The following is a 57,671-nucleotide window of genomic DNA, read 5'->3' as shown; positions in this document are numbered from 1 at the left end:
TGAGCAATTTAAAAACACTGTTCTAATATCAGCATATTCTGCTAATTCACTAGCAAGTAGCTCAGACTGATTAAACCCTCTATAGACATATCTAAGTCTATGTATGGGCACTGTAGCAATGGCATCAACATCAGCGAAGTATTTATCGCCCATCTTATCCCACCATTTCTGCATAAGCTTACTGAACATCTGCGCTACTAACAAATCTTTTTGAAACTTAAACTTTTGCAATAAATATCTAACTTCTGTAGTGTAACTAAGTAGATGATAGTAATCATACTCAATATCAAAATCTAACTTGTACTGCTGTGTATTCAAGTCTTCTTCTAGATTATGTAAACAGTAATTACAAACTATATCTTCTGCTGACTGTCTACATAATAAACAATTCTGAATAGAGAGTATTTGCAGTATTTTTGTTATAATCTTCATACAAATATTTTATTGCGATCACTTATGTTTAATTATAATCTCTTCTTAAATAGAATATCCAACAGAAAGTTATATCGACAATCTTTTATTAAAAATGAGATAGCTCATAGGCTACTCAAAAGACTTGACTTCATAAAGCTTAATCCATCAGATATCTTGGTAACTGGGTATTGTGATGATGATTATTTAAACAGTTTACAAAGTCGCTTTCCTAATACAAGAATACATAAAAACCAAGATCAAATCCAATCTTTCGATATAATTATATCAAATAGTATTATCCATCTAACCGATAATTTAGCTCAAGAATTAGATGACTACTATGAGCTACTAAATGATGATGGTATCCTTTTATTTTCGACCTTTGGCGATAAATCTTTTGACTCTATGAAAAAGGCTTTTGCAACTATTAGTAAGTCAAAGCATACAAATGATATGATAGATCTTCTAACATGGGGTAATACCCTACAAACTAGTAGATACAAAACTCCTGCTATCGAATCAGATCTTATTACATTTACTTATGAGAACACTAATACTGTCTTTGAAGATATTAGACATCTCAATGAGCCTCTAGCAGATACAAATATGCATACTTGTCTGACTGGTAAAAATATGTGGAATACTTTTATTAATAAATTTAAGCAAAATCTACAATTAGAAATAGAAGCTCTATACGGTTATGCGGTTCGCAAGAATGAAGATAATAATATAACCCCACGCGCAAATCCTAATAGAATAAGCCTAGACGAGCTTAAAAAACAAATAACGGAGTTTAAAAAGAATTAATAGTTTTATTTTAGCAGTACATGATAGACATAGATGATAGCTGTTGCCAATCATAATCAGGACATTTAGTAGGCTTTTTAAGTGGCTGACAATATGTTCTCCATGTACCACCACCATAAGTCTTCATTATCAAACATTTCTTATAGCGCTTCTGTTCACCACTTAATAAACCAACCGTTGTTATTTGCTCAATAGGATAACCATCTTTTAGTTTATATTTAAAATCATCATTTTCATCTTTATCTATATCATTGAAAGATTCTTCAATATCCTTAGGAGTACTAATACTTTCAAGAAGTCCATCATAGTTTTTTGGTTTATAATCCTCATCATAGTTTTTAACATTTTCATTTATATAATCACCTGATGATTTTTCTGAATATGTATTATAGGACTCATCAAATTTCTGATCTACTTTCTGTGTTTGGTTACTATTGACTATATCACTCGCTTTACTCAAAGTATTACCTGCTGTACTCTTAATAAAATTGTCTTTTTCTTTTTTAGACCTTTCTTCTAATTCTTTATTGAAAGCATCAATCTTTTTTTTGGTTTCAGATGGTGTGCTATCTGCTAAAATAGCATTTGCTTCTGCAATCAGCTTATCATAATCATCATCACTTGTATCAACCAAACTACTCAATGCATCTCCATAATCATTTGCCTTAGGAACATTATCATCACTCTGATTTGTATCGAGAATCTGAGTGCTATTAGATGATGTGGGCGTCGTATTAATTGCTGAATCTGTATTTATAGATGTTTTTTGAGCATAATCTCGTAACGGATTATCACTCGTGTCTACATTAACTGCTTGATTAGCTTTAGCTGTAATAGTATCAGCAAAAGAACTGCTAAAAAATAAAGATACCATAATGAAAGAAGATAAAATCTTTATTTTCATAATTTATTAAAAATATTTTTCCTAAACAAAGTATATTCGATATTAGACATATAAAAAAGAGCTTTTAACTAAAGATATTAAATAACAATCTGTTCTTCATGTAGTTCAATACTATAATGTTCTAAAACCTCTCGTTTTATGAGCTCTATAAGTCGCAGTATATCCTCACCCGTAGCATGACCATTATTAACTATAATACCTCCATGTTTAGGGGATATCTGAGCACCTCCAACTTGCTTACCTTTAAGTCCCAGCTCTTCAACCATAACTCCTACAGGCATATTTGCTTGAGGTCTCTTAAAAACACTTCCCGCTGTAGGTTTTTGAGGCAAATTCAATAACCTTCTCGAATAGATATCATCAAGTTTCATTTTAATCTCTTGCTTAGATTTTGACTCAAACTCAAACTCCGCTGATAATATACAAATATCATTAAGATATTTAAACATAGAGTATCTATAACCATACTCAATTTCATCTTTGAGATATTTCTTTATTTTTTTTGTTTTGAGATCCAGAATCGTAACACTTTTTACATATGTATATATTTCATCTCCATAAGCACCGGCATTCATAATCAATGCACCACCTACACTAGCTGGAACATCATAAAAAGTCTCTATGCCACTTAAACCAGCCTCATAGGTCGCAAGTGCAAGATCTTGTAATAAGACTCCTGCTTGAACTTTTACACATTTATCATCAATATTAAAAGAATTAAAATTTTCACAAAATACCACAAACGCAACATCATCATAATATTCTTTCGAAAAAATAACATTACTACCGTTACCAAGAAAAAATACCTGATTATGCCTATTCACAATTTCTAATAACTCTTTTTCATTATCTGGAAAATAAACATGCTTAGCATAAGATTTTATGCGATATGTATTATACTGTTCTAAAGATATATATTTTGACATCTGCTACCTAAACATTACCATCTAAAATCTCAATCTGCATAAAATGAGACATATTTTCTATGAGATTATTATACCCTCTAAAAATTTGATGAGCATTATTAATAGTCGAAAACTCATCCAACAATGATCCAGCCATTAAACATGCCATGCCTGCTCGCAAATCTTTTACACTCATTACAGCAGGACGTATATTTTTCAAATCGCTAACAGGGCTTATTTTTATTAAATTATTATCTATTGAAATATTGAAACCCATCTTACGGATCTGGTACACATAATTGATGCGTTCAGGATATACGGTATCTTGAATAGTACTTGAACTATTTGCCATAAATAACATAACTGCAAATATAGGCTGCAAATCTGTAGGAAAATGTGGAAAAGGTGCTGCTATTATGTCATCACCTTTTATAATGCTATCTTTACCGAAGAATTTAATACTATTACCAGCTTGATCATACTCCCATCTAGCACCTATATTTGTAAGCTTCTCAAGAGGCTTTTCAATGTTATAAGTATCATTAGTATTAATATTCGTAATTGTAACATTTGTTTTATATAAATAAGCCATAGCAGCATAGGTCATAGCTTGAATCCGGTCAAAAATTATCTCAAACTCACATCCTGACAACCTAGAAACACCAATTACCCTGATCTTCCTACTATCAGTATCAAAATAAATATTTGCACCACATTGATTTAGATAGTCAATTAAAGTAACGACCTCCGGCTCTAAGGCAACATTTTCAAGAACTACCTCAGAACTACCTATGACAGCATACATGACCAAATTCATAGTAGCACCAACAGAAGGAAAAAGCATTTTAAACTCAGCGTCTTTTTCTTCCTTATAGATAACATCTATATAATCATCCGCCAACTTCACTTCTGCACCAAGAGCTTCCAACCCATTAAGATGAATATCAAAAGGTCTTTTCTCACTAAAGCTACAACCTCCAGGAAAGCCAATTCTTACACGACCCTTCTTCTTCAACATAGAGCCTAGTAGCATCAGTGAGCATCTAGTTTTAGATGTCATCTCACCGCATAACTCAAGAGGTTCATTCGAGATAGAACTAGTATCAATAGTTACACACTCTCCTTTCTCTACAACTCTGGCACCAACATTTTTTAAAATTTCCTTAGCTCCTTTATAGTCTAAAAGAGTTGTAGGTACATTACAAAACTTGGTCTTAGTATCTGGAATCAATCCTGCAAAAATTAAATGTAGCAGAGCATTTTTTGCACCACTAATACTAATCGTTACTTCTTCAGCAATTTTATTTAGCTTTTTTACTCTTACTGCCTTCATCTTTTGTTCTCTTATTTTTTCTATCTGCAAAAGGATTGTCTGACTGTTTAAATTCAAATACTATAGGAGTACCACGAAAATCTAAAGCTTCTCTAAAGAAATTTTCTAAATATCTTTTGTATGAATTAGGTAATCTATTAACTTGATTACCATGTATAACGATGACAGGAGGATTATGCCCACCAACATGAGCATACTTAAGCTTAATTCTAAATTTACCAACCATCGGGGGTGAATGAGCCTCAACAGCAAGTTGCATCAGACGAGTTGCATCTGCTGTAGTTATTTTTTTATTCGCACAATTATATGCAGTATCTATAGACTCAAACACATGTCCTACATTTGTACCATGCAATGCTGAAATAAAGTGCATATCGACATAATCTTCTAAGAAGAATAATTTTCGCTTCAAATCTTGTTTAACTTGATTGCGATCTTCTTCAGTCATACCATCCCACTTATTTATAGCCAACACAAGTGCTCTACCATTCTTGATAGCAAAATGTATCAAACTTAAATCCTGATCTGAAATTCCTTGTCTTGCATCAACCACAGCAACCACAACATTTGAATCTTGTATTGCTTGTAGAGTCTTAATAACAGAAAACTTTTCTAATGTCTGTTTTACCTTACCCCTTTTACGCACACCTGCTGTATCAACAATAGTGTATTTATGCCCATGGCGCTCAAACGGAATACTAACACTATCGATAGTAGTGCCAGGCATATCAAAAACTACCACTCTGTCCTCTCCAAGCATTCTATTTGTAAGTGTTGATTTACCTACATTAGGGCGCCCAATAAGCGAGAAGTGTATACCATGGCGCAGTTGCTCCTTATGCTCTTGTGTCTGAGTGTAGTCCTGATAGTATTCATTCAGAGGTTTTTTAAGAAATTTATCAATAAGCTTTTGGGTGTTTCTACGATGTGCTGCTGATACTGAAAATACTTTTTCAAAGCCAAATTTATAAAAATCCGCCATTGCAGACTCTTCTTCAACACCATCTACTTTATTCACGACAACTACTACTTTCTTATCTTTCTGACGCAAAAGATCGGCAACATACTCATCTCCAGCTGTTAAACCTGATCTACCATCAACCACAAAGAAAACTAAATTTGCTTCATCTATTGCCATCTGAGACTGTTTTGCCATAAACTCATCAAAACCTGCATCTTGATCAGATATACCACCAGTATCGACAACAAGATAATCTAAGCCATCGTATTTAGCCTGACCATATTGACGATCACGAGTTACTCCCTCAAAATCAAAAACCAATGCATCACGAGAGTTTGTTAAAACATTAAAAAGAGTAGATTTACCAACATTGGCTCTACCAACTATTGCAACCAAGAAAGACATATATGTCCTATAAATTTATTATATATACTAATTACTAATCTTACTCTATTTATCGATTTTTATAAAGCTAAAGCTCATATTAAACATACACAGATAAATCTATAGTGAACGTATTCATTTTCTGACCATTATACAAGCTTTGCCAAGAGTACTCTGGACCAACCAGTATATTATCATCAAATAAAGACCTTTGGGTAGATATCAAAATCTGATCTTTAATTCCCGATGCTGTTTTGAAAGTCCCAACCCCTGCAGATAGAGGCATAGGTATATTATCGGCATTGTATGAATGCCCATAACTGGCGTTAATGTTTTGCCCCTTACCAAACAATGTTAATGTATACGCAGCCTGTACTGTAAAAGCTCCTGCATAAGCATTACCATAACCGTTAAACTGTGTACTTTGCGTAGTAGTCGTTGCCCAACCTGTCCCAAGATTTAGATTACCAGGTAAAAAAGGTATACTCTGGATACTAACTGCTGTATCGACATTAAACTCACCAACACGATTATTTATAAAACTAAATCTACTATTAGCTCCTCTAATATCATGCATATACCCTAGGTTAAAACCAATTTGCCCTAGATTATCAATTTTTACAGCATCAAAATATGCTAATGAAAAAGTTGCATGATTCTCCGCATCAAAAAGCGTAAAGTTGGCATTTGAAGTGTCGCCTTTATAGTTTATAGCTGCATTGGTAATTCTATTTGGTCTAAACATATTCGCAGTAATACTATTTGTCCATGGACCACCACCACCATAAGATCCAACAGAAGGTCTATACTTACCAACAGATACAAATACTGGTGTTGTGTCAAGATTACCAAAAATGACAAAACCTTCCTGAAGATCATAGTTATTATTTTGATCAGCGACAAAATCCATATTAGCGGTTACATAATGCCCAAGATTTGCCAAAAAATATAGTGTTGCGCTTGTAAGGTATATGTTTTCGCCATTACCGTCAAAGGTTCCGCCTGACCTTGTTGTAATATTGCTACCATTCCAGATCTGAGCATCTGCCTGAATAAATCCACCAAAAAAGATTGCATAATCATCAAAGAATGCTCTCTGCCTAAGAATACTTGATGCAAAAAGGTTACTTGGTAACTGACCAATCGGTACGGTGTTATTACTTGAGAATGAGCCCACATAAGTAACTTCACCCTGCGTAGTAATCTTAACTTGATCACCAACATCGACCTGGTCGCTATCGCTATTAGCAGGGGCGACTATAACCATTTGCTCTTGCAAATACTGCTCCCTAACTCTTACATTTTTATCAAAATCACTAAATTCAACATTAGCTTTTTGTTGCGAACCTAAGCCAACCTTGACTTCTGTATTTTCTTGCTGATCTAAATTATTAATCTCTGCTTGTAGCAATTTAATTTGACTTGCTAATTGAGCAACTTCCTGTTGACTCAACTGTTGCTGATCATCTGCATAAGAGATGTCAAAAATTGAAAAAATTAATGCTGAAGCATATATCTTTTTTTTAAGCATTCATAATATATTTCTATACGTATACTGACATATCAAGAGTAATTGTATTCATATGCTCACCGCTGTATAGTCTTTGGTATGAGTATTCTGGACCAAATAGAACGTTATCATCAAAGTATGCTCTCTGAGCCGAGAAAATAAGCTGTTGTTTAATACCCGTTGCAGTATTACCAAAGGTTGGTGAGGCATTTGAAGTACCCATTGGGATAGCGGCAGCATTATAAGTCTGACCATATGTTACACCAAAGTTAGTATTTCTACCTCCTAACATAGCTGCGTAGTTAAGCGCGCCATACCATGCCCCAGCCAACACATTTCCTGTACCAACACCATTAAACTCTTCTGAGTTTGTTGTACTTGCCCATCCTGCAGCCATGTTGACAATACCGCCCCAAATACTATAAGCCAAGTTTCCATCAACGTTAATAGCACCAACTGTATCCCCAGTACGCCCAAGGCGATCTAATGAGTCACTAATATTGCTATTTTGTGCACCCGCAATATTATACACATAACCAACGTTAAAACCAGCTCCCAAATTAGGCGTCCAACTATCTGCATAAAATAATCCCGTCGAGAAGTTAGCATGCTTATCATCTGAACCAAATACAGCAACTGCAGCGTTCCATACACTATCTTTATAGTTAAGAGAAACGTTAGTAGGTGATCCCGGTGCCAAGAAACCGGTAATACCACCAGTCCAAGTACCACCCCCACCATAAGAGCCAACTGTCAGCTTGTTTCTACCTGCTGTAACAAAGAATGGCGATGTATCAAGGTTACCAAATATAACAAAAGCATTACCCAAACCAAAGTTTCCTGACTCATCTGTATCAAAGTCAAACTGCGCTGTCACATAATGGCCTAAATTTGATAAGAAATATAACTTAGCATTTGTCAGATATATATTTTGTCCATTATTAGAAAGTCTAGTATTCTTACTAGGATCCCACTTAGAAATACCACTACCAAACCATGCTTGAGCATCTGCCTCAATAAAGCCACCAAAGAATACTGAATAATCATCAAACTTTTCTCTTTGCCCTAATAGTGTAGATGCAAATAGGTTAGAAGATATCTGTCCAATAGGAATACTGTTGTTACCAGAATATGAACCTAGATAAGTTACCTGACCCTGTGTTGTAATTGCAGGACCACCACCAACGTCAATACCTCCATTTGAGCTAAAGATACCTCCAGCTGGCTGATCTCCTAAACTTACAATTGAATCGCTAGCACTAACATTTTGCATAATATCAGAAGGATCACTATCTGACACTAGAGCTCGACTTAAATCTCTACCTTCACCACTACCACCAAGAGATCCTGGTTTTTTATTACCATCTACTTTTGAACTATATGTAGTAAACGATGAGCTACCATTAGATGTATTTTTTAAACCACCATCACCATTTTGTGATTTTAACTGCTGTAACTGACCTTGAAGCTGCTGAACTTGCTTCTGTAAACTAAGCAATAACTCTCTCTCATTCACGCTACCACTTGACTGCTGAGAAGCATTTGCTGTAGTCGAAGCTGAGCTTGTACTATTCTGTGATGATTGACCAAGACTCTGATCCCCAATACTTGTAGCTCCCAGAGGCCCTCCCTGAGAAACCACTTGTGGGGAGTCTTCTGAATAAGCATAACCATAGCAAGCTAGTAAGCTGCCAACCAACATACAAGTTCTTTTCAATCTACCTACCACAACTCTTCCTCAAAAAATATTTAACTAGTGACATAGAAAAATCTTTTTGAGTCTAGCATAATTTTATGGTTGGTTTCAACAAATTTTATGCATCAATATAAGATAAGATTTATTAATTTTAGATAGGCATGTAAGGGGCGTAAGTTGGTGTCCAAGACGATAAATTAATTAATCTTTCTATCTCGCTATCAAGCTCTTCCTCTGTAAGATCTTCCAAATCAACGTCTACACCATGAACATTTTCCAAAATAGCTTGCTTAGCTACTGCTTTAGTTATCTCTTTTGTTACTTCAACCAAATCAGATATTTTAGCAAGCAATGGCTGTGTTATATCTTCGTTGGTTACCATCGGCGATAATTCACTCAACCTATAACAAGCAGCTCTAATCATACCTTTTGTAAGAATTTTTGCATGCACTGCAACTGAACCGAGACCCAAACCAGGAAATATAAAGGCATTATTACCCTGAGAAATTCTATATTTACAGCCATTATATGTCACATCTGGGAATGGACTACCTGCGGCTATCAGCGCCCTACCTTCTGTCCACTTAATAATATCTTCAGGTAATGCTTCACATAGCGAAGTTGGATTAGATAAAGGCATAATAATAGGATAATTATTATTTTTAGCCATTGTTTTAATGATTTCCTCATTAAATGATCCTGGCTGACCTGAGGTTCCAATTAAAATATCACATTTTGTATTTTTGACAGCTTCTTCTAATGTTATATAACTTGGATCTTCGACTTTCCAGGTATCAATCTCATCACTAAATTTAACAAAAGGCTTCTGTTCAGGTGTAATTCTTTTCGCTCTTAACTTATCGCATACCAAACCATATCTATCAACCAAATAGATACTCTTCATAGCTTCTTCAATAGATACACCCGCTCTATCTGATATTACATCTGCAAGCTGTCTTGCAATACCACATCCTGCACTTCCAGCACCATAGATAACTATTCTAATATCACATATACCACTTATAGCTTCTTCGGGAGTCAACTCTCCCACCTCTATCCTTTTTGCACTAGCAGTCTTGACAGCGGCTATACAGTTAGCTGCTGCCACAATACCGGTACCTTCTATGTCATCATTAAATGTACATAGCTTATCCTTATATTTCTCAAGGATACGTGTAGCATTATCACGACCCAGATCTTCCCAGTGCAAAAACACATTAGGAAACCTTGTCTTAACCTGACTCACAAATTCTTCAATAAATTCATCATAAGTCTCACCTGAAACCCTTGGTAGGCGTATACCAAGATAGCCAGGTGCACTTAGCAACTGATCGTTATTAGTACCCATATCCAACTGAACTGGTAAAACTCTCGCTGGATCTATACCGCTAGCGGCAACATAAACCATAATCTTACCGATACTAATATTCATACCACCAATACCTTGATCGCCAATACCAAGAACAGCTTCACCATCTGTTACAAGAACTAAGTCAATACTGTTATACTCGTATCTTTCTAAGATCTTAGCAATATGTTTTTTGTGGCTTATAGATAAGAAAAGTCCGCTCTGTTTTCTAAATGAGCTACTATATTTTTGAACTGCTTCACCAACTGTAGGCGTGTATATAACTGGCATTATGTCTTCGATATTTTCGCGGACAAAATGATAAAAAAGAGTTGTATTTAAATCATGCAACCTATTCAAAAATACATATTTCTCAAGAGCATTTGGCTTTTGATCAAGCTGCCTTTTAACTCTAGCAGCTTGCTCGTCCAAACTTTTAACTTTCTCAGGAAGATAACCGATTAAATCAAATGCAATTCTTTCCTCTTGGCTAAAAGCAACATCTTTATTTAAAACACGATTATTTAATAATTGCCTACCAGTAAGATTTGTCTCAATCGCAAAAACCTTACCAATCTTATTCCTTAATTTTCTAATTCTTTTCTCACGTGCCATGATTTAAACCACTCAATAATAATTTGTGTTATACGATAACCTAAACATCTAACAGATAAGTATCTATCAGTAGTTGCTTTTTTTCAACAAAAAATGAATACTATAGGCTATTATACTCCTAAATAAAATAGCTTTAAACCTTCTTTTTTATAATGAAAATTATTACAAACTTAACCAAAACTAATAATTCTTCAGCCAAAGCTGTAGCTATAGGCTCATTTGACGGTGTTCATCTAGGACACCAAGCAATCATAAAAAAGCTTATCAATATAGCTAAGGAGAACAACCTAGTACCTTGTATTATGTTTTTTGAACCTTTACCTAAAGAGTTCTTTCTCAAAGAAATTGCGCCTTCGAGAATATATGATTTTAGGAATAAGATTATCAATCTCAGTAAGTTAGGAGTCGAATATATAATCTGCCAAAAATTCAATGAAAAATTTGCAAATATAGAAGCAAAAGACTTTATTGAGGAATTTCTTGTTAAAAAGCTAAATACAAAACATATAATAGTTGGCGATGATTTCAAATTTGGCAAAAACCGAACCGGCGACTATGAACTATTAAAACAATACTCCCTGACTCACAAATTTACAGTTGATAGAATTTCTACACTTAATCTTGATAATCACCGTATAAGCAGTAGCCAAATTCGACAGTCTATTGCCGAGCACAATATCAAACATGCAAATAAATTACTTGGAAGTTCACTAAAGATTAATTCGAGAGTTTTACACGGACAAAAAAACGGTAGAAAAATCGGGTTTCACACAGTAAATCAGAAGCTACTCAAAAATTCAGCATTAAAAGGAGTATATTTATCAAAGGTTCACATTGGTAACGAAATATTCTATGGAGTTACAAATGCTGGCACTCGACCTACTATCGATGGTAAAAACAATCTTCTAGAAACACACATATTCAACTTTAATGAATATATTTACGGCAAACACATAACTACTGAAATTATTGACTTTATTAGACCAGAAAAAAAATTTAACTCGTTTGATGAACTTAAAGCTCAGATTTCTAAAGATACAGAAACTGCAAAAAAATTAATAACTACATTATAAAGAGTATTAACATAATAACCTTTGTACTTTATAATCTCAGCTTAAGTAATTTTAATTTCAGAATATAAACTATTTATAAATATCTAAGGAACCCTCATGAGTGACTACAAAGACACCTTAAACCTTCCAAAAACCTCTTTCTCAATGAAAGGCAACCTGGCAAATAAAGAACCTATGATTCTTAACAAGTGGGAAAAACAAGGTATTTACAGAAAAATCAGAGAACATTTTGCTGGTCGAGATAAGTTTGTATTACATGATGGTCCTCCATACGCTAATGGAAGTATACACGTTGGACATGCTGTTAATAAGATTCTGAAAGATATAATTGTCAAATCAAAAACACTAAGTGGGTATGATGCCCCTTATATCCCAACATGGGATTGTCACGGCCTGCCCATAGAGCTACAAGTAGAGAAAAAGCACGGTAAAGCCGGACAAAAAATATCTGAAAATGCATTTAGAAAAGAATGTCGTAAATATGCAAAAAAACAAGTGGAAATACAAAAGAAAGATTTCAAGAGATTAGGTGTATTAGGTGAGTGGGATAACCCCTACCTGACTATGGACTTTAATTATGAAGCCAACATGATTAGAACATTAGCAAAGATTATTGAAAATGGTCATTTAAGTAAAGGTTTTAAGCCTGTACATTGGTGCACTGACTGTGGATCAGCACTTGCAGAAGCAGAAGTAGAATACATGGACAAAGTTTCTCCAGCCATTGATGTAAAGTTCAAAATTAAAGACAAAGCGAAGCTTGCTAAAGCCTTTGGTCTTGAGTCACTAAATCATGATGCTTTTGCAGTTATTTGGACAACCACTCCATGGACGTTACCAGCGAACCAAGCCATAGCTGTTCACAACGAACTTAACTATAGTCTAATCAAAGTTGAAGACTCATACATCATACTAGCTGAGAACCTTGTTGAGCAGACTATCAAGAGGTATGCAATCGAAAATGCTCAGGTTATAGCTAATACAAACGGCAACAAGCTAACAGGAATCATAGCAGAACACCCTTTCTATAGTCGTCATGTACCAATTTTACACGGAGACCATGTAACAGATGATTCTGGTACAGGTATGGTTCACACAGCTCCAACTCACGGTGTCGAGGATTTTGCATTAGGCGTACAACATGATTTATCTATGGAAATTTTTGTAAAAGGCAACGGTTGTTATAGTGAAAATACTAAGCTCTTTGCCGGAGAATTTGTCTTTAAGGCCAACGACAGAATCATTGAGCTCTTAGGTGAAAAGAAGCGCTTAATGAATTTTGACAAAATTAAACATAGCTATCCTCATTGCTGGCGTCATAAGACTCCTTTGATATTTAGAGCCACACCTCAATGGTTCGTTAGTATGGAAAAAGAAGGTTTGCGTGAAAAAGCTATTGAGGCAATCAAAGAAACTAGCTGGGCTCCTAGCTGGGGACAAGCCCGTATAGAGGGTATGATTAAAGATAGACCAGATTGGTGTATATCTCGTCAAAGAACTTGGGGTGTACCATTACCTCTATTTATTCACAAAGATACTGAAGAATTACACCCTAACACTATCGAAATACTTGACAAAGTAGCTCAAAAGATAGAAGCAGGTGGTATTGAAGCGTGGTTTAATGCAGACGATAGTGAATTCATATCTGAAACAGATACATACAAGCGCGTAAAAGATACTTTGGATGTATGGTTTGACTCTGGCTCATCAAGTATGTGCATTTTAGATATAGACAAAAGTTTAAGCTACCCGGCTGATTTATATTTAGAAGGTTCTGATCAACATCGTGGCTGGTTCCAAACATCTCTATTAGTAGCTATGTCTGCTAAAGGTAGCCAACCATATAAAGAAGTTTTCACTCATGGTTTTGTAGTTGATGAACATGGACGCAAAATGTCCAAGTCTCTAGGCAATGTAACTTCACCTCAAGATATTTACAACACTCTAGGTGCAGATATACTTCGTCTATGGACAGCATCTACTGATTACAAGAGCGAAATGGCTGTTTCCGATCAGATTCTAAAAAGAACTGCTGACACTTATCGTAGATTACGCAATACTGCTAGATTCTTATTATCAAACTTAGAAGGCTTTAATCCAGAAACAGATATTATTGAGTTTGACAAACTAGTCAAGTTAGATCAGTGGGCAATAGCCAAAACAAAAGAATTCCAGGACAAAATAACTGAAGCTTACGACAAATATCAAACTCATACTGTAGCCCAGTTGATTCATCACTTCTGCTCTATTGAAATGGGTAGCTTCTATCTAGATATCATCAAAGATAGACAATACACTGCAAAAGCAGATGGCCATCCACGTAAATCAGCCCAAACTGCCATATATCATATAGTACATGCTCTAGTAAGATGGATGTCTCCTATACTTTCATATACAGCTGATGAAATTTGGGAGGCTACTCCAAAGACTACTGACCTACCTATTCAACTTTGTGAGTGGTATACTGATCTAAAATCATTTAATAACCAAGATGAGTTAAATCTAGAATTCTGGGCAAAAATTCAAGAAATACGCTCAGAAGTTAATAGAATACTTGAGATTAAAAGAAATGAAGATGTAATTAAAGCATCATTAGAAGCAGAAATTATCATCTATGCAGATAATGATAATTATAAACTTTTAGAGAAGCTTGGTAATGAGCTTAGATTTTTACTGATATCATCAAAAGCGAGTCTGAGAGCTATTGAGGAAAGAACAAATAACTCTATTGAATCAAATATCACAGGCCTAAATGTTGAAGTTAATAAGATTGAAGAACCTAAATGTGAAAGGTGTTGGCACCGTAGTGCCACTGTAGGTCAAAATCAAGAATATCAAGATATCTGTAGTCGCTGTATTGAAAATATTACTACTGAAGACGGAGAATCACGTGAGTTCGCTTAAATATAAGCTTAAATATTTTATAATAGCAATTGCTATTATAATTGCTGATTTATACACAAAATATTTGGCTAATACACAATTAGAATTTGCACAACCTGTAAAAGTGACTAGCTTCTTTAATTTTACTTTATTATACAACCATGGAGCTGCATTCAGCTTACTAAGCAATGATCAAACATCATGGCAAATGATTATGTTTGCCACTATTTCATTAATTGCTGCAATTGTGCTTGTATATTTGATAATCAAACAACCAACTAGTGCAAGACTTAACCTAATCTCATTCTCACTTATATTAGGAGGAGCTCTAGGTAACTTCTATGATAGAGCTTTTCAAGGTTATGTCATCGACTTCTTAGATTTTCATATCGGTAATTATCACTGGCCATCTTTTAATATAGCTGATTCAGCAATAACCTGTGGCGTAATACTTCTGATACTTGCTTCGTTATTTACCAAAAAATCATAGTGTTTTCTTATAGTCAGTATAGAACTGCCTAGCTTTAAACTCATTACCTCCGTAAGAAATACTATATACAGTTTGGCCCATTTTTGAATCCTGTTCCATAATAACCCCCATATACTTCATATCAGGAAGAGGCTTATTAAGTTCCGCGATAATAGTAGCCGTTTGAGGTAACTTCTCATTAATCATGATTGTATAACCGTTATCTTTAAGATACTCAATCAACTTCTTATACCTATCATTAAAATCCTTTCCATCCAGACGAATAACTTGATCTGGATAGTTCGCCACTAAAAATCTAGCTCCATCGATATCATTTGTATGCTTACTATAACTAACTTCTCTAGCTTTACTATACCTTGTTAACTTATCATAGTGATCAATATTGTCCTGAATATCTTCTTTTATAGTACAAGAAGCCATAGACAAACCCACTAAACTCAGCACAAATATTCTTTTATACATTTCAAACTCAAAACACGAGAATCCCAATAGATTAATTATAACTCTAAAACAGCTATTTTATAAGCTTTTGATATACACAAAAACAATATCATCAGCATGCTTTATTTATGTACAAAATATCCATACAATATAAAGAAAAAATTCTAAGATAACCATGTCTAAAGGTTCTACTACTAAAAAATGGATTCAAGAGCATACTTCTGATTACTATGTAGCTCAAGCTAATAAACTTGGCTATCGTAGTCGAGCAAGTTTTAAAATCCTTGAAATACAAGATAAATACAATTTATTTAAACAGAATATGTTTATAGTTGATCTTGGAGCTGCTCCAGGAGGCTGGTCAGAGCAAGTAATAAAATACATAGGGAATAAAGGTAAACTTATTGCTTTAGATTTGCTTGATATGACTCCAATTGCTGGAGTAGAATTTATTCAAGGTGATTTTTCAAGTGATGAAACTTACGATAAACTAATTCAACTCATCAATAATAGAAAAATTGACTGTGTAATATCTGATATGTCTCCTAATCTTAGTGGTAACAAAACTTCTGATCAAGCTAGATCTATCCACCTCCTTGAGCTGGCCTTAGACTTTGCCAATACTAATCTCAACAAAAACGGCTCATTTGTTGCAAAAGTATTTCAAGGTCAAGGTAGTGATGAGTATATTAAACTAGTGAGAGAATCTTTTAACAAAGTTGTACAGTTCAAACCTAAATCATCAAGACCCAAATCTAGAGAATTCTATATAGTGGCTGACGGATTTAAAGGGTAGATATTTTATTAAGATGATTCTTCACAGCTGAAATGTCCTCTAAACCAAATAAATAGTCCCTCCTAAAAAAATAAATATCATGAGATATAAGTACCAAAACATATCAATATAATTAAATGAAAAATACTAAACAGTTATTTATTTGCTTTATTGGAATTGTTCTAATAGCCTCTATTTTAAGAGCCCCTATTACATCAGTATCACCACTACTTACAAATATTGTAAATACAATTAATATTTCTCCAGTAACCGCCGGACTATTAGTTAGCCTACCATTACTAATTTTTGCAACATTATCTGTATTTATTTTTTCTTTTACAAAAAAACTCTCGTTGGAAACAAGCTTAATAGTATCTATAATATTGATAACTCTTGGTATATTAATACGCTCTCATATTAATATATATTCAATATTTTTAGGTACCATCATTATCGGTATTGGTATCACCATATCTAATGTTCTTATCCCAGTTTTTATAAAGAAAAAATTTCCAAACAATATACCCATTATGATATCCGTGTATGGATTAATGATGGGTCTAGGATCTTGGCTAACTATTAGTTTAATGATACCGATCATGCATCTAGCACAAAGACTCTCTTACTCAGACAATTCTGGCTTAACACTAGCACTATCAAGTGTTGCTATACTTGGTATAATAACTTTAATTATATGGCTACCTCAGCTTAAGAATAAAACCCTATTACCAAAAAATAATAACTCCACAAATCTCCATAGCCACATCTGGAAATCTAAGATCGCATGGCAAATAAGTATATTCTTATCATGTAGCGGTATACTTATGTACACTCTTTCCACATGGATTCCTTCCATTCTAGAAAGCAAAGGATACTCTATTCAGAATGCTGGTTATTTAGCAGGGTTATTTCAAATATCATCAAGCCTTCCTGTATTGATGATAACTCCTCTTATGAGAATATTAAAAAACAAAAATATTCTTACATTAGTATTTGCATTATGTAATTTTTTAGGAACTTTATTGCTTTTACTTAATGTATTTACTTTTATTGCAATTATAATGCTAGGAGTAGGAATTGGTGGTGCATTTATGGTCAGCTTAATATTGATAGGCATCAGAACTAGTAATACACAACTAGCTGCTGTCCTTTCTGGTAAATCTCAATCAATAGCCTATATATTAGCCGCTTTAGGTCCTATTATAACTGGGACATTCCATCAAATAACTTCTAGCTGGAGGTTACCTCTTATTATTTGTCTTTGTGTAACGGTTATTATGGTTATTTTTTCACTTTTTGTTGCAAATCCTGAAAAAATAAGCGTTGATGATATTTAAAAATTACTCTGACAATAGTCTTTAACATACCTTTTAGGAGAACATTTAAAAATCCTCTTAAAGAAAGTAACAAAAGTACTCGTCGATTCATACCCTAAGTACTCAGAAACCCAATTTACTGAATAACCTTCATATAATTTTTGTAGCGCTACAACAATATGCAATTGTTTTTTCCAATCACTAAAATTCATCCCTATATTTTTTTTGATTTTCCTTGCCAAAGTCTTACTACTAACAGAACATTCATAAGCCATATCAGATATATATTTATATTTTGTTGGTTTACTGAGCCATTGAAGAGCTACTTCTTGTAAAATCTTTTCTGAAGGTAAAGAAAAATTATAAAATGTTGGTAACATTTTTGATAATTGGTCAACTAAAACACTAGCTATTTTTTGATTTTCATAATTCAATTGGTCTAAAACTCTTTGTTGTGATAAGTATAGAATCAACTCTTTTATTAGAGGAGATATGTATAGCACACAAGCTTTCTTCGGCATATTAGCAAGCATTGACTTATCTACGAAAGCCATACACACTTCACCACCTTTTGTGATTAAATTACTATGATAAACATAACTAGGAATCCATAATGCACTGCCCAAAGGTACTGCCCAAATATTAGCCTCGACATTTGACTGAATAAGCCCCTTAGTTGGCAATATTAATTGAGCTTTAGAATGACTATGATATTCAGACTCCTCATCACAGTCTTTAACTTGAGATTTTCCTACAATTAAAGCATTTGGATAGTTTTCCGGATCAAAATCAGTAGTTAAAGTATCTTGCATAAGCATTTAACTGAATTCACAAAAGGGTTTAAGAGATTCTATTATTAAATCTAAATATCATGCTTCCATAACTCTAGCATCCTATTAGCAACTACCTTATTAGCTTTTGCTGTTGGATGACAATAATCCCAACACAAGTATTTTTCAGGATCACCAAGTATATCTATATCATACTGGATATTACCTAAAGAATCTGCACCTCCATAGCTATCAATACATGCATCAGTAACATTCTCAAACCCATATTTTCTTGGAGAATCAATACAATCGTTTAATAAGGTAAAGAAATCAAAAAGCTTAAGGTTAACATTTGGAAAAAGCATCTGTAAATCTGCAACACGATTTCTTAATAGTCCATTTTGCAAATTCACATTAGTCTTCAAATATGATTTAAAGAACTTACCAACCCAGTTAGAAAGATACTCTTTGTACCCCGGAGCTCTAGTCACATCAGGAATATTCCACAAGATTATATTTTTAGCTCCCATTTTTATGACTTTACGGACGATTTTACTCAAATCTCTTGCTACTCTGAACTTCGGCATCAAATTTATATATGGTATTTCATTATATACCATAAACATGAAGTTATTTGCTCCACCATTCACAATAACCAAATCATCATTAGCAAAACGACCTTCTTCATTCTCAAACCTAGCAACCTGATCAGATACTGAAAAAGAATGAAATTTTAATAGCGAAGAAGGATTGGCTCCATGAGTTAGAGCACCTCCAATAGCATAATTTTTATGCTTAATTTCCTGCGTTTTTTGGTCTTTAGCCAATATTTCAGCCAGTACCTCAGTCGAAACAAGACCATTTGAAAATCTTCCATTATGATATGGTTTACCCGGTATATCTAGTGTCTTCATAATATTACCATTATCTAAAAGGCTGTCCCCGAAGACTACAATTCTACCTATTTGTTGCATATCTAATCCTTATACTCAAAAAAATTAGCCATCCAATGGGCTATTATCAAACTATTATCCCTAATCCTCAAACTTTCTAAAGCATGATGAAACTCATTTTTTATATCATCTTGATATTCTTTTATAAGAGCATGATTATGCACTTTTAGCATCTCAGGGTGTGCTTGTATCCCCAAAACATGATTATTAATACAAAACATCTGTACCTTGCAGTAGTCACTTGTGCTTATTAGCTCTGCACCCTCAGGCAACTCGACTATCATATCCTGATGATAAAACAATAGGCTCAAATAATTATGAAATGGACTCATCCACGGTTTTTTTGTAAGAACTTCAACATTACGTACCCCTACAGCAAACCCCATAGGCCCTCTCTCGACTCTACCGCCTAAGGCTTGAGCCAAAATTTGATGTCCAAAACAGATACCTATAATTTTTTTGTTTTGCTGATAGAGATTCTTTATCTCTGTTTTTAGCTTAACTATCCATGAAAGGTTATCAAAAGCTGTAGCTTTACTGCCTGTAATAATAAAACCATCATATTCATCATAATTATCGGGATATTCTTGGATTGTCACATCATAAATATCAAAATCAACAACCACTGATAACTTAAAAAAAAGATTGGCAAACATATCAGGATAATTACCACCTGCAACTCCACGTCTATGCTCTGGAATGTGATCTGTTTGTAATATTGCTATTTTCATCTTATATTTACATTAGTTTATTAGTGCATCAAATAGTATTTTTTTAAACTCTTCTGTCATTTCAAAAGTATAGCTATGATTCTTAGAACCACCACGAGCACCTTTTATAGTTAAAAGATTACCATCCTTAGAGATGTTTTTGATATTTATCACATCAATTTTTTCACTATCTAGGACCTCAGCTTTACGCTTCCAGTTATCTCTATATCTAGTAATAGCACTACGATACGAGCCTGATATTTTATTTTCTAAAGCTTTCTTTACAAATTCTTCAGCCCCTTGAGGTATTTCTTCTGCGAACTTTTTAAGCTCATATAGAGTCCTTACATCCTCAATAATACCTTTATTTGATAATTCACGGATATTACCTTCTGCATCAGCTATTTTTAGACGCATCGATATCCAACTATTATCTCGACCTAAAACCTTAGCTATATCAGATTTTTTGACATTCTTATTTTCGATCAGATCTCTTAATGCATCTGCTTCTTCAAATGGTGATACATTCTCTCTTTGATCATTTTCTAAAAGCTGTAATAAGATAATACTTGCATCAGACTCTTCTTGCCTTACAATACATGGTATAGTTGTCAATCCCGCTTTTTGACTTGCTAAATATCTTCTCTCTCCAGCAATGATATGATGTGCTCCATCATTTTTTTTAGCAGTAACAATAATTGGCTGAATAACACCATTTTCTCGGATACTTTCCGCAAGAGAATCAATGTTTTTGAATGTCTTTCTTGGCTGATTAGCATCAGGTTTAACAAGATTCAAAGGTAATTCAAAAAGCTGACCCACTTTACTTGCTTGATCACTAAGCTCTTGTAGTTGCATAGCTCTGAGAATATCTTTTTTTTCTTGAGCTACTGCATCATGAACTTTAGAATTAGTTTTACGATTCATTAAAGAAACTTTCTTGGCCATTATTTTTCTTCCCCAAAAAACTCAACTATTTCTCTAGCTAATTTTTTAACTTGAATATGTACTTTGCTTTGCTTTGCATACTCACCCACATATACACCCTCAGCTTCAGCTTCTATAAACTTAACACTTTGAGATACATAAGCTTCAAAATAATTTCCATCCTCTTCAAAAAACTCTAGTAAACTCTTTGCCATATTCGATTGCATCTGCACTCTATTTGCAAAAAACTTGTATGGCTTTTCAGCTGTTAAAGCCAAATCCTTAGCCTCTATCAGACCTGATAAGTCCATTCCACTTGGAGAACATGGTATAACCACCAAGTCAGAGAGCAAAGCTGACTTTAGGGCTGCAGTTTGGAAATTAGGTGGAGTATCAATAACAACAAAGTCTAAGTTTTATTTTAATTCTATAACCTTTTCTCTTACATTCTTCTCGTCAAGGTTATAAACAAAATCACCAGCATCATTGTTTTTTGTCATCCACATGTATGCATCAGGTTTATCTTTATCCATATCAACTATAGCAACTTTATAGCCTTGCTCTTTTAGACCGCACGCAATATTAATTGCCGTTGTTGTTTTTCCCGAGCCACCTTTTTGTTGCAACAAAGACACAACTTTTGCACATTTTTGATTCATTTTTAAAAAACCTTAAAATATATAAATTAACTTATTATATAGAGTACTTAGGAAATTATAGTCTATATTTGCCTGCTATAAAACCAACTTTTATACATTAGCTATTGATAAGCTGAGTGTTTTCTTATATTTTATTAATTCATTCGCGAGTATTCGCAAAAATACTCTTTTTATACAAAATTATCTCAAAGGTTTAAAATGGCAAAAAATTTAGTAATTGTTGAGTCTCCTGCCAAAACGAAGACTATAAAAAAATATCTTGGCAACGATTTTGATATCTTGGCTTCATTTGGTCATGTTCGAGAAATACCCTCTAAAGATACATCAATTGATGTAAACGATAATTTTAAAATCAAATTTACAACAAGTGAAAAGAGCAAGAAACATTTAGATGCAATAAAAAAATCTGCAAAAAATGCAGAAAATATATATCTTGCTACCGATCCAGATAGAGAAGGAGAGGCCATATCCTGGCACGTACAAGAAGTACTTAAAAATGCACGTTTACTGAAGGATAAAAATGTTTATCGTGTTACATTTAATGAGATCACAAAATCAGCTGTAACGAATGCTATAGAAAATCCAAAAGAACTATCTATGGACTTAGTTAATGCTCAAAAAGCTCGTCAGGCATTAGACTTTCTTGTAGGATTTAACCTTTCACCTCTACTATGGCGTAAAATAACTAGTGGTTTATCTGCTGGAAGAGTTCAAAGCCCTGCTCTTAGAATGATAGTTGAACGTGAAATTGAACGTGAGAATTTCGTTAAAAAAGATTACTGGAGCTTGACTGCTGATACATTCAAGCAAAAACAAATTTTTGCAAATCTGACTGAGTTTGACGGCACTAAAGTTGAACAGTTCACTTTCACAGCAGAAAAAGATGCTGAAAATGCAAAAGCAACCATCACAAAAGATGCTAATGGTTTTTTGATAGTAGAAGGTATTACTGAGAAAAAAACTAGAAGAAACCCATACCCTCCATTTATAACATCAACATTGCAACAGGAAGCTTCAAAAAAGCTAGGCTTCACTGCAAAGAGAACAATGTCTACGGCTCAAAAGCTTTATGAAGGTATGGACTTAGGCAATGGCGAATCTGTTGGTCTTATCTCATATATGAGAACAGACTCAACCAACTTATCTAATGATGCCCTTAATGATATCAGAAGCTTCATTGAGTCTAAGTTTAATATGGATATGTTGCCATCTAAACCAAGAGTGTTTGGTAAAAAATCACAAAATGCTCAAGAGGCTCACGAAGCAATTCGTGTAACTTCTGCTAGTAGAACTCCTGAGTCTATGAAACCTTATTTGACTGCTGATGAATTTAAGTTATATAGCCTAATATATAACAGAACAATTGCTTGTCAGATGAAGCACGCAACATTGAATAGCACATCTGTTGATTTAATCACAGAAAATGAAAAACACAAGTTTAGAGTAACTGGTACCGTAATTGTCGATGCAGGATTCTTAAAAATCTACAATGTCGAAAAAGATGAAGATGAAAAAGAGTCTAATGATGAACAAACTTTACCAAAATTTGAAAAAGGTGAAAAAGTTCCTCTTAAAGATATTATAACCAAAGCTCATTCAACTGAACCTCCACCTCGATACACTGAAGCATCTCTAGTCAAAGCCTTAGAGAAGTATGGGATTGGTAGACCTTCGACTTATGCGACTATAATCTCAACACTCCAACAAAGAGACTATGTTGAAGTTGAAAAACGTCGTTTCATACCTACCGATAAAGGTCGTGTCGTAAATAAATTTTTAACAGAATATTTTAAAAAATATGTTGAATACTCTTATACTGCTGGCTTAGAAAAAGAATTAGATGAAATTGCGCATCATAAAAATGATTACCTTACCGTATTAAACAGCTTCTGGAAACCTTTCATTGAGAGAATTAACAAAATTGCTGAAGATGTATCTCGTAAAGATGTAGTCCAAGAAGAGCTTGATGAAGACTGTCCTGAATGTGGTAGCAAACTATCATCTCGCTTAGGCAAAAATGGTAGATTTATAGGCTGTACAAACTACCCAACCTGTAAATATACTCGTCGTGTCGACAGTGACGGCAAAGAAATAGAAAAAGAAGAACCTACTGTTGTCGAAGATAGAAAGTGCCCAGAGTGCGGATCAGATTTACATATCAAGCAAGGACGTTATGGTAAATTTATTGGTTGCTCAAACTATCCAACTTGTAAGCACATGGAGCCACTTGAGAAGCCAAAAGATACAGGCGTAGTGTGTCCAAAATGCAATAAAAATAATATTGTTGAGAAAAAATCTCGTAAAGGCAAAGTCTTTTATGCTTGTTCTGGTTTCCCTAAATGTAAAAATGCTTACTGGTATCCTCCAATAAAAGAAGAATGTCCAAAATGCAAATCACCAATACTTCTACATAAAACAACTAAAAAAGACGGTGAACAAAAAGCATGTCCTAATCCAGAATGTGATTATGCTGTACCATGGGAAGAAAACAAATAATAACATTTTGCTATCTAAAAATTTCTATTTAAACATTAGTAACCGATACATCCCAGATACTAAGCTTCTCTAGTATCTTTAAAGTTTATAAACTAAAAGTTAAAATTTGCATCTGCCATTTTAGAATGACTAGCTCATATCCACATAGGTGGGAAAATAAGAGGTAATACTGTTATACAAAATATACTAGCAACAACAGGTAAACCAACCAACAAATAATGCTTATATGAAATCATACCATCTATTTTTTGAACCTGCTTACTAAATATTGATAAGCAAAAGCCAAATACAAACACACAACCAAAGAGCCCTAATGATGTCTTAAACATAGCATTCAACATACCATCTATCATTCCAGCTGTTAGCATCATCACAAACATACAGTGATAAGGATTGATACAAATATCTATACGTTTTTTAAGTAAATTCTTAACCACTGTAATAATAACTATAATCGCAGCAATAAAGGCTGGGACCCCCCACTGTGACCATATTTCTAATAGTAAATTATGTGGATACCCATCAGGTCTTTTTGTAATTGCTAAATAATTCCATTGCCCAACCCCAGTAAAAGGATGCTCAACCCCAACCCAAAAAGCTTCATTCCAAAGAGGGATCCTACCACTAAACCCACCTCGAATAAGATCAGCAGAAGATTTAATATTAGTGTTATCAACAGCTGATATAAAATGAGTATAAAATAACTCTAGCAATCCACTACAAAATAAAGTTAAACAGAATACTATAAATGTAATTTTGAAATACTTACGAGCAAAGACAAAAAGCAAAGGCATTATAACCAAGTACTCTGCAAATATAGTCCTAAAAGCATGGTTAATCAGCACATACCATGCAATTGTTAAAGCTATAAACGACCCTACTTTATAAATAGGCCTTAGGTTAATAAACCATGGTAAAAGCAATAAAGGAATAAACCAGCTAAAGTAATTATCTAAAAACCTTGGATTTAGACAGTTATATATAAATAATAAAACTTTTTGTATATTACCAGCAGCTACTGATCCATATATTGAATAATTAGCTAACGACAACTGCAGAAATAATGCTCCTCCAAAGAATATCAATGAAAGTAAAATAATTACATAAAAATACTGTATACTCTTTAGGTTATCTTTGATGTAACTAGCTATAAATAATATACAAATAAATTGCAGAAATGTTACGCTAACACCTTTGAATGCAATCGATGGAGAAATTGCAAAAGCTGAGGATATAACACCAAGTACAAAAAACATACAAATCGCATATCTTACTATACTACTAAAGCTCATAAATGTTTGTATAAGCTTATAGAAGGTCTGCTTATTTAGCAAAATAGCTGCACTAGCTGTACAAAGTGTATAGAAAAAAATATAGTATCTATAAAGAAACAAATGAAGGTTAGCTGTAAAAGTATCATTAAAATAGCCGGTAATCTTACCTCCAGATGATACGGGCACTAAATTCAAAGGTATATATTTCATAAATGGCATTAAAAACACACAAAATATTGAAATAGTAAGAAAATAAAATATACAATCATCAAAGTTTATTTTTCTTGTAAAGTTTTTCACAGTTACTTCTCGAGTTAGAAATTTGAGTTAATTAAAATATAATAATTTAGATTTTTTTAGAAATATTATTTAATTTCAAGTGAAGACTTAGCTAATTCTGAGTTATCTGATTTATTGACAATAGTTGCAGTCCAAACTCCATCACAAACTTTATCATCACTAAGAACACTCTGATTATCAACAGTATAGTCTTGAGCATCTTTAAATTTAGTAATAGGGAAAGAAGTGCTATAACAGTTTGTATCTTTAGGAGCTCTCCATGTCAAGTAGATAGTACCCTGAGGAGCACCATTCCAATTAGTTATAATCTTAGCTTCTATTTCATGAGATTCAGGCTTATAACTCATATTTAGAGAAGCTGTTGGTTTATCTTCGGAGCTATCTTGACGATCTTCTTGATCAGGATTATCAAGATTATCATCTGGATTAACTTGTATTGAATCATCTGAGCTATATAGCTTATCAATAAAGTTATTATATGTACTACAACTTGCTAATCCTGTAGCTATTAATATTAATAGTAAAAATTTTTTCATTATATTGTTACCTATCACTTTTAGTTTACTTTGTTCTCAACCACTGATTGACCTTTAAGTTGCTCTATCTCTTGAGTTGTTTTCTCAAGATTATCTTGCGTCTGCTTTGCTTGCTCTTCAAGCTTCAAAGACTTTTCTTTATATACACTCGCTTTTTTAGTATATCGTTTAAATCTCTTCTTAAGAACCGTCGAATCTTGTGCAGATTTTAAGAGCTTGTCTTTTATCTCTTGTTTTTTAGCTGCTACTTGTTCATTATGTTCTTCACTAAGTTTAGAGTATTCAGTTTGAAGCTGATTGAGCTCCTGCACTTTTTGGTCTAATAGACCTTTATATTTTTGCGATAGTTTTTCATATTTTTTAGCTCTTTGCTCAGCTTCTTGAGCTTCTTTTTGAAGCACTTGCGCTTGTTGCTCTAGCTGTTGCTGATTATCTTGCAAATTTGCCATCTTTTCACTATCGGTAGCACAACTTGTTAACATTAAAGCTGATACAGAAATCACACACATCAGCAGAACAGATATAGTTTTCTTCATAAGTTAAATCTATCTCTACAGTATCATAAGCATATATTTTATCAGCTAGAAGCTTTAAGTAAAGAAGATTAACAACTCAAGATAATAAAATAATTCATTATTTTAAATGAGATTTAAGTTCCGCTATTTGTTGAGATATTTTAGATGCTTGATTAGCCTGAGTTTGTGAAGTAGCTTTTAGATTATTTATCTGAGATTGATACCCATTTGCAAGAGTTCGATACTCATTTATTTTTTCATCAATTTTAGCTTTTTGAAGAGTCTTCTGAACCAGCTCTTTGTTAACTGCTATTGCACTATCATTATTTGGATCACTAAAGTTACTATACGCTTTCTTCAGATCATCAATATCACTACCTAACTTATCTGATTTTTTTTGCAGATCATCAGCTTGCAATCTATATTTAGCTATTTTAGTCTGTAGACTATCAATATTAGCAAGATTCTGAGATGCTTGTTCACTTAATTGTTTTTGAGTTTGCTGAAGCTGCTGAATTTGCTCTGCAGTACTAGATCCACAAGAACTAAGACCTAATATAGCCGACAGAACTACTGATACTATTAAAATCTTTTTCATAAAACTACTATCTTGATTATTTATAAATAATTAGTATAGCAAAAACTGCTATTTAATAATAATCTGATTTTATAATTATAATGAATAGGCTTTCTAGAAAAGAGTATAGTGTGTGTTTTTACAATGACTATACAGTGATTGAATCAGTAGCAATTACTTGCTTATCAAACAGAACATTTGCTGTCCATTTACCGCTACAATATTTATTACCCTGTTTAATTTCTACTGTTGCCCATGTTTTATCATTTTTCTCAGCATACTTAGTGATAGGGAAACTAGTATCATAGCACTTAGATCCCTCAGGAGCTTGCCATTGCAATCTTACACTTCCTTGAGGGTTGTTATTGTAAGTAGTGTAGATAGTAGCTTTGATATCATCTTGGTTAGTTTTCTTTAACTTTATCTTAGCTGTAGGCGCTGTACTAGTAGCAGAATCTTGAACAGCTGTAGCATCTGAAGCTTGTGGTGCTTGATCCTGAGCAGCAGAATTTTCACCTGCAACAGTCGAACAACTAGCAAGACCGGCGATTGATAAAGACAATAGACTAAGTTTAATTATTTTTTTCATACAAATTACTCCTTTTACAAGTTATACACTCAAAATCGATTATAACATTAATTTGCACCAAATAAACAGCTGTTTATCAAATGATTATACAGCTAACACTACGATTCTCATTGACAAGCAAATTGTATGTTTTACAAGCAGTATCACTCGCCATAAAATCAACACTTCTACCCGCTTTTGCTAACTCATTAATTATTTCTATTGGAGGCAATAACTGTTTTTTGCCTGTTCCAATAATGATAATTTCTGGACCAGTTGATAGCACAAGATCAAGATGACTCTTGTTAATACTATTTATGTCACTAATTTCATCTTGATATTCTAGTATCTCTGTAGAGGATAAAATCAAAGGATGATCATATTCACCAATATTAAGAATAATTCGCCCATTTATATATTCTTTAAAAAAAACTGGAGCTTGAATTTTTTCTTCTTGTAAAGTCATCATAGCAAAAAAACCTTGATTATAATAATATAGCTAACATATATAAATTATAACTTATCAATATTATATCTAAACATTATTTTGAGGCTACCATGAATTCAATACTAAAAGAATCTAATTTACCGAAACTTACTGAATTTAAAACTGATGAAGTCAAGCCAGCAATAGACTATCTTTTTGAACATGCTGAAACCAATCTACAAAAGGCACTGCAAGAACAAAATCCTAGCTGGCAAACTCTCCTACAACTAGAAGTAGATGATGAGAAAATAAGCCAAGCATTTTCTACAATTGCTCACATGAATGCTGTTTGCAATTCTAAAGAGTTACGCGAGAGCTACGAGTACGCTGTAACAAAACTTACAGATTACTATACCAAGCTTGGACAAAATAAAGATTTATACAATTTATATAAACAAATTCAAAATCACGAGCTTAATGCTGAACAAACACAAGCTATAAAAAAAGCTATTGTCGGATTTGAGCAATCAGGCGTAAATCTTGACGAATCAAAAAGAAAAAGATTGCAAGAGATCTCGCAAGAGTTAGCTCAACTAACTACAAAATTTGAGAATAATGTATTAGATGCTACTATGGACTGGCTCTACACCACAAATGATGAGAAAGAGCTAAAAGGGCTATCCCAAAATACTATTGAATCAGCAATAAATAAAGCAAAACAAAAAAATATTTCTGAAAAATATGCATTAGGAATAGATATCCCAACATACCTAGCAGTGTTGCAACAAGCTGATAATCGCAAATTACGTGAGAAACTCTATAAAGCATACTGTACTAGAGCATCAAAAGAGGCAGATAACAAAAACTTCAATAATGATGACAATATTGAAAAAATCCTAAAACTACGTGCTGAAAAATCGCAAATATTGGGTTTTGATAATTATGCAGAGAACTCTCTATTTACCAAAATGGCAGAAACACCAACCCAAGTACTTGAACTACTTAATAGCCTTCTTGAAAAATCATTGCCTCAAGCAAAAAAAGAAATTAATGAATTGCGCAGATTTGCTGAAGATGCTGGGCTTGTAGATGGCCTTCAACCATGGGATACAGCATATTATTCTGAAAAACTCAAAAAAGCTAAATTTGACTTTACAGAAGAAGAACTTAGAGAATATTTCCCATTAGAGAGAGTTTTAGAAGGACTATTCAAGATACTTAATAAAATCTATAACTTAGAAATAAAAGAAAATTCAAGCTATACAAAGTATATAGATGAACAACAGACTTTTGATTTTTTCAAGGATGGAGAATATATTGGCAGTATAATTTGTGATTTTTTTGCTCGTGATAATAAACGTGGTGGCGCATGGATGGATGGCTCACGCACAGCGTTTATCCAGCCGAATGGCTTAGCTCAAAAACCTGTAGCTTATGTTAATTGCAACTTCTTACCACCATCAAAAGATGGTGCAAACCTAACGCATAATGATGTTGTAACATTATTTCACGAGTTTGGTCATGCTCTTCATCATATCTTATCACGTGTAACTGTTGCTTCAATTTCTGGAACCAATGGAGTTGAATGGGACGCTGTGGAATTACCTAGCCAATTCATGGAGAATTTCTGCTGGTGCGAAGAAGGACTAGCACTTATATCTGGGTCACGTGATGATAAAGCCCTCAGTGACAAACAAATTGATAAACTTGTAGGCACGAGACATTTTCAGTCTGCATTAATGATGGTTAGACAGCTTGAGTTTGCTATATTTGATATGAATATCCACTACAAAAAATTAATTACGGTAGCTAAAGTTCAAGATGAATTAGATAGCATTAGAGAAAAAGTCAGCTTACTTAAAACTCCTAGCTACAATAGATTCCAAAATGGATTTTCGCATATTTTTGCTGGAGGCTATGCTGCTGGATACTATAGCTACAAATGGGCTGAAATACTTTCTTCAGATGTGTTTTCACGTTTTGAAAATGAAGGAATCCTTAGTAATGAAGTTGGTAATGACTTGTTAGAAAACATAATTTCAAAGGGCTCTTCACGTGATGCTATGGATAACTTTGTAGCATTTATGGGGCGTAAACCAAATGAAGAAGCCTTGCTTCGACATAGTGGAATTAATTAAAGTAACAAAGCTAAATGTGGTTATAGATCTTAATCTACCAGCAACATTTATTCCTACAATATATACCACAGTTATAAAACATGAAAGCAATTGAAATAGGTAATAAAGCTGAAGAACAAGCCTCTAAATTCTTACAAGCTAAAAATCTAGAAATTCTAGCTCAAAATTTTAAAGCCTTGCCTTATGGTGAAATTGATATTATTGCTTTAGAGCAAAGCACTCTTGTATTTATCGAAGTAAAATATCGTAGCAAAACAAAATTTGCTAAAGCAGAAGAAATGCTAACTTACAGTAAACAGCAAAAAATTATTAATTCAGCAAATATTTTCTTACAAAAGAATCCTAAGCTTGAAAACTACGAATGTAGATTTGATTTAATAGCAATTAATAAAGAAAATATTAACTGGATAAAAAATGCTTTTATCTTAAATTAAAGCTCTTGAGAAAGTTCTATAAGCTTTTTAGCTTGTAATAACTGATAAGCATCGGTTTCATCATTTAAATTAAGATTTAGATGCCCTACTTTTCTGCCCTTACGCGGCTTCTTGTTATAGCTATGAATCTTAACTCTATCAAGTGCTGCTAAATCTTTTGTAGCTGGCATACCACCAATACAGTTCAACATCACAGTTTTACGACTTGTTGTATCTCCCAAGATCAAACCTGCGATAGCTCTAACATGATTTTCAAACTGTGAAGTAATTGAGCCATCAATACTCCAGTGTCCACTATTATGCACTCTAGGAGCTATCTCATTGACTATTAACTCATCACCTTTGACAAAGAATTCTATAGCTAAAGTACCAACATAGGCAAACTCTTTGACTAAGGTTTTAGCTATCTGTTGTGCTTTTTCAGCTAAAACCTGATTTTCAAAAGGCGCTTCTGACTCAACTATAATACCTTGTCTATGAGTATTTTTAGCCAATGGATAAAAAGCTATATTGCCTTTAATATCAGCGGTACAAATTTGTGAGACTTCATAATCAAAATCAACAAAAGCCTCATAAATAAGACCATCTGGAGCATCTTTAAGAGCATCCCAAGCTTTTGATACATCTTCTTGAGATTTTAGCATAAATTGACCTTTACCATCATAGCCAAATCTACGTGTTTTGATTATAGCCGGTAGCCCATAATCTAGTACAGCTTTTTCAAGCTTATTTAGACTATCAATATTTACAAATTTAGCAGTAGCTATACCATGATCTTGCATAAAAGATTTCTCAAGTAATCTATCTTGAGAGATAGCAATGGCTTTCGCAGATGGATATACATTCACCTCATGGTTAATTGCTTTAATAAGCTCGTGAGATATATTTTCATTCTCAAAAGTTATCACATCAAACTGTTTTGCCCATACAACAACATCATTAACTTGTTCTAAGTCAATATCTGTAACACTTTTTACAACCTCTTCGGCGCAATCATCTGTTTTACCAAGACAGTGAAACTCCAGACCCAAAGGCGTACCTGCTATACTTAGCATTCTTGCAAGTTGACCTGCTCCAATAATACCTATTTTCATATTACTGTTCCCTCGGATTAGGATTATCTAGTACTGATTGAGTTTGATCTGCTCTAAACTTAGCAAGAGCCTGACCTACTTTAGAATCTACAAGTTGCAAAATACTTGCAGCAAAAAGAGCGGCATTTTTAGCCCCTGCCACACCAATTGCAAAAGTAGCAACCGGAATACCCGCTGGCATTTGTACAATAGATAATAAACTATCTTTGCCACTTAATGTGCTAGACTTCACAGGTACACCTAAGACTGGCAGGTCTGTTTTTGCAGCAACCATACCAGGTAGATGGGCTGCACCACCAGCACCTGCAATTATGACTTTTAGACCTCTAGACTTGGCTGTCTCAGCATAATCAAACATTTTGTCAGGAGTTCTATGAGCTGAAACAACCTCACATTCATAGCTAATGCCTAGATTCTCTAAAATATCACAACACTCTTTCATTGTGCTCCAATCAGATTTAGAGCCCATGATTACACCAACATCTATACTCATCTCTTTTTCTCCCTTATATGTCATCTTATGGCTTGACCATAGGATCCATTTATAATGATGCTCAAAACCTTACTTAGATTCTACGATCAAGTCGTAGAATGACACTACTGAATTATTTGCTTCCAATTTTTAATAACTTCTATCCAAGCTTTACTCTCGAGAGCTTGTACTTTTTCTTTTAAGCTTTCAGCAATATCATCTTTTCTTACATCACATTTCAACTGCAAAACCATATCACCACCATCAACCTCTTCACTTACTTGATGGATAGTACATCCAGATACACTATCTCCAGCGTCAATAACTGACTGATGCACTGCCAAATCCATTAATCCTGCATGCTTTGGTAATAGTGATGGATGAATATTTAGAATTTTACCCTCAAAAGCCTTTATAAAGACTGGACTTAAAATACGCATAAAACCAATTAGTAAAATCAAATCTGGATTATATTTCTGGATTTCTTCGACAAGAAGCTTATCATAAGCCTCTCTTGATAGACCTTTTGAAGCTATGAATTTATTAGCTATATTTCGATCTTTTGCTCTTTGTAAAATATAAGAATCTTGCTTATTAGAAATGACCAAACTTATATCAGCATCTATTTGCTTATCGGCTATAGCATCTATTATAGCCTGCATATTAGTCCCACGCGTAGAACCCAATACAACAAGTTTTAGCCTAGACACTTCTATAGCTCCTGATACTTATTACCACGCAATAAATTCATATGCTTAATACGCTTATTAATAAGCTCTTTGGTACCTATATCAGGACGGTGAAATAGCTTACCATAAATGTTTTTGACTGCGTTTTCAGCTTTTTGCTCAGCTTCAGCTATTGTATCACCTAGACCTAATACTGCAATTGCTCTAGAACCTGTACCAATTAACTTGCCATCTCTAAAATCCACAGCTCCTAAGAATATTTCGACATCATCAGGACATTTTGAAATATCTATTTCAAAATTCTTGACTGACTGATTTGGATATCCTAATGGTACTAGATATTTACATACACTAGCTTGATTTTTAAATTCAGCTCTTACCTTATCAAGAGTACCGTAAGTTATTGCTTGCACTATCTCAACAAAATCTGTTTCAAGTAAAGTTAGCAAATTCATAGCCTCTGGATCGCCAAATCTAGCATTATACTCAATAACTTTTGTGTCATCTTTGGTAGCCATAAAACCACCATACAGAATACCCTGATAAGGTTCGCCGAACTTGTCACTCAAGGCTTTTGCAACTTTTTCATTTATCTCTTTTGCTCTAGCTATATCAGAGTCTGATAAAAATGGTAAGCTATGATTAGCATCTGAATAAGTACCCATACCACCAGTATTTGGGCCTTTATCGTCTTCATGTGCACGTTTGTGATCTTGTACAGCTGGCATATGAATAAAATGCTCTCCATCAGTGAAAGATATCAAAGAGAATTCTTGACCAACGAGCTTCTCTTCAATCACAAATTCCTTACCTGCGTCTATCAATGACTGACAATGCTTAAGAGCATCACTCATTGTATGTAAATGATCCCCCCATACAAGCACACCCTTACCACCGCATAGACCATCAGCTTTGATTACAAACTGATTTTCATATTTTTTAAGAGTCTCAGCAACACCATCCATTGAATTAAACTTCTTAAAGAAAGGATTTGCTCCTATATCATAGTCACGGATTAGATCTCTTGTGAAACCTTTTGATGTTTCAAGTTGAGCAAGCTTCTTAGTTGGGCCAACCACACCTATACCATTTGCTTTAAGAGTATCAGCAAGACCAACTTCAAGCGGCGCCTCTGGACCAATAATAGCTATATCAATATTCTCTACCTTAGCGTATTCAAGAACTTCTTCACAGTTACAAATATCACCAACCTTATATCCCTGAGCTATTCTATCAATACCAGGATTTACTGCTGTACTTATACAAAAGAGGTTATTCTTAATAGCACTTCTTTTAACCGCCTCAGCTATTGCATGTTCTCTACTTCCTGAACCTACTAAAAGAATATTCACTTGACTCTCCGTATTTAAATAATTTGCAACATTCTTTGCAATTCTTTGACTGATATTTTTGATATCCACAGGTACTTCAAACTTTTGACCAGTTATCATCTCAAAAAGTGTTATATATTTTTGTGATAGCTCTACAACCAACTCTTGAGGCGCTTGAGGTAAGACATCATCATTATATGGATCGCAGTTTTTTGCAAACCATAATCTAAAGAATTCTTTATCAATATTCTCTGGCTCTTCACCATTTTCAAATCTCTCAGCATAGCTATCTTTTAGCCAAAACCTTGAGCTATCAGGTGTATGAATCTCATCTATCAGAATAATTTCACCAGTCTTTTCATCAACTCCAAACTCATACTTTGTATCGGCTAATATCAAACCATGTTCTAAAGCTTTCTGCTGACCAAATTCAAATAACTCTAAGGCTTTTTGTGAAGCAAAATCCCATTGCTCTTGAGTTAACCAACCCTCTTTGACGATATCTTCAGCAGAAATTGGTCTATCATGGTCTTGTTCTTTTGTTGTAGGTGTTAAAATGTTTTGTGGTAGCTTTTGATTCTTTTTCAAACCCTCTGGGAAAATATTACCACAATAGTCACGACTACCTTTTTTGTAATGAGTCCACAATGATGTCGAAGTTGAGCCAGTTATATAGCCTCTAACTACAAACTCAATTGGCAACACCTTTGCTTTTCTTGCTATTACGACATTTGCATCTGGAGAAGCTATAAAATGATTTTTGACAATATGAGCAGTTTCTTTAAACCACCAAACTGATGATTGAGCAAGAATCTGACCCTTAAATGGAATAAACCCTAACGACCTATCAAAAGCTGACTGTCTATCAGTTGATATCAAAATACTTTTATCATCAGTAAAGTACATATCTCTAACTTTACCAGTGTATTTATCTTTGATGTTAAGATCAGTTGATTTTAAAACATTTTGTATATTATTGATGATGATTTGCTTATCAATCATTAGATAATTTCCACCTTGCCTGTATTTGTAATCTTACCTATTTGATATAGTTTGGTATTTGTATGCTTTCTGGCTAACTCTTTCATCTTATCAAATTGATCTTGGCTAGCTACTATAGTCATACCTATACCCATATTAAATGAGCGATACATTTCAAACTCACTAATATCGCCAATTCTTTGCATAACTCTAAAGATAGCAGGAGTTTCAAAGCTATCTTTAACAATCTCAGCACCTAATCCTTGTGGTAGCACTCTTGGAATATTCTCTATAAAACCACCTCCTGTAATATGTGCAATACCTTTGATATCAACACCATTATCTAAGAAGTCATGGATAATATTAGTATAGTTAATATGTGGCTCTAGCAATACATCGCCAATAGTTTTGCCATCTAGCTCTGGATATGTATCAGTATGTTTGTTACCAGCGACATCAAAGAATAATTTGCGCGCGAATGAATATCCGTTCGTATGCAGACCTGATGAACTAAGACCAAATACCACATCGCCTTCTTTGATATTCTCGCCATTGATGACTTTATTCTTATCAACGATACCTGTGACGACACCTACCATGTCAATCTCACCCGATTGATACACCCCTGGCATCTCAGCAGTTTCACCACCTACCAGAGATACTCCACATTCAGCACATGCTTTTGACATACCTTTGACAAGCTCTTCCATAATAACAGGATCAAGCTTATCGTGAGCAACATAATCTAAAAAAGTGATTGGTTTAGCGCCCATTACAACAATATCATTTGTCGCTGCTGAGAAAAGATCATAACCAAGATTCTCAAACTTGCCACACATAACAGCAACTTTTGTTTTTGTACCAACACCATCAATTGATTGGACTAGCACTGGATCATCATAGTTATTTATGACACTCTTTAGTGAATAAAGTGATCCAAAACTTCCTAAACCAGTTAAGACATCTTTTGTGAATGTTTTTTTCACATGATTTTTCATTCTATCTACAGCTTGATTCCCAGCTTCGATATTTACACCAGCATCTTCATATTTTAAGCCTGCCATGTTATTCCCTTTATATATAAATTAGTCATACCAAACCTTAGTCCCAAAATCCTAAAAAGTACATCATTCCAGACTTAATCTGTAATTTTTTCACATCCAACTTCCAACCAAGAGATCCCATCCTTCCAGAACCTCCAGAATCCACAAGTGACTAAAGACACCAGTCATTCCCGCGTAGGCGGGAATCTTTTCAATTTAACCCATTAGTATAGAGATACCCGCCTACGCGGGTATGACTACCCATGACAAAATCAAATCAATAAACTACCTGTTTAATTCCTGAGCACATTGAAAAGTGTTATAAAGAAGCTCTGTAATAGTCATAGGACCAACACCACCTGGTACTGGAGTGATTGCCGCAACTTTATCTTTCACTGCTTTAAAATCAACATCACCAACTATTTTACCATCAACGTGGTTAATACCAACATCTATGACCACAGCACCATCTTTGACCATATCTGCTGTGATAAAGTTTGGTTTACCTACAGCTACTACTAGTATATCAGCTTTAGTAGTATGAGATTTAAGATCTTGAGTAAATCTATGACATGTTGTAACTGTTGCCTTAGCATTTAATAATAATTGAGAAACAGGTTTACCAACAATATTACTAGCTCCTACAACAACAGCATGAGCTCCCTCTGTCTGTATGCCATATTCTTTGAGCATAGTTAAGATTCCCTTGGGTGTACAAGACTCTAGACACTTCTTATCTCTAAGTTGCAACCTACCAACATTTGTCGGATGAAAACCATCAACATCTTTTTCTGGTTTGATTGCATAAATAACTTTTTGCTTATTAATATGAGTTGGTAGCGGAAGCTGTACCAAAATTGCATGCACGCTAGAGTCATTGTTGAGTTTGTCTATAAGCTCAAGTAACTCTTGCTCAGTTATCGCATCAGGAAGTGTTATAACTTCAGAATTTATCCCAACTTTTTTACAAGCTTTTTCTTTTGAGCCCACATAAGTCTTACTTGCAGGATCATCACCTACTATTATTGCGACTAATTTGGGAACTATACCTGTTTGATCTTTATACTCTTGAAGTTGCTCTGCTAATCTCTCTTTTAGATCTATAGAAAGCTTTTTGCCATCGATTAAAGTCATTTTTTTGATTACTTAGCTTAATGAATAAAAATGATATGCAATATGATACCAAATTTATCAGAATCTTTGGAGCTTTTTTAGAAATCTTTTTATAAACTTAAATTAACATATAGTTAACCAAAATCAACTATCACAATTTGTTGGGAAATAGATCTCTATTTAACATCCAGTAGTATATATATGCAGTACAGTAACAGCCTAAAGCCACTCCAAAGATCACGTCACTTGGGTAATGAGAACCAACTATAATTCTACTACCTGCAAACACAACTATAAGTACGTACCATAAATATCTGAATTTTGGAAAAATATAAAAAAACGCTATAAACATAGCCCCAACAGTGATTGAATGCCCCGAAGGCATACTCGCAAAATCATAACCTGGTGCATGAAAGTGCTGGAAATAATGTGACCCATACTCCAAGAAAAATTTTGGTCTAGCTCTACCAATTATAACTTTAAGCACTTGCCCCACAATACCGCTAATCGCTACAGTTGCTAAAATAAACCCTGAATATATACAAATCTTATTAAAAGCAATTTTAGTACTCTTAGAAAGCTTATCAATATTGGTAAATAGTCTTACTAAAACTATCAGGCCACATATTATCAAGATATATTCAGCCTTACCTACATCAGTAATATGCCTAAAAGCGGTGTCAATAGCCTTTGGCATAGAATGCTTAATATAATTTTCAACAGGGGTATCCAAGTTGTAGAATGCAAAGACCACTAAGATTAATATAGGTACAAATAAGTATCTGAGCTGTAAATAATTGGGTAGATGATAGTTATGTTGTTTCGGTCTTTTGAAAGTTTCTTTTAAACTTTGGAAATTAGTTTTTAGTACATCTTTAAGCATAAGCGCTCAACAATAAATATTCATTAGAACTTTTAATTATAGCAGAATATCATATCGCTAACATATTTTGTTAGGTTACACAATAAATCGCATATTGCTGTATAAAACCTAGACTATCAAGTTAAATATTACGACAATTGCTACTAAGTGATAATGAAAATCATTAGTTTAGTTAAAATTAAATTTTGGAATATTAAATTAATAGCAATAATAATGAAAATACTTGCATAACTATAATCTAAAGAATATAATATAGCTTACAGTTAATTAGGTTTAATTTGCTGGATTGTTAAAATTTAAACAAAAACTAAAAGGAAAACAAATTATGAAAAAGAAAATGCAAAAAGGTTTCTCACTTGTTGAGTTAATGGTTGTGGTCGCAATTATCGCAATCTTGGCTGCAGTTGCTATCCCTATGTACTCTAACTACACTACTCGTGCTAAGATAGGTACAGCATTAGCATCAGTTGGTGGTCTTAAAGCCCAAGTAGCTGAGAACTTAGCAAACAGTGTTAGCGGTAATTCAAACCTTACTTATGTTGGTGAGGAAAAATCTGGTATGGCTTATGGTACTGGTGTTAACGCTGCTGGTGATATTACACTTACATTTACAAGCCCAGTATCAGGAAGTGTTATACTTTCTCCAACTGATAACGGTGGCTCTGTAACTTGGAATTGTGTATCAAACACTTCTGCAATATCTGCAAGTGGTTCTGCGGTTAATGCGAACTCTCCTGTACTAGGTGGCACAGCTACACAAGCTGAGATTGCGCAGTCTTTACTACCAAGTCCTTGTACTGGTGCATAATTTCTCTCTTATATTCTTCTTTATACTTTATTCTTTTACTTTATCCAATTAATTTATTTGTGGTTTATCTCCACAAAGAAAAATATTTAGTTTATACTTGATATAATGGCTAACTTTTTTTGTATAATATGCTTAAATTTCAAAAAGGATTTTCTTTGGTTGAGCTGATGGTTGTGATTGCAATTATTGCAATCTTGGCTGCTGTAGCTTTTCCAATATATTCAAACTATGTAATTCGTTCAAAAGTTGGGGCTGCTGTAACAGCCATAGGCTCAACCAAAATGGATATAGCCGAAATAGTAATGCATTCTGGAGATATGACTAACATCAACTCTACCGGTAGCGGTGCTAATGCTAGTTTTAATAGCAAAAGGCTTCCATCAGAATCGTCAGCTTCTCTAAGCTACACAACTGCTGTTTCAAGTAGCTCTATAATCATTGACTTCACAGCCCCTGTCAGCGGTAGCATTACCCTTACACCATATTACAACACTGCTGCCCAGTCTATGACTTGGGAATGCACTAGCTTAGGCTTCCAAGCTAACCAGCTACCAACACCATTATGCCCACAATAAAATAGATAGAGTTTTTAATTTATTATATTAGCCCCAAAAGCTCTCTAGCATGTGATAGAGTATTTTCTGAAATATCTACTCCCCCTACTATCTTAGCTATTTCTTCAATACGTTGTTGCTGATTTAGTTCGATAATTTTTGATTCTGTAGTATCTTTGAGATATTTCTTAGTAACATGCAAATGTGTATGACCTTGAGCTGCCACCTGTGGCTGGTGTGTTATACACAACACCTGCAGTCTCTCTGAGAGCTTCTTGAGTAACTTACCAACAATCTCTGCAGTGGCACCAGATATCCCCACATCAACCTCATCAAATACTAAAGTTGGATAAGACCTCTTAGCAGCCGACACTGCTTGTATTGATAACCCTATTCTACTTAGCTCTCCACCCGAAGCAACCTTTCTAACTGGTGCAAGCTGTTCACCTAGATTAAAGTTAATCATAAATTGACACTCATCTATACCTTTAGATGTCTTATTCTGAGATGATAAAATCTGCGCAACAAAGCTACCTTTCGGTATATTTAGGGAGCGAATATTTTTCTCAACTTGTTTAGAAAATTCTTTTGCTGTGGCTTGGCGTGCTTGGCTTAGCTCTTGTGCATAGCTATCATATTTTTGCTCAAGCTTTTGCTTTTGTTCATTTAGTTGAGCCAACCTTTCACCGTCTTGACTAAAACTCTCTAGCTCACCATGAAGATCTTGGATATACTGATACATATAGTTTGGCTCAACTTTATGTTTACGTGCAAAATCATATATCTCACCCATTCTCTGCTCGACTCTTGATAGTGCTTCTGGATCTTGCTCCAAGGATTCTAGTCTATTTTGTGCTTCATCATAACTTTCTTGAGCATACACCTTAGTTTGAGAAATCAGCTCCTGAAGACTTTTGAAGGATGTTTGATCTAACTTTAACACTTCTTTTTCAAGTTCTGTTAGCATTGCTATAATATTAGTATCTGCATCATACATCAAATTAGAAATATGATTAAGACTATAGCCAATATCGTCAACACTCGAGAGATTCTTTTGATGCTTAGATAGCTCTTCGAACTCATTTTCTTCAAGCTCTAGAGCTACAAGCTCATCAAGCTTATACTCCAATAATTCTCTTTGGCTATTTTGTCCATCAACATACCCCTGAAGTTCTGATATCTCAGAATTTACTTTTTGAAGTTGATAAAACACCGTTGAAACTTTTCTCAATATATCATCATTATTTGCGAAACTATCTAGTAAACTTAGTTGTGACTTGGGATCAAGCAAATCCTGATGAGAGTTTTGACTATAAATGTTTATAAGCTTATCTGAGATTTTTTTGACATCAGTAGATTTGGCAACACTACCATTTATAAATAAGCGACTCTGTTTAGATTTATTAACTACTCGCCGAAATGTACACTCATCATTTTCATAATCAATAAAAAGCTCATCTAAAAGTTTTTTTGCCTTTTTATTATCTTTGATACAGAATGTTGCCGAAACTTCGGTTACATTACCATCTTGTAAAAAAGTTTTTTCTAACCTTGCACCAAGCACAAAGCTCAAAGCATCAAGCAAAATCGACTTACCAGCCCCTGTTTCTCCAGTCAGGACAGTCATACCTTCTCTAAAGTCAATTTCTGTAGATTTTATGATCGCAAAATTTTTAATAGCCAGATGTTGTAGCATACTAATATCACTCGAAATATTGTAACTTAATTATTATATATGCTTTTGTAAGAATTCTAAATCGATTAATATCAAACCACTTGCAAGACTGTATTTAAACATTTAGTATCGAAGTAGTATTAGATTCTTTTGGTAAAGGTATGAAAACAAAAATAACTATTTACTGTCTAGCAATCCTTAGTAGCATATCTATATCTTATGCAGGTCTCATCAATGTAATAGGAGATATAGATGATGTACATGACTTTCATGAAATAGTTAAGGGTAGTTCATCTGAGAAAAATTCAGATTCTTTGTCAAGCAATGATATTAACACCTTGATAAGTATACTCAAAAGATTAGAAAGTGAAGGATATCATGGAATATCAAAAATAGAGTATGATGACGGCGCTTATGAAATCAAAGCAACAAATAGTTCCGGTAAACAAGTTAAACTTGATGTAAAATCAACAATAAGTGAAAAGGTTGAATAATTAGCTTATTTTTACTAATTTATAATTTTTTAAGCTTTGAAAATATATTATAATCAACTTGTATATCTTAAACCAATATCAAACAAAAAGGATTTACTAAATGCAATTATCAAGAAGAGTTAAGGCTATGCAAGCCTCTCCTGTACGTAAGTTAGTGCCATATTCCATAGCTGCTCAAAAACAAGGCAAAAAGGTTTATCACCTAAATATAGGCCAACCTGATATCAAAACTCCTAGTGAGTTTATGGATGCTATCAGAGCTTTTGATGAAGAGACTATCGCATACTCAGTAGCTAATGGCGAGCCTAGCTTAATCAAGGCTATATCAAAATACTACAAAAGATTTGACATGGACTTCACTGAAGATGAAATCCTTATCACAAACGGTGGTTCAGAGGCTCTGATATTTGCTGCTATTGCAATTTGTAACGCTGGTGATGAAATACTTGTACCAGAACCTTTTTATACAAACTATAACGGTTTTACAACTGCTGTTGACGTAGCAATTAAGCCAATCACAACAAAAGCTGAGGAAGGCTTTCATTTACCTTCAAAAGAAGAAATACTTGCATGTGTAACTGACAAAACTCGTGCTATTATGATCTCTAACCCTGGCAACCCTACTGGTGTTGTATACTCTAAAGAAGAGTTAGAAACACTAGCAGAAGTAGCTAAAGAAAAAGACTTATTTATAATAAGTGACGAAGTTTATAGAGAGTTCACTTATGATGGCCTTACTTGTACATCTTTTGGCAATATCAAAGGTGTTGAAGATCGCGTAATCATCGTTGACTCTGTATCTAAGAGATATAGCGCCTGTGGTGCTAGAATCGGCTCTCTTTGTACAAAAAACAAAGACTTCATCAAAGAAGTTACAAAACTATGCCAAACTAGACTATGTGTACCAACTCTTGAACAAATAGGTTCAGCTGCTCTTTATGAAGTATCAGAAGATTACTTAAAAGAAGTAAATACAGAATACCAAAAAAGAAGAGACATCACTTTTGAAGCTCTTTCAAAAATGGATAATGTAGTTTGTGAAAAGCCTACAGGTGCTTTTTATGTAATTGCAAAACTACCTATTGATGACGCTGAGAAGTTTGCATTATGGTTATTAACAGACTTTGATGATAATAAAGAGACTGTTATGGTCTCTCCTGCTGCAGATTTCTATGCGACTAAAGGTCTTGGTAAAGACGAAATAAGAATTGCATACATCTTAGAAGAAAAGGCTCTTAAAAGAGCTCTAGAACTTCTAGACAAAGCTATCAAAGTTTATAACAATAAATAATTTTTTCTCTAAGTTCTTCTTATCCTATAATTCCTTACTTAATAAATTCATTATCAATATTGATAATGAATTAACCTAAATATTTCTCTAACTTACAAATATAGCCTACTATACCTAAAGTAGTACCTGAGCAATTAACTTACTGATAAGCCAAGAAATTCTAGCATTTGCGAGATTGGTCAAAGCAACTAAATATATAAATAATCTAAAAAGTAACTACTGTTCTTATATTATTATGCATTTCTTCAAAACCTTTATTAATATCTTCTATTTTAATATTTGAAGTAATAAGGTTGTCAATATCAATACGACCATCCATATACCAGTCAACAATCATTGGTACATCTGTTCTACCACGCATACCACCAAAAGCTGAGCCTTTCCAAGTACGGCCTGTCACAAGCTGGAATGGTCGAGTAGAAATCTCTTGTCCAGATCCAGCAACACCTATAATTATACTTTCACCCCAGCCTTTGTGAGCACATTCAAGAGCTTGGCGCATTACTTCAGTGTTACCAATACACTCAAAACTATAATCAGCACCACCACCAGTCAATCTAATAAGGTGTTGCACCAAATCTTCATCAATCTCATTTGGATTAACAAAGTCTGTCATACCATATTTTTCAGCCAATTCTTTTTTATCATTATTAATATCTACACCAACAATTTGCCCTGCTCCAACCAGTTTAGCTCCTTGAATCACATTCAATCCAATCCCGCCTAGACCAAATACAACAACGCTTGCACCGGCTTCAACATTAGCCGTCTTAACAACTGCACCGACTCCAGTTGTCACACCACAACCAATATAACAAACCTTATCCAATGGTGCATCCTTACGAATTTTAGCAACCGCTATCTCAGGTAAGACAGTATAGTTTGAAAAAGTTGAGCAACCCATATAATGGAAAATCTCTCTACCGTCTTGTGTTGTAAATCGAGAGCTACCGTCGGGCATTAGACCCTTACCTTGAGTTTCTCTTATTGATTGACACAAGTTAGTTTTTGGATTTAGACAAAAATTACATTCCCTGCACTCTGGCGTATAAAGTGCAATGACATGGTCGCCGGGTTTAACAGAGGTTACATTTTTACCAACTGCTACAACCTCACCAGCACCTTCATGTCCTAATATAGCAGGAAAAAGCCCTTCTGGATCTGCTCCAGATAATGTAAAAGCATCAGTATGGCAAATTCCAGTAGCTTTTATTTCTACTAAAACTTCATCATCTTTTGGTAACGCAACATTTACTATTTCAACTGAGAGAGGTTCTCCAGCTTTATATGCAACGGCTGCTTTTGATTTTATAGACATTATTTCTCCAACTATTCAAAAATCTTTATAAGAGTATTTTAGATGATAGGGAGATGATAGGTAAACTTTTTAGAACAATTTTTAAGAATTAATCACGTTTATAGATATCTTCTAAACGAACAATATCATCTTCACCAAGGTAGTCACCCACTTGTACCTCGATTATTTGAATATCACTATCTGTGAAATTTTCTAACCTATGAACTGCTTCTTTAGGAATAAAAACATGTTCTCCAACACCACACTCTCTTACGCTTTTATCGACTGTTATAGTAGGCTTACCTGTCACAACGACCCAATGCTCCGCTCTTTTAAAGTGCTTTTGTAGTGAAAGCTGTCCTTTTGGCTTTACAGTGATTATTTTAGTTTGACTTTTATCTGTAAAATTTATCGTTTGATAAGTGCCCCAAGGACGCTCATAAATCTTACCAACTTCATTTATATTAGACATTTCAACCCCTATATTTATGGTATTCATTAGCTAACTAACATTATCAAATAAAAGTAGTATTAATTCAAGTTCTCACATGGTGTAAATTTTAATTGATCTTCTAAGTAGACCTATTTCTACAAATCTTGTAGAATTCAGATAGAATGACTACCTCTACTTATTAGCACTTTAAGATAAAAGTGCTTTTTATTTTGGTGCTCCAGTGATGATTATCCCTTGTTGTGTGTACTTTTTTATCTCAAAAAGAAAGAGTACAAAGATAATTAAAGAACCTATTTTTTTGAAAAAGGTATTTTAAGCATACTTAAAAGAGGTTGAGTAACTTTAGAATCTCTATAATTACTTAACCCTATATCCATTTGAATATGCCCTTTCTTAGGTTGAGCGATATAAGTGCCCATGATCTTATCCCACCAAATTAGATTAAATCCAAAGTTAGAGTTTGTTTCAGATGGTATTGTAGAGTGATGTACCCTATGGGTGTCTGGTGTTACCATAAACAATCTCAACAATTTATCAAACGATTTTGGTAAGCGAATATTGCCATGATTAAACAACGAAGTACCATTTAGAACAATTTCAAAAATGATAACTGCTAACACAGGTGCTCCTATAAGAAGTATCGCCATAAATTTTATTAACATTGACAAAACTATCTCAACAGGATGAAAACGTAGCCCTGTAGTGACATCATAATCTAAATCAAGATGATGAACTTTATGAAATCTCCACAACAATGGTAAATAGTGAAATAGAACATGTTGAAGATATATCGTAAAATCTAGAGCTAAAAAAGCTACTACAATCTTAAACCAAACAGGCATATCAAAAAGATTCAATAACCCTAAATTATATTGCTGACAAAATATCGCTACTCCAACAGCAGCTGTAGGAAATAAGATTCTTAATATTAAAGTATCCAAAAATACTAGCAGTAGATTATTATACCAACGAGAGGCTTTAGAAATCTTTAGCTTGCGCATGGGAGCGACAATCTCCCAAATAGAAATCCCAAAAAGAATCAACAGAAAAAAGCTTAATCTAGCTATAACCTCATAACTCATAGCCTAATCCGTAATAACTCCGCACCACATCCTAGCACCTCCACCACCTAGAGGTTTTGGAGTATCTGAATAATTATCTCCACCTTCATGAATCATCAAACTATGACCCTCTAGTTCTTCTAAAGAATCTAGTCTTGGCGCTACCACAGGCTCAGTCGCTGTACCATCTGCATTTACAACCAATTCTGGTAAATCCCCTTTATGTCCATTGTCATTATAAGGACCAAGATGTTTACCAGTATTATCAGGATCCCAATGCCCTCCTGCAGCCATACCACCATTATCACAACTAGGATTAATATGGATATGCATCCCGTGTACACTTGATGCTGGCAGATTATATAAATAAGGGGTAATCAGCATACCCTCTTGCTTACCATCATGAATGTAAGGAGATATTGTAACCGTGCCCACTTCTTTTTGAGTTTTAACATCTTTCATATGCACAATCAACTCAAAATCATGGCCACGATCATAAGGCTTCTTCCCAGGCAGAAGTGAACAATCCGCTAACAAAAACGTAAACACACTGACACCTAATAATTTATAAAAATTATACATTTTATATACCTCTAAAAATTGTAGTTCATACACAAATAATCATACAAATATTTATTTTTTTAATCTAGAGTTTAAATTGCAATTAATGTTATCAACTATAAAAATATATATAATCTAAAGTATATAGCTAAGAGGAGAACTTTTATGAACAGAATACTATCAATCATTTTTATGATTATTCCATTAGTTAGCTTTGCAGATACACCTAATTGGCAAAACTTTGATAAACAAAAAGCCTTAGCTAATCTAAGTAAACAACAATACTATGTGACACAAAAAGGTGGCACTGAAAGAGCATTTGATAACAAATACTGGAACAATCATAAACAAGGTATATACGTAGATGTTGTTTCTGGCGAACCTCTATTTAGCTCAACAGACAAATATAACTCTGGAACTGGGTGGCCAAGCTTCACAAAACCCATAAATAACTCATTCATAAAAACGAAGAATGATAATAGTTGGTTTATGAATAGAACAGAGGTCCTATCTAAGTATGGAGGATCTCATTTAGGTCATGTTTTTGATGATGGTCCGCAACCTACTGGTAAAAGATATTGTATGAATTCTGCAGCCTTAAGATTTATCCCTAAAGATGAGATGAAGAGAGAGGGTTATGGTAAATACTTATATCTGTTTAAATAAGTATCTCAATATAAGCATAGTTATTTATTAAAAAATAAATAAGTGCTACTATAAAATTATGTAGTATTCAAACTGGAGTAGGAATAATGAACAATCCATTTTTTGGAGAACTTATTTTCAATATTTCCATTTTGCTTTATTGCATCCAGTTCATACCCCAAATCATTCACAATGTAAGAAACAAAAACTCTTTATCTAACATTAGCATGTTGACACAACTTGGAATATTTATCACTGTACTATGTGATATTATCCAAACTATTAGCTTTGGATATGAGTGGCAATATGCTAGTGTTGCTATAATCTACCTTATAGGAGTGTCTATACAACAATTACAAATATCCATTTTTTGCAAAAAATTGCCAGAGATAATTAACTTTAGCTTTATCATTCTATTTGCAATTGCACTACTTGCTATGGGATCGGATAATGACAACATCTATAATTTAATAGAATATGTTGGATTTACTATAAATACACTCTATTGGCTACCGCAAATTTATAAGAATTATAAACAAAAAAGAGCAGATGGTTTTTGCTTAAGCTTTGTCTTAATAGCACTGGTTGGAACCAGTCTTTATATTGCTAGTAGCTTCATGCTTTTATCAGAACCTACATTTACACCAAATGCACTAATCATTTTGCCTGCAATAACTATTCTTTTAATACAAAAATTCTATTATAAAAAACTATCTTCACAATAAACATAGTACTTATCTAAACAGGTGGATTTTAATCAATTACAAACATATAATTAAATAGAATATTATTAACTTTAGAATTTGATTATTTATTACTTTTATATGGAACTATCAACCAACACTCAAGAGCTTAGCGAATTAATCTTAAACATATCGCTTATAATATATTTAATACAGTTTGTTCCTCAAATCATTTACAATGCAAAAAATAAGAAATCTCTAGATAATATAAGTATGCTTACTCAGTTTAGCATGCTCATATTCACTCTTTGCTGCATTGTACAAATAGTAGACTTAAATCTCGATTGGAGGTTACTTGTTATCTCTATAGGCTATCTAATTGGAATCACAGTACAACAATTACAGATATCTTTTAACAATAAAAGAATGCCCGAAGTAATTAATTTAATTTTTGTTATGCTTATTACAATTGCAATATTAGCAATTCGATATAAGCCTAATGCTATATATATGATTACAACTATCATCTCAGTCTCAATATGCTTTGTATATTGGTTACCTCAGACATACAAAAACTACAAGCAAAAACATTTTACAGGGTACTGCTTGTTATTTATTGTGCTGGCATGGCTAGGATCTTTATGTCACTTAATAAACAGTTTCTTACTCTCATCCCCTTTGATCATAAAACTCGGATTAATTGCAATATCTGTAACAATACCTTTATTAGCTTTTCAGAAATTACTATACAGAAACTCTTCAAAGCTAGTTTAAACCAACTACAGAACAAAAAAATAATTCAATCAAGTTTAATACTACATCTTAATAGCCAAAAAAGTTTTTATCTAAAATCAAGATTAGATTAGCTAAATTTACTCATCATTTATGCTATCATAAAAAAATACATCATATATTATTATTAAGTATGTCAGGAAATACTTTCGGTAAAATTTTTACAGTAACGACATGTGGCGAGAGCCATGGTGATTCACTTGCAGCAATTATCGATGGTTGCCCAAGTAATATCCCTCTCTGTGAGGCAGATATACAATTTGAGCTAGATAGGCGTAAGCCAGGTCAATCAAAATTCACAACTCAACGTAAAGAGCCTGATGAAGTTAAAATCATCTCAGGTGTTTTTGAAGGCAAAACAACTGGAACACCGATAGGTCTAATAATAAAGAATCAAGATCAAAAATCAAAAGATTATGGTGAAATAAAAGATAAATTTCGCCCAGGCCATGCCGATTATACATATTTCAAAAAGTATGGGATTCGTGACTATCGTGGTGGAGGAAGGTCATCTGCTAGAGAGACAGCAATGCGTGTTGCAGCTGGTGCAATAGCAAAAAAAATACTAAAACATAATGGTATTGAGGTTTTTGGTTTCTGCTCCCAAATTGGTGATCTTAAGATCAACTTTATAGAAAAAAACTTTATTAATGAAAATCCATTTTTCATAGCAAATAGAGATGCTATTACAAATTGTGAAAGCTTAATTCACAATATTCGTAAGCAAGGAGACTCGATTGGTGCAGAGGTTACAGTCATCGCTACTGGCTTAGAAGCAGGACTTGGCAGACCAGTTTTTGATAGGCTTGACGCTACTATTGCTTACGCTATGATGAGTATAAATGCTGTAAAAGCTGTAAGTATCGGTGATGGCTTTGACTGTGTTGCTCAAAAAGGTAGTGAACATCGTGATGAAATAACTCAAAACCAAGGTTTCTTAACAAACCATGCCGGTGGAATCTTAGGTGGAATTTCTACAGGGCAAGACATAATTACTAAGCTTGCATTCAAACCAACATCAAGCATTTTACAACCTGGTAAAAGTATAGATGTAAATGGTAATGATACTACAGTTATCACAAAAGGTAGACATGACCCTTGTGTCGGCATTAGAGGTGTTCCTATAGCTGAAGCTATGCTTGCACTAGTTTTGGTTGATGAATTACTAATCACTAACTCTTACGGGAAATAACCATGACACAGGCTGAATTTTGGAATCTCCTAATGGAGTGGGGATATTTGGCGGTAATATTGGCAGTCTTTATTGAAGGAGAGATATTTCTTATTATGGTTGGCATCGCCACAGCTGCTGCAATGTTTAGTTATCCCCTAGTTATATTAGCTGCTACAATTGGTGCTATACTTCATGACAATACTATTTTTACAGTTTCTAAGCTTATGGGCGAAAGAATCTTAACAAAAAAAGCTTCATGGCATTACAAAGCCCAAAAAGCTTTAGCAATCTTAGACAAGCATGAAACATTAGCAATTCTAAGCATAAGGTTTTTATATGGTTTAAGAACAGTTACTATTTTGATTGTAGGTATTAGCAAAGTAAAAAGATTTAAATTTATGACTTTAGATGCTATCAGTAGCTTTATTTGGTCAACTATATATATATCTTTAGGATATATTTTTGGCAACGCTTTATTACAGCTAGTAGATAAAGCTGATATCAAACACTGGATATATGAACACAAACTTCTATCCATACTTATCCTTATTCTTATTTCTAGTATTTCATATTTCATTTATAGAAAAATTCGCTTAAAGGCTAGGAGGCATATAGAATGAGTAGATTAGACCTTCTAAAGAAAGGCTCTTCGAGTAGTCAAAAAAAAGCTAATACTAAAAGCAATCCTCGTGGTGGAATGTTAGGTCAAAAACCACAAAAGTCTCAACAAAGCTTAGATGAACTATCTGATGATATTTTACAAGAAGATGATTTTGAAAATGATTTGGCTGATAATACTACTGATGAATATGAAGTAGATGATGATATTGATGATAATATTGATGATGAAAATGTAAATATTATTGAAATTGATCTTGGAGATAATAAAGGACTTGACATAGACCCTGAACTTATTGATGAAGATGATGAAAGTAGCGAAGTCCTAGATGAAAATAATATAGGCAATGATCAAGTCGAAATAAAAGATGAAGATGAATCTAGTGAAATTGTAGAAGGACACGCAGGTGTTGACTATAGTGAAGATGATATTAAGTTTGAGAAAGAATATATGTTTGATCAACGTGAACAGCTATATAACCACTTCGTAAAACTTATTAAAAATGGTGGAATAGAAATTAGTAGCTCTAAACTATTATATTTACATGATATAGTAAGAGTGTCTGTAACCTTATCTGAACTAAAGGAACAAGTGGGTTGTGAGGCTCAAGTTATTTCCGTATTCCCACCAAGTATTACAGTTAATGATAAGAATCCAGAAAAATATCGCTATATTGTACAATTCATTGGTCCTAATGCCTCCGAAACAGAAAGAGTACTATCTAAGTACTTATTAGGTTATAAGGCAAAGTAAATTAAGCTATGGCTAAGCAAAAAACTATATTTATTTGTCAAGAGTGTGGAGCTACTTCTCCTAGATGGCAAGGACAGTGTCACAGCTGTAATCAATGGAACACTTTTGTTGAAGAAATCAAACCTGATTCAAAAAAAACACCTATAGCCAGATCTGGTTTTGCTGGCAGCATTTCAAAAGCTACAGCACTAGCTGATATCAAAGGTAAAGAGCACTCTAGAATGTCTACGCATATATCAGAATTTGATAGAGTCCTAGGTGGAGGAATTGTTAAGGGGTCTGTAACACTGGTTGGAGGGGAGCCAGGTATAGGCAAATCTTCGATACTTCTACAAATCATGTCTTTTTTATCTTTACAAAAGAAAGTTCTATATGTCAGTGGTGAAGAATCTCTTGAACAGATAGCGCTACGAGCAGAAAGGTTAAATCTCCCAAAAGATAATCTACTAGTAATGTGTGAGACAAACATAGAGCAAATCGCTAGCTATATGATAGAACATAAACCAGAAGTGGTTGTAGTAGACTCAATCCAAACCATGTATAACCCTGATATATCATCTATGGTTGGTGGTGTATCACAAGTAAGAGAATCGGCAGCGTATATTACTCAAATTGCAAAACAATATCAAATTTCTGTTTTTTTGGTAGGACATGTCACTAAATCTGGAGAAGTTGCAGGGCCAAGGGTATTAGAGCACATAGTTGATGCTGTAATATTTATAGAGTCACAAGACAACGGCAGATACCGTATGATGCGTGCCTTAAAAAACAGGTTTGGTGCCGTAAATGAAATCGGTGTCTTTGCAATGACTGATAAAGGAATGAAAGAAGTTAAAAATCCCTCGGCAATATTTCTAAATAATGGTCGTTCAAACTTAATCGGTAGTGTTATAGTTTCAGTTTGGGAAGGCACACGTCCTCTACTTGTTGAGCTACAATCATTAGTTGTCGACAAAAATATCAATCAGCCTCCTCGAAGATTATGTGTAGGTATTGATAGTAACCGTCTAGCAATGATACTAGCAGTTATTCAACGCTATATGCATATTGATTTATATGATAAGGATGTATTTTTAAATGTTGTAGGCGGTATAAAGATTAATGAAACAAGCATTGATTTAGCGCTAATACTGATTATATATTCCAGTATCAAAGAAATTGAGATTCCTGATGATATGCTTATAATGGGTGAAGTTGGCTTATCAGGCGAAATTAGACCGATTCCGTATGGTGTAGAACGAATAAATGAGGCAAAAAAACATGGGTTTAAAAAAATCATCATACCTCAATCCAATTTTTCAAAATCTCTAAAAACAGAAGGCGTAGAGGTCATCGGCATAACAAAACTGAATCAAATTAAAGACATAATAACAGGATAGAAAATGGAATTTTTAGCAAGTATTAATTTTTTAGATATTTTGTTGGTAATCGTAATTTTAATATTAAGTCTATTTGCAGCTGTCAAAGGACTTTTTAAAAACATAGTACTATTAATACTAATGGTATTTGCCGTAATAATGTCAGGTATCTTAGCTCAAAAGGTACAACTTGCGTACATCAATTCATTAATAGAAGATCCTCCAACAGCCTATGTTGTATCATTCATATTAGTTCTAGTCTGTGCATATCTCATTATCTTTGGTGTAATGAAAGTATTTATGCGCAATAACAAAGAAAAAGAAAGTTTATCAAATACACTTTTAGCATTTTTTATAGCTTTAGTGCGTTTTGGCTTTATATTCGCAATTGCCTGCTCAACACTTAATTCTTTCGACTCTGTAAAAGATAATTCACTATGGGAAAATTCTATACTTGTCAAACCATTCGTTAAAGTAGGAGATTATGCATTTAATACAAAAGTAAAAATGCAACAGACAAATCTAAAAGACTATGTACCTAAGCAAGCAGCTGGAGGAGATTAATTTTCATTTTTCAACTGTCTAGTCATAAGTTGTCTGACCATATCTTTGGGATCTACATTCTCATATAAGACTCTATACGTAGCAAATACCAAAGGCATATCGACTCCATGCTTTTGAGCAAGCTTATACACTGCTATAGCAGTAGAATATCCTTCAACAACGTTATTTACTTTATGTAAAGACTCATCTATAGCCATACCTTGACCTAGGTAGTATCCAAATCTACGGTTACGCGATTGATTGTCTGAACAAGTGAGCAACAAATCACCAAGACAGCTCAAGCCCATAAATGTTTCAACATCGGCTCCGAGTTTAAGTCCTAATTTTTTAATTTCAGCTAGACCTCTTGTAATTAGTGCTGCATGAGCATTAACACCAAAATCCATACCAGCAGCAGTACCTGCGGCAATAGCTAAAACATTCTTAACAGCACCACCAACTTGAGCACCTATAATATCAGTAGTTGTATAACACCTAAAATTCTCATTACTGAAAAGTTCTTGGGTATATTTAGCATATTCAATATCTTTAGATGCTACTACAACAGCAGTTGGGAGCTTATTAGCTACCTCTTTGGCAAAGCTTGGACCAGTTAATAAAGCGAATTTTGTATTTGGAATAATATCTTCTGCTATTTCACTCAATAGAGCATAGGTATCATGACAAAACCCTTTCGTAGCACTAATAATATTTTGGTGAGGTAATATACAGTCTCTTAGCTCTAAAATAATCTTTTTAAAGCCTGAGCTTGGAGTAGCTACTAATATATCATCAAAGTCATCAATACTAGCCTTCCAGTCTTGTATAGCTGTTAAAGTATCTGGGAATTTTTCTATACTTGGTAAATATTTTTGGTTATTACCTTCTGTAAGCATCTGATCATTATGCTCTTTTTTCCAAGAATTAATTCTTACTTCGTGGCCTTTATAAGCTAACTGTAATGCCAGTGCAGTACCCCAAGCACCAGCCCCTAATACAAGTATATTTTTTTTCATATTAGCCTCTATCAATTATATTTCACTTTCTACTGAATATATTGTAACATTTGCGTCTAATAAAAAAGTATAGTTCGTGGCCAAATATTTAATGAGACGACTACTAGCAGATCTTAAAGAAGTTATTATTCAAAATAATCTAGCAATAAAAATTACCCTTCTTTGCTCAATTACTGCATACGCATACTTTATAGCATCTTGGACAATATCTATTGATACCGAGCTTGCAACATACGGTTTAGGTAATAGTAAGTATCTATACCCATTAGATGTACAATTTTTAAGGCTTGGAAGACCTGTACTTAGTTTAATAGTTTCGATAATTGGAACAGTACCAATTCCTTACTTTAATTCCATATTGGCTTTAGGTTTTATCTTCTGCTCTTATATAGTCTGGATAGTAATACTCAATAACATTAGCAACAATAAACTATCAACAATCATCTTCGGATTGTTTTACCTTATATCTCCGGTATATATTTTTCAACTGAATTTCGTTAACCAAAGTATAGAAATAGGACTAGGTTTTTTATTAAGCTCGCTATCAGTATATTTTTTAGCACAACTTTTCCAAAAAGAAAATTGGCTTACTAATATACTACTTAGTAGTCTTATGATATATTTTGCTCTGGGTATATATCAATCTTTTATAGTTTACTATATAGAAGGTATGATAACTGTGTTGATATTAAACTCCATCAAAAAAAATCTGACTCCTAAAGAGGTAGCTAGCTTTTTTTATTATTCCATTTTCGTGGCTATAATTGCCTTAGTGCTATATTTTATTACAACGCATATATCTTACTTTTTTGTTGGTAAGTCAAATTATCTTACTAATTTTTACGATGGTTGGCATACTACTAACTTAGCAAATCAATTAAGTCTATTATTTAGATATATACTAAACACACTAGATTCAAGCCTTACAATTAGTTACGGCTTATGCTATATCATACTATTAGCATTGATGTTCAAACTTAAAAAACTTGATAGTTTTATAGTTTTAATTGGTATTATTACACCCCTATTACTCCCAATAATCCTTATATCGCCAATGCCATTAAGAATTTTATTTACTATACCACCTAGTATAGCGATGCTAGCGAGTGTTTGTTTTGAAGTATTTAGAAGAAAAAAACTTATATTAATAGTAGCCATAATAATAGCTTTAATAAACTTCAAACAAATATGTCTCTTGACTTACAGTAAAAATATGACACAAGCATATAACCAAAGAACTCTAAATTCTTTATACCAAAACATCTATGATAAAATAGGCACAAAAATATATAATACGGCAATCATTTTCATCGCCTCAAAGCATATTGACAATAGTTACTTTATAAAAACAACTATAAACCAACCCTTTTACTTAAATAGCAATCTTGATTTATTTAGCAGTATATTTCCTGATAGCTCATGGCAAGAAAGTAATCTAAACCATAGAGTTTATTACTTTCTCCACTGGCTGAATGACTACTACAAAATGCCTACAGAGAAGCAAATTGATATAGCTAAAAAAATATCAATAAACTTACCAGTATACCCTCAACAAGGCTCTATTATTAAAAATGACAATAGTATTATCATTAAGCTCAGCAATTAAAAACAACACTTTCTTGTATATAGATTATGACTAATTTCTCTTTTGTACTCTGTAGTTGTTAAACTATAAACACTTATATGTTATAAGTTTTTGTTATCAAACTTATACATTTAATATATTTAACTTTATAAGAATATACTGGGATAATACACACATCAAATATTAGAAAGTATTTTAGGTAATAAAAATGAAAAAATTTATGTTTGCGGCAGTATCAATTTTTAGTATTATTTCGGTGTCTAATGCTAATAGCTTACATCAGATAAATAGCTTTTCATCTAAGTCATTTCCAGCACCTGTAATAATATTGGCGGAATAAAAGCTATTATTTAGGTTGTGCTATAACATAGATTCCTTTTATACCTTTTGAATCTTGCCACATGTATTGAAATCTATCTGGATTAATAGCACTCAATCCATAAACTGTTTTCACATTATTAAAATGTGCTGCTGGATCAATCATAAATAATGTATCTTTATCATCATCAATTGTTTTTCCCAACTTCTGATATCCCGATACCAATGTCCAGTGCCCTCCCCAATCAATCCAATCTACAAGTACAGGTACACCTTTGTCTATACTCTCATAAATCAATTTGATATCACCATCAGTAGCATATTTCACATCAAAACCATGCTTTTCTAACCAGTTAGCTATCTGTTGCGCTGTAGTACCATAATCATCATTTGTACCCATTTCTTTAGCTATTTGTAACTCCATTTGATGATTCATTTGAGAATCCTTAAGAACTCCATAATAATTAAGCAAGCTCATAACAGCAGATGGTCCGCAAGTATAATCGGTAGTTTGTTGATGATCTTTTATGTCTAGTATTTTTATATTCTTATCTGTTGATAAATCAAATATCTTGACAACTTTTTCTATATAAGTCTTATTAGCATATTTTCCAGAACTATAACTTAGACTCATAGTGAAAATTAAAGTTAATAAAATAAAAATTACTCTTTTAGACATATCATTTAACCCACTAATTTAGAAATTTGAGAGATTTTAGCATTAACTTTGAAAAAGAAATTAAAATCTGCTAGATCACTTGAATATAATAAACTTTATGGATAATATTTCGTTAATTCGCGAAACATAGGTTTATGAAAATGAAATTAGCAAACATTGTCGATTTTCAAAAAGCATTAGGTGATGAAACTAGGATTAGAATTCTGATGGTTATATATCAGCATGAACTATGCCTTTGTCATCTAGCTCATATTTTCAAACTTGCAAACTCAACACTATCTAAACATTTAGATATACTTAGACGTAATGGTTTTATACATAAGCGTAAACAAGGCAGATTCCACTACTTTTATTTTAATTCTGCATTCAAAGAGCAGTTAAACTGGCTACTAGACACTCTTAATGATGACGAAATTATTCAAGCCGATCAAAAACTAGTCATGAACTTAATACAAGAAAATCTAGAGCATTTACCAGAGATACATGCAAAGGAGAGTATTGTATGAGTAAACAATATCAAAGCTTTAAAGTATATGGATTAGACTGTATTGAAGAGGTCAATATTA

General features: G+C 33.6%; 58 protein-coding genes and 1 pseudogene (2 of these 59 cut by a window edge). 25 read left to right on the top strand and 34 right to left on the bottom strand.

What is annotated here, in order from left to right; all coding sequences use genetic code 11:
• Positions 1-432 carry the 5' portion of a ComF family protein gene (locus F3D59_RS02550; RefSeq protein WP_150463664.1) on the bottom strand. It extends 222 nt beyond the left edge of the window, so the window shows 432 of its 654 coding nt (coding positions 1-432); the start codon lies at positions 430-432; its stop codon lies off the left edge, out of view.
• A gap of 24 nt (positions 433-456) precedes the next feature.
• Here F3D59_RS02550 and F3D59_RS02545 point away from each other — a divergent pair, with 24 nt between their 5' ends.
• On the top strand, positions 457-1,221 hold the full coding sequence (locus tag F3D59_RS02545; protein ID WP_013922242.1) for a biotin synthase: 765 nt from the start codon (positions 457-459) through the stop codon (positions 1,219-1,221).
• Positions 1,222-1,231: 10 nt separating this feature from the next.
• Here the strand turns inward: F3D59_RS02545 and F3D59_RS02540 are convergent, their stop codons facing one another.
• From F3D59_RS02540 to F3D59_RS02510, 7 genes are all read right to left on the bottom strand, one after another.
• A complete protein-coding gene (locus tag F3D59_RS02540; protein WP_150463663.1) occupies positions 1,232-2,125 on the bottom strand; it encodes a hypothetical protein in 894 nt (297 codons plus the stop codon).
• Positions 2,126-2,202: 77 nt separating this feature from the next.
• Positions 2,203-3,051 carry a UDP-N-acetylmuramate dehydrogenase gene (gene murB, locus F3D59_RS02535; protein WP_150463662.1) on the bottom strand — a complete coding sequence of 283 codons (849 nt, stop codon included), beginning with the start codon at positions 3,049-3,051 and terminating at the stop codon, positions 2,203-2,205.
• Positions 3,052-3,058: 7 nt separating this feature from the next.
• Positions 3,059-4,363 (bottom strand): UDP-N-acetylglucosamine 1-carboxyvinyltransferase, encoded by a 1,305-nt coding sequence (locus tag F3D59_RS02530; protein ID WP_191092417.1) that lies wholly within the window; start codon positions 4,361-4,363, stop codon positions 3,059-3,061.
• Positions 4,332-5,729 (bottom strand): ribosome biogenesis GTPase Der, encoded by a 1,398-nt coding sequence (gene der / locus F3D59_RS02525; protein WP_146421871.1) that lies wholly within the window; start codon positions 5,727-5,729, stop codon positions 4,332-4,334. The genes F3D59_RS02530 and der overlap by 32 nt, the downstream gene beginning before the upstream one ends.
• Positions 5,730-5,808: 79 nt before the next feature.
• Positions 5,809-7,239, bottom strand: coding sequence for a DUF3573 domain-containing protein (locus tag F3D59_RS02520; protein ID WP_150463660.1), 1,431 nt, complete (start codon positions 7,237-7,239; stop codon positions 5,809-5,811).
• Positions 7,240-7,252: 13 nt separating this feature from the next.
• Positions 7,253-8,947, bottom strand: a complete 1,695-nt coding sequence (locus tag F3D59_RS02515; protein ID WP_150463659.1) for a DUF3573 domain-containing protein — start codon at positions 8,945-8,947, stop codon at positions 7,253-7,255.
• Between the two features lie 118 nt (positions 8,948-9,065).
• Positions 9,066-10,880: an NAD-dependent malic enzyme gene (locus tag F3D59_RS02510; RefSeq protein WP_150463658.1), complete on the bottom strand. Its 1,815-nt coding sequence runs from the start codon at positions 10,878-10,880 to the stop codon at positions 9,066-9,068.
• Positions 10,881-11,029: 149 nt separating this feature from the next.
• Here F3D59_RS02510 and ribF point away from each other — a divergent pair, with 149 nt between their 5' ends.
• The 3 genes from ribF to lspA all read left to right on the top strand — a co-directional run bounded on the left by ribF (position 11,030) and on the right by lspA (position 15,323).
• A complete protein-coding gene (gene ribF, locus F3D59_RS02505; RefSeq protein ID WP_150463657.1) occupies positions 11,030-11,950 on the top strand; it encodes a bifunctional riboflavin kinase/FAD synthetase in 921 nt (306 codons plus the stop codon).
• Between the two features lie 96 nt (positions 11,951-12,046).
• The gene (ileS, locus tag F3D59_RS02500; RefSeq protein WP_150463656.1) at positions 12,047-14,854 is read left to right on the top strand and encodes an isoleucine--tRNA ligase; all 2,808 of its coding nucleotides are present in this window, start codon (positions 12,047-12,049) and stop codon (positions 14,852-14,854) included.
• Complete coding sequence (lspA, locus tag F3D59_RS02495; protein WP_150463655.1) at positions 14,841-15,323, top strand: signal peptidase II; 483 nt, start codon at positions 14,841-14,843, stop codon at positions 15,321-15,323. Before ileS ends, lspA begins: the two co-directional genes overlap by 14 nt.
• On the opposite strand, the gene F3D59_RS02490 is transcribed toward lspA, so the two are convergent.
• Positions 15,318-15,785, bottom strand: a complete 468-nt coding sequence (locus tag F3D59_RS02490; RefSeq protein ID WP_041263596.1) for a hypothetical protein — start codon at positions 15,783-15,785, stop codon at positions 15,318-15,320. The genes lspA and F3D59_RS02490 overlap by 6 nt on opposite strands.
• 154 nt (positions 15,786-15,939) lie before the next feature.
• Between F3D59_RS02490 and F3D59_RS02485 the strand changes: the two genes are divergently transcribed.
• Together F3D59_RS02485 and F3D59_RS02480 are read left to right on the top strand one after the other, a co-directional pair.
• Positions 15,940-16,560: an RlmE family RNA methyltransferase gene (locus F3D59_RS02485; protein WP_150463654.1), complete on the top strand. Its 621-nt coding sequence runs from the start codon at positions 15,940-15,942 to the stop codon at positions 16,558-16,560.
• Between the two features lie 116 nt (positions 16,561-16,676).
• Positions 16,677-17,876 (top strand): MFS transporter, encoded by a 1,200-nt coding sequence (locus F3D59_RS02480; RefSeq protein ID WP_150463653.1) that lies wholly within the window; start codon positions 16,677-16,679, stop codon positions 17,874-17,876.
• On the opposite strand, the gene F3D59_RS02475 is transcribed toward F3D59_RS02480, so the two are convergent.
• From F3D59_RS02475 to F3D59_RS02455, 5 genes and pseudogenes are all read right to left on the bottom strand, one after another.
• Positions 17,873-18,673, bottom strand: coding sequence for an AraC family transcriptional regulator (locus tag F3D59_RS02475; protein WP_224721133.1), 801 nt, complete (start codon positions 18,671-18,673; stop codon positions 17,873-17,875). The genes F3D59_RS02480 and F3D59_RS02475 overlap by 4 nt on opposite strands.
• A 44-nt stretch (positions 18,674-18,717) precedes the next feature.
• Positions 18,718-19,599 carry an SGNH/GDSL hydrolase family protein gene (locus F3D59_RS02470; protein WP_150463652.1) on the bottom strand — a complete coding sequence of 294 codons (882 nt, stop codon included), beginning with the start codon at positions 19,597-19,599 and terminating at the stop codon, positions 18,718-18,720.
• A gap of 2 nt (positions 19,600-19,601) precedes the next feature.
• Positions 19,602-20,309, bottom strand: a complete 708-nt coding sequence (locus F3D59_RS02465; RefSeq protein WP_013922225.1) for a glutamine amidotransferase-related protein — start codon at positions 20,307-20,309, stop codon at positions 19,602-19,604.
• Positions 20,310-20,321: 12 nt separating this feature from the next.
• Entirely contained in the window at positions 20,322-21,236 is a 915-nt protein-coding gene (locus F3D59_RS02460) for a ParB/RepB/Spo0J family partition protein (protein ID WP_150463651.1), read from the bottom strand.
• Positions 21,236-21,874, bottom strand: a pseudogene (locus F3D59_RS02455) (AAA family ATPase). The gene F3D59_RS02460 and the pseudogene F3D59_RS02455 overlap by 1 nt, the downstream one beginning before the upstream one ends.
• A 198-nt stretch (positions 21,875-22,072) precedes the next feature.
• Here F3D59_RS02455 and topA point away from each other — a divergent pair.
• Positions 22,073-24,370, top strand: coding sequence for a type I DNA topoisomerase (gene topA / locus F3D59_RS02450; RefSeq protein WP_150463650.1), 2,298 nt, complete (start codon positions 22,073-22,075; stop codon positions 24,368-24,370).
• 134 nt (positions 24,371-24,504) lie between these two features.
• Here topA and F3D59_RS02445 read toward each other — a convergent pair whose 3' ends face one another.
• The 6 genes from F3D59_RS02445 to F3D59_RS02420 form a co-directional block, all read right to left on the bottom strand.
• The gene (locus tag F3D59_RS02445; RefSeq protein WP_150463684.1) at positions 24,505-25,863 is read right to left on the bottom strand and encodes an O-antigen ligase family protein; all 1,359 of its coding nucleotides are present in this window, start codon (positions 25,861-25,863) and stop codon (positions 24,505-24,507) included.
• 146 nt (positions 25,864-26,009) lie between these two features.
• Positions 26,010-26,480, bottom strand: coding sequence for a TUL4 family outer member lipoprotein LpnB (gene lpnB, locus F3D59_RS02440; protein WP_146421856.1), 471 nt, complete (start codon positions 26,478-26,480; stop codon positions 26,010-26,012).
• Between the two features lie 20 nt (positions 26,481-26,500).
• Positions 26,501-27,016 carry a hypothetical protein gene (locus F3D59_RS02435; RefSeq protein WP_150463649.1) on the bottom strand — a complete coding sequence of 172 codons (516 nt, stop codon included), beginning with the start codon at positions 27,014-27,016 and terminating at the stop codon, positions 26,501-26,503.
• A 97-nt stretch (positions 27,017-27,113) separates the two neighbouring features.
• Complete coding sequence (locus F3D59_RS02430; RefSeq protein ID WP_150463648.1) at positions 27,114-27,593, bottom strand: hypothetical protein; 480 nt, start codon at positions 27,591-27,593, stop codon at positions 27,114-27,116.
• 127 nt (positions 27,594-27,720) lie between these two features.
• Positions 27,721-28,161 (bottom strand): outer member lipoprotein TUL4/LpnA, encoded by a 441-nt coding sequence (gene lpnA / locus F3D59_RS02425; RefSeq protein ID WP_013922217.1) that lies wholly within the window; start codon positions 28,159-28,161, stop codon positions 27,721-27,723.
• Between the two features lie 76 nt (positions 28,162-28,237).
• Positions 28,238-28,609, bottom strand: coding sequence for an Mth938-like domain-containing protein (locus F3D59_RS02420; RefSeq protein WP_013922216.1), 372 nt, complete (start codon positions 28,607-28,609; stop codon positions 28,238-28,240).
• An 89-nt stretch (positions 28,610-28,698) separates the two neighbouring features.
• Here F3D59_RS02420 and F3D59_RS02415 point away from each other — a divergent pair, with 89 nt between their 5' ends.
• On the top strand, positions 28,699-30,705 hold the full coding sequence (locus F3D59_RS02415) for a M3 family metallopeptidase (protein ID WP_150463647.1): 2,007 nt from the start codon (positions 28,699-28,701) through the stop codon (positions 30,703-30,705).
• Between the two features lie 80 nt (positions 30,706-30,785).
• Positions 30,786-31,139, top strand: coding sequence for a YraN family protein (locus F3D59_RS02410; RefSeq protein WP_150463646.1), 354 nt, complete (start codon positions 30,786-30,788; stop codon positions 31,137-31,139).
• Here F3D59_RS02410 and F3D59_RS02405 read toward each other — a convergent pair.
• The 7 genes from F3D59_RS02405 to lpxE all read right to left on the bottom strand — a co-directional run bounded on the left by F3D59_RS02405 (position 31,136) and on the right by lpxE (position 38,745).
• A complete protein-coding gene (locus F3D59_RS02405; protein WP_150463645.1) occupies positions 31,136-32,233 on the bottom strand; it encodes a 5-(carboxyamino)imidazole ribonucleotide synthase in 1,098 nt (365 codons plus the stop codon). The two genes, F3D59_RS02410 and F3D59_RS02405, sit on opposite strands and share 4 nt — an antisense overlap.
• 1 nt (position 32,234) lies before the next feature.
• Positions 32,235-32,726 (bottom strand): 5-(carboxyamino)imidazole ribonucleotide mutase, encoded by a 492-nt coding sequence (gene purE, locus F3D59_RS02400; RefSeq protein ID WP_013922212.1) that lies wholly within the window; start codon positions 32,724-32,726, stop codon positions 32,235-32,237.
• A gap of 104 nt (positions 32,727-32,830) precedes the next feature.
• Positions 32,831-33,415, bottom strand: coding sequence for a phosphoribosylglycinamide formyltransferase (gene purN, locus F3D59_RS02395; protein ID WP_150463644.1), 585 nt, complete (start codon positions 33,413-33,415; stop codon positions 32,831-32,833).
• 2 nt (positions 33,416-33,417) lie between these two features.
• Complete coding sequence (locus F3D59_RS02390) at positions 33,418-35,727, bottom strand: phosphoribosylaminoimidazolesuccinocarboxamide synthase (RefSeq protein ID WP_150463643.1); 2,310 nt, start codon at positions 35,725-35,727, stop codon at positions 33,418-33,420.
• On the bottom strand, positions 35,727-36,770 hold the full coding sequence (gene purM / locus F3D59_RS02385; protein ID WP_150463642.1) for a phosphoribosylformylglycinamidine cyclo-ligase: 1,044 nt from the start codon (positions 36,768-36,770) through the stop codon (positions 35,727-35,729). Before purM ends, F3D59_RS02390 begins: the two co-directional genes overlap by 1 nt.
• Positions 36,771-37,034: 264 nt before the next feature.
• Positions 37,035-37,883, bottom strand: a complete 849-nt coding sequence (folD, locus tag F3D59_RS02380; protein ID WP_150463641.1) for a bifunctional methylenetetrahydrofolate dehydrogenase/methenyltetrahydrofolate cyclohydrolase FolD — start codon at positions 37,881-37,883, stop codon at positions 37,035-37,037.
• Between the two features lie 130 nt (positions 37,884-38,013).
• On the bottom strand, positions 38,014-38,745 hold the full coding sequence (gene lpxE, locus F3D59_RS02375; RefSeq protein WP_150463640.1) for a lipid A 1-phosphatase LpxE: 732 nt from the start codon (positions 38,743-38,745) through the stop codon (positions 38,014-38,016).
• 325 nt (positions 38,746-39,070) lie between these two features.
• Here lpxE and F3D59_RS02370 point away from each other — a divergent pair, with 325 nt between their 5' ends.
• Complete coding sequence (locus F3D59_RS02370; protein WP_150463639.1) at positions 39,071-39,553, top strand: prepilin-type N-terminal cleavage/methylation domain-containing protein; 483 nt, start codon at positions 39,071-39,073, stop codon at positions 39,551-39,553.
• A 128-nt stretch (positions 39,554-39,681) separates the two neighbouring features.
• Positions 39,682-40,128, top strand: coding sequence for a prepilin-type N-terminal cleavage/methylation domain-containing protein (locus F3D59_RS02365; RefSeq protein ID WP_150463638.1), 447 nt, complete (start codon positions 39,682-39,684; stop codon positions 40,126-40,128).
• A gap of 22 nt (positions 40,129-40,150) precedes the next feature.
• Here the strand turns inward: F3D59_RS02365 and recN are convergent, their stop codons facing one another.
• The gene (gene recN / locus F3D59_RS02360) at positions 40,151-41,803 is read right to left on the bottom strand and encodes a DNA repair protein RecN (protein ID WP_150463637.1); all 1,653 of its coding nucleotides are present in this window, start codon (positions 41,801-41,803) and stop codon (positions 40,151-40,153) included.
• 140 nt (positions 41,804-41,943) lie between these two features.
• Between recN and F3D59_RS02355 the strand changes: the two genes are divergently transcribed.
• Positions 41,944-42,276, top strand: a complete 333-nt coding sequence (locus F3D59_RS02355; RefSeq protein ID WP_150463636.1) for a PepSY domain-containing protein — start codon at positions 41,944-41,946, stop codon at positions 42,274-42,276.
• Between the two features lie 100 nt (positions 42,277-42,376).
• Positions 42,377-43,567 (top strand): pyridoxal phosphate-dependent aminotransferase, encoded by a 1,191-nt coding sequence (locus F3D59_RS02350; protein WP_146421840.1) that lies wholly within the window; start codon positions 42,377-42,379, stop codon positions 43,565-43,567.
• A 205-nt stretch (positions 43,568-43,772) separates the two neighbouring features.
• Here F3D59_RS02350 and F3D59_RS02345 read toward each other — a convergent pair whose 3' ends face one another.
• The 4 genes from F3D59_RS02345 to F3D59_RS02330 form a co-directional block, all read right to left on the bottom strand.
• Complete coding sequence (locus F3D59_RS02345) at positions 43,773-44,885, bottom strand: S-(hydroxymethyl)glutathione dehydrogenase/class III alcohol dehydrogenase (RefSeq protein ID WP_150463635.1); 1,113 nt, start codon at positions 44,883-44,885, stop codon at positions 43,773-43,775.
• A gap of 88 nt (positions 44,886-44,973) precedes the next feature.
• A complete protein-coding gene (locus tag F3D59_RS02340) occupies positions 44,974-45,336 on the bottom strand; it encodes a phosphomannose isomerase type II C-terminal cupin domain (RefSeq protein WP_150463634.1) in 363 nt (120 codons plus the stop codon).
• A gap of 272 nt (positions 45,337-45,608) precedes the next feature.
• Positions 45,609-46,400, bottom strand: a complete 792-nt coding sequence (locus F3D59_RS02335; protein ID WP_150463633.1) for a sterol desaturase family protein — start codon at positions 46,398-46,400, stop codon at positions 45,609-45,611.
• A 3-nt stretch (positions 46,401-46,403) separates the two neighbouring features.
• Complete coding sequence (locus F3D59_RS02330; protein ID WP_146421835.1) at positions 46,404-46,961, bottom strand: superoxide dismutase family protein; 558 nt, start codon at positions 46,959-46,961, stop codon at positions 46,404-46,406.
• A gap of 144 nt (positions 46,962-47,105) precedes the next feature.
• On the opposite strand from F3D59_RS02330, the gene msrB reads away from it, so the two are divergent.
• The 8 genes from msrB to F3D59_RS02290 all read left to right on the top strand — a co-directional run bounded on the left by msrB (position 47,106) and on the right by F3D59_RS02290 (position 53,528).
• Positions 47,106-47,606 carry a peptide-methionine (R)-S-oxide reductase MsrB gene (msrB, locus tag F3D59_RS02325; RefSeq protein WP_150463632.1) on the top strand — a complete coding sequence of 167 codons (501 nt, stop codon included), beginning with the start codon at positions 47,106-47,108 and terminating at the stop codon, positions 47,604-47,606.
• Between the two features lie 86 nt (positions 47,607-47,692).
• Positions 47,693-48,310, top strand: a complete 618-nt coding sequence (locus F3D59_RS02320; protein ID WP_150463631.1) for a PQ-loop repeat-containing protein — start codon at positions 47,693-47,695, stop codon at positions 48,308-48,310.
• 99 nt (positions 48,311-48,409) lie between these two features.
• Positions 48,410-49,042 (top strand): PQ-loop domain-containing transporter, encoded by a 633-nt coding sequence (locus tag F3D59_RS02315; protein WP_150463630.1) that lies wholly within the window; start codon positions 48,410-48,412, stop codon positions 49,040-49,042.
• A 151-nt stretch (positions 49,043-49,193) separates the two neighbouring features.
• Positions 49,194-50,252 (top strand): chorismate synthase, encoded by a 1,059-nt coding sequence (aroC, locus tag F3D59_RS02310; protein ID WP_146421832.1) that lies wholly within the window; start codon positions 49,194-49,196, stop codon positions 50,250-50,252.
• A gap of 2 nt (positions 50,253-50,254) precedes the next feature.
• The gene (locus tag F3D59_RS02305) at positions 50,255-50,854 is read left to right on the top strand and encodes a DedA family protein (protein ID WP_150463629.1); all 600 of its coding nucleotides are present in this window, start codon (positions 50,255-50,257) and stop codon (positions 50,852-50,854) included.
• Positions 50,851-51,606 (top strand): PilZ domain-containing protein, encoded by a 756-nt coding sequence (locus F3D59_RS02300; RefSeq protein WP_150463628.1) that lies wholly within the window; start codon positions 50,851-50,853, stop codon positions 51,604-51,606. The genes F3D59_RS02305 and F3D59_RS02300 overlap by 4 nt, the downstream gene beginning before the upstream one ends.
• Before the next feature lie 8 nt (positions 51,607-51,614).
• Positions 51,615-52,985, top strand: a complete 1,371-nt coding sequence (gene radA, locus F3D59_RS02295; protein ID WP_146421829.1) for a DNA repair protein RadA — start codon at positions 51,615-51,617, stop codon at positions 52,983-52,985.
• Positions 52,986-52,988: 3 nt separating this feature from the next.
• Entirely contained in the window at positions 52,989-53,528 is a 540-nt protein-coding gene (locus F3D59_RS02290) for a CvpA family protein (protein ID WP_044525650.1), read from the top strand.
• On the opposite strand, the gene F3D59_RS02285 is transcribed toward F3D59_RS02290, so the two are convergent.
• The gene (locus F3D59_RS02285) at positions 53,525-54,523 is read right to left on the bottom strand and encodes an NAD(P)H-dependent glycerol-3-phosphate dehydrogenase (protein WP_150463627.1); all 999 of its coding nucleotides are present in this window, start codon (positions 54,521-54,523) and stop codon (positions 53,525-53,527) included. The two genes, F3D59_RS02290 and F3D59_RS02285, sit on opposite strands and share 4 nt — an antisense overlap.
• Positions 54,524-54,614: 91 nt before the next feature.
• Here F3D59_RS02285 and F3D59_RS02280 point away from each other — a divergent pair, with 91 nt between their 5' ends.
• On the top strand, positions 54,615-56,129 hold the full coding sequence (locus F3D59_RS02280; protein ID WP_150463626.1) for a glucosyltransferase domain-containing protein: 1,515 nt from the start codon (positions 54,615-54,617) through the stop codon (positions 56,127-56,129).
• 187 nt (positions 56,130-56,316) lie between these two features.
• Complete coding sequence (locus F3D59_RS10165) at positions 56,317-56,448, top strand: hypothetical protein (RefSeq protein WP_263477952.1); 132 nt, start codon at positions 56,317-56,319, stop codon at positions 56,446-56,448.
• Positions 56,449-56,454: 6 nt separating this feature from the next.
• Here F3D59_RS10165 and F3D59_RS02275 read toward each other — a convergent pair whose 3' ends face one another.
• On the bottom strand, positions 56,455-57,105 hold the full coding sequence (locus F3D59_RS02275; RefSeq protein ID WP_150463625.1) for a C39 family peptidase: 651 nt from the start codon (positions 57,103-57,105) through the stop codon (positions 56,455-56,457).
• A gap of 140 nt (positions 57,106-57,245) precedes the next feature.
• On the opposite strand from F3D59_RS02275, the gene F3D59_RS02270 reads away from it, so the two are divergent.
• The gene (locus F3D59_RS02270; protein ID WP_012279931.1) at positions 57,246-57,611 is read left to right on the top strand and encodes an ArsR/SmtB family transcription factor; all 366 of its coding nucleotides are present in this window, start codon (positions 57,246-57,248) and stop codon (positions 57,609-57,611) included.
• Positions 57,608-57,671, top strand: the 5' portion of a protein-coding gene (locus F3D59_RS02265) for a heavy metal translocating P-type ATPase (RefSeq protein ID WP_150463624.1). It continues 2,096 nt past the right edge of the window; the window shows 64 of its 2,160 coding nt (coding positions 1-64); it begins with the start codon at positions 57,608-57,610; its stop codon lies beyond the right edge, outside the window. Before F3D59_RS02270 ends, F3D59_RS02265 begins: the two co-directional genes overlap by 4 nt.

The organism is Francisella sp. XLW-1 (genome assembly GCF_008711455.1).
GTDB lineage: Bacteria > Pseudomonadota > Gammaproteobacteria > Francisellales > Francisellaceae > Francisella > Francisella salimarina.
Note: the sequence above shows the minus strand (reverse complement) of the source record. Positions and strands in the feature narration are given on the sequence as shown.

Excerpts from the sequence above, each read along its gene's own strand:
- F3D59_RS02345 (WP_150463635.1), bottom strand. The coding sequence starts at position 44,885 with ATGTCTATAAAATCAAAAGCAGCCGTTGCATATAAAGCTGGAGAACCT.
- F3D59_RS02290 (WP_044525650.1), top strand. The coding sequence starts at position 52,989 with ATGGAATTTTTAGCAAGTATTAATTTTTTAGATATTTTGTTGGTAATC.
- F3D59_RS02530 (WP_191092417.1), bottom strand. The coding sequence starts at position 4,363 with ATGAAGGCAGTAAGAGTAAAAAAGCTAAATAAAATTGCTGAAGAAGTA.
- lpxE (WP_150463640.1), bottom strand. The coding sequence starts at position 38,745 with ATGCTTAAAGATGTACTAAAAACTAATTTCCAAAGTTTAAAAGAAACT.
- F3D59_RS02275 (WP_150463625.1), bottom strand. The coding sequence starts at position 57,105 with ATGTCTAAAAGAGTAATTTTTATTTTATTAACTTTAATTTTCACTATG.
- F3D59_RS02490 (WP_041263596.1), bottom strand. The coding sequence starts at position 15,785 with ATGTATAAAAGAATATTTGTGCTGAGTTTAGTGGGTTTGTCTATGGCT.
- F3D59_RS02315 (WP_150463630.1), top strand. The coding sequence starts at position 48,410 with ATGGAACTATCAACCAACACTCAAGAGCTTAGCGAATTAATCTTAAAC.
- F3D59_RS02355 (WP_150463636.1), top strand. The coding sequence starts at position 41,944 with ATGAAAACAAAAATAACTATTTACTGTCTAGCAATCCTTAGTAGCATA.
- F3D59_RS02350 (WP_146421840.1), top strand. The coding sequence starts at position 42,377 with ATGCAATTATCAAGAAGAGTTAAGGCTATGCAAGCCTCTCCTGTACGT.
- der (WP_146421871.1), bottom strand. The coding sequence starts at position 5,729 with ATGTCTTTCTTGGTTGCAATAGTTGGTAGAGCCAATGTTGGTAAATCT.
- F3D59_RS02465 (WP_013922225.1), bottom strand. The coding sequence starts at position 20,309 with ATGAAAATAGCAATATTACAAACAGATCACATTCCAGAGCATAGACGT.
- F3D59_RS02270 (WP_012279931.1), top strand. The coding sequence starts at position 57,246 with ATGAAATTAGCAAACATTGTCGATTTTCAAAAAGCATTAGGTGATGAA.
- F3D59_RS02480 (WP_150463653.1), top strand. The coding sequence starts at position 16,677 with ATGAAAAATACTAAACAGTTATTTATTTGCTTTATTGGAATTGTTCTA.
- F3D59_RS02365 (WP_150463638.1), top strand. The coding sequence starts at position 39,682 with ATGCTTAAATTTCAAAAAGGATTTTCTTTGGTTGAGCTGATGGTTGTG.
- folD (WP_150463641.1), bottom strand. The coding sequence starts at position 37,883 with ATGACTTTAATCGATGGCAAAAAGCTTTCTATAGATCTAAAAGAGAGA.
- F3D59_RS02420 (WP_013922216.1), bottom strand. The coding sequence starts at position 28,609 with ATGATGACTTTACAAGAAGAAAAAATTCAAGCTCCAGTTTTTTTTAAA.
- F3D59_RS02435 (WP_150463649.1), bottom strand. The coding sequence starts at position 27,016 with ATGAAGAAAACTATATCTGTTCTGCTGATGTGTGTGATTTCTGTATCA.
- F3D59_RS02335 (WP_150463633.1), bottom strand. The coding sequence starts at position 46,400 with ATGAGTTATGAGGTTATAGCTAGATTAAGCTTTTTTCTGTTGATTCTT.
- radA (WP_146421829.1), top strand. The coding sequence starts at position 51,615 with ATGGCTAAGCAAAAAACTATATTTATTTGTCAAGAGTGTGGAGCTACT.
- lpnA (WP_013922217.1), bottom strand. The coding sequence starts at position 28,161 with ATGAAAAAAATAATTAAACTTAGTCTATTGTCTTTATCAATCGCCGGT.
- F3D59_RS02405 (WP_150463645.1), bottom strand. The coding sequence starts at position 32,233 with ATGAAAATAGGTATTATTGGAGCAGGTCAACTTGCAAGAATGCTAAGT.
- F3D59_RS02410 (WP_150463646.1), top strand. The coding sequence starts at position 30,786 with ATGAAAGCAATTGAAATAGGTAATAAAGCTGAAGAACAAGCCTCTAAA.
- F3D59_RS02445 (WP_150463684.1), bottom strand. The coding sequence starts at position 25,863 with ATGCCATTTATGAAATATATACCTTTGAATTTAGTGCCCGTATCATCT.
- ribF (WP_150463657.1), top strand. The coding sequence starts at position 11,030 with ATGAAAATTATTACAAACTTAACCAAAACTAATAATTCTTCAGCCAAA.
- msrB (WP_150463632.1), top strand. The coding sequence starts at position 47,106 with ATGAACAGAATACTATCAATCATTTTTATGATTATTCCATTAGTTAGC.
- purE (WP_013922212.1), bottom strand. The coding sequence starts at position 32,726 with ATGAGTATAGATGTTGGTGTAATCATGGGCTCTAAATCTGATTGGAGC.
- F3D59_RS02545 (WP_013922242.1), top strand. The coding sequence starts at position 457 with ATGTTTAATTATAATCTCTTCTTAAATAGAATATCCAACAGAAAGTTA.
- F3D59_RS02370 (WP_150463639.1), top strand. The coding sequence starts at position 39,071 with ATGAAAAAGAAAATGCAAAAAGGTTTCTCACTTGTTGAGTTAATGGTT.
- F3D59_RS02415 (WP_150463647.1), top strand. The coding sequence starts at position 28,699 with ATGAATTCAATACTAAAAGAATCTAATTTACCGAAACTTACTGAATTT.
- murB (WP_150463662.1), bottom strand. The coding sequence starts at position 3,051 with ATGTCAAAATATATATCTTTAGAACAGTATAATACATATCGCATAAAA.
- F3D59_RS02320 (WP_150463631.1), top strand. The coding sequence starts at position 47,693 with ATGAACAATCCATTTTTTGGAGAACTTATTTTCAATATTTCCATTTTG.
- F3D59_RS02285 (WP_150463627.1), bottom strand. The coding sequence starts at position 54,523 with ATGAAAAAAAATATACTTGTATTAGGGGCTGGTGCTTGGGGTACTGCA.
- lpnB (WP_146421856.1), bottom strand. The coding sequence starts at position 26,480 with ATGAAAAAATTTTTACTATTAATATTAATAGCTACAGGATTAGCAAGT.
- F3D59_RS10165 (WP_263477952.1), top strand. The coding sequence starts at position 56,317 with ATGAAAAAATTTATGTTTGCGGCAGTATCAATTTTTAGTATTATTTCG.
- recN (WP_150463637.1), bottom strand. The coding sequence starts at position 41,803 with ATGCTACAACATCTGGCTATTAAAAATTTTGCGATCATAAAATCTACA.
- F3D59_RS02460 (WP_150463651.1), bottom strand. The coding sequence starts at position 21,236 with ATGGCCAAGAAAGTTTCTTTAATGAATCGTAAAACTAATTCTAAAGTT.
- F3D59_RS02340 (WP_150463634.1), bottom strand. The coding sequence starts at position 45,336 with ATGTCTAATATAAATGAAGTTGGTAAGATTTATGAGCGTCCTTGGGGC.
- F3D59_RS02305 (WP_150463629.1), top strand. The coding sequence starts at position 50,255 with ATGACACAGGCTGAATTTTGGAATCTCCTAATGGAGTGGGGATATTTG.
- ileS (WP_150463656.1), top strand. The coding sequence starts at position 12,047 with ATGAGTGACTACAAAGACACCTTAAACCTTCCAAAAACCTCTTTCTCA.
- topA (WP_150463650.1), top strand. The coding sequence starts at position 22,073 with ATGGCAAAAAATTTAGTAATTGTTGAGTCTCCTGCCAAAACGAAGACT.
- F3D59_RS02330 (WP_146421835.1), bottom strand. The coding sequence starts at position 46,961 with ATGTATAATTTTTATAAATTATTAGGTGTCAGTGTGTTTACGTTTTTG.
- F3D59_RS02300 (WP_150463628.1), top strand. The coding sequence starts at position 50,851 with ATGAGTAGATTAGACCTTCTAAAGAAAGGCTCTTCGAGTAGTCAAAAA.
- F3D59_RS02520 (WP_150463660.1), bottom strand. The coding sequence starts at position 7,239 with ATGCTTAAAAAAAAGATATATGCTTCAGCATTAATTTTTTCAATTTTT.
- F3D59_RS02280 (WP_150463626.1), top strand. The coding sequence starts at position 54,615 with ATGAGACGACTACTAGCAGATCTTAAAGAAGTTATTATTCAAAATAAT.
- F3D59_RS02475 (WP_224721133.1), bottom strand. The coding sequence starts at position 18,673 with ATGCTTATGCAAGATACTTTAACTACTGATTTTGATCCGGAAAACTAT.
- F3D59_RS02430 (WP_150463648.1), bottom strand. The coding sequence starts at position 27,593 with ATGAAAAAGATTTTAATAGTATCAGTAGTTCTGTCGGCTATATTAGGT.
- F3D59_RS02485 (WP_150463654.1), top strand. The coding sequence starts at position 15,940 with ATGTCTAAAGGTTCTACTACTAAAAAATGGATTCAAGAGCATACTTCT.
- F3D59_RS02390 (WP_150463643.1), bottom strand. The coding sequence starts at position 35,727 with ATGATTGATAAGCAAATCATCATCAATAATATACAAAATGTTTTAAAA.
- aroC (WP_146421832.1), top strand. The coding sequence starts at position 49,194 with ATGTCAGGAAATACTTTCGGTAAAATTTTTACAGTAACGACATGTGGC.
- F3D59_RS02540 (WP_150463663.1), bottom strand. The coding sequence starts at position 2,125 with ATGAAAATAAAGATTTTATCTTCTTTCATTATGGTATCTTTATTTTTT.
- F3D59_RS02470 (WP_150463652.1), bottom strand. The coding sequence starts at position 19,599 with ATGCAACAAATAGGTAGAATTGTAGTCTTCGGGGACAGCCTTTTAGAT.
- purM (WP_150463642.1), bottom strand. The coding sequence starts at position 36,770 with ATGGCAGGCTTAAAATATGAAGATGCTGGTGTAAATATCGAAGCTGGG.